Here is a 55148-nt window from a genome sequence, read left to right as displayed (position 1 = left end):
GCAATCTCCCGGGTGGCGAGGTCCAGGCGCTGGCGGCCGCGGCGCGGCGGGCCGGCGTCGCCGACATCGTGATCATGCTGGCGCCGGCCGAGCGCCGCAGCTTCGGCTCGCCCTATGCGGCCGGCTTCAGCGGCTTTCTCGTCAAGCCGATCCGGGCTCGCTCACTGCAGATTCGGCTCGATCCAGTGGAGCGCTCGCAGAGCGTGGCGATTGCGGCCCCTGCAGCCGATCCTTCGCTGCAGCCGCCGGGTGCCGGCCTGCGGGTTCTCGTCGCCGAAGATAACGAGATCAATGCGCTGCTGTTGACGCGTACCCTGGAAAGACTCGGCTGCGCGGCGGTCTGGGCGCGCGATGGCGGCGAGGCCGCTCGCCTCGTCGAGGCCACTCTCGGTGGGGCAGGGCAGGGGTTCGATCTCGTCCTTCTCGACATCCGCATGCCGGTTCAGGACGGGCTGGCCGTCGCGCGCCGGATTCGCACCGTGGAAGCGGCGCTGGGCGCCGGCCGGCTGCCGATTCTCGCCGTCACCGCCAATACCGCGGATGAGGACCGCCAGCAGGCGCTTGCCGCCGGCATGGACGATTGCCTGGCTAAACCGCTCTCGCGCGAGCAGTTGCGTGGTTGGATCGACCGTATTTCGCACCTGCGAACGGCGCAGCTGCTCTCCGCCTGAACCAGTTCGCGTGCTCTGGAGGTTGGCTTCGTCATCGCTCTGACGTAGTTTTGTCGCGATCTCGTAAGACCATCGGCGCAGGGATGTCATGTGCCGACTTGGGATCGCAGAGGGACAGACCGTCAATGGAGCGCGACGTTTTTCCGGGTCTTCGTCAGCCGGCAAAGCAGAAACCGGCCGGCCAGGCCCTGTTGCAGCGCTTCTCGCCGTCCAACCTGTTTGCGGCCGGCAAGCAACTTGGCGGCTTTGGTTTCCCCGGTCCTGATGCCCTGTCCGGCACGCTCGGCCGCTCCGGCTCGCTCGAAGTCAGGCTGGCCCGCGGCCCGCGCGAGATCTGGCGGGCGCAACGCCTGCGCTACCGTGTTTTCTACCAGGAGATGTCGGCCAAGCCCGACGTGGTCTCGCGCATGTTCCGGCGCGACGCCGACCGCTTCGACGCCTCCTGCGACCATCTCCTCGTCATCGACCATGCGGCGCGCGGCCGTTTCGGTGGCATCAAACCCAAGGTCGTCGGCACTTACCGGCTGATGCGAGAGCATTCCGCCGCCAAGCTCGGCGGCTTCTACACGCAGGGCGAATTCGACATCGCGCCGCTGATCGCGCGTCATCCCGAAATGCGCTTCCTCGAGCTCGGCCGCTCCTGCGTGCTGCAGCCCTATCGCACCAAGAAGACGGTCGAGCTGCTCTGGCACGGCATCTGGGCCTATGTCCGCCATCACCGCATCGACGCGATGTTTGGCTGCGCCAGTTTCGACGGCGTCGACCCCGACCTGCTGGCGCTGCCGCTCTCCTTCCTGCACCATCACGCCACGGCGCAGGGGCAATGGCGCGTCGCCGCCAATTCCGAGCGTCATGTCGCGATGGACCGGCTGCCGGCGGGCATGATCGACGCCAAGGCGGCGCTGAAGACCTTGCCGCCACTGGTCAAGGGCTATCTGCGCATCGGCGCCCGCTTCGGCGCCGGCGCGGTGATCGACCGGCAGTTCAGCACTACCGACGTGCTGGTGATCCTGCCCGTGGCCGAGATCGACCAGCGCTATCGCGACTATTACGGCGACGAAGGCCAGCGCTACGCCGCCTGACGCCGGCTATTCCCCCGCCGCCGCGAGGTCGCGCAGCGCCTGGCGGTAATCCGGGTAGCGGAAGGCATAGCCGAGTTCGCGCTTCACCAGCGCGTTCGAGACCCGCTTGTTTTCGCTGTAGAAGCTCGCCGCCATCGGGGAGAGCTTTGCAGGGTCGAACGGTGTTTCCGGCGGTGGCACGAGCCCGGCCACCTCGGCCGCGAAGCTGATCACATCCTGCGGCGGCGCCGGCTCGTCGTCGGTGACGTTGTAGACAGCGCCGGGGCGCGGCTTATCGAGCGACGCCATCAGGACGCCGGCGATATCGTCGACATGGATGCGGTTGAAGACCTGGCCGGGCTTGATCAGCCGATTGGCAGTGCCAGCTTGCAATTTGGTAATCGCATTGCGGCCCGGGCCGTAGATGCCCGACAGGCGGAAGATCTGCACCGCCTTGCCGCTGTTCGCGCCGAAGTCGAGCCAGTCCTGCTCGATCTCCAGTCGCTGGCGCGAGCGCCGGCTGGTCGGCCGGCATTGCGCGCTCTCGTCGATCCAGGCGCCGCCATAGTCGCCATAGACGCCGATGGTCGAGAGATAGCCGATCCAACGCAGTTTCTCGGCCGCAGCGAGCTTCTCAGTGAGCGCGCCGAGAACCGGGTCGCCGCTCTCGTCGGGTTGGGCCGAGACCAGGACCGCATCCGCCTCGGCGAGTATCTTGGCGAGCGGCGTCGATACGGCGAAACCGCCGAAGACCAATGTGTGCAGCCCTTCCTTGCTGAGCTCGCCGGCCTTCTCTGCCGAGCGCACCGTGCCGGTGACGTCCCAGTCTTTCGCCAGAGCGGCGCGCGCGAAGAACCCGGCCGAATAGCCGAGGCCGAAGATGACGAGCTTCATGCAGGTTCCAGTTCGTTCGGATCGAGACGAGCCCATTCGCCCCGGACGTCGGGGTCGGTTTCCCGCGCCAGCCTTGCCGGTGCGAGTTCGGCGGCGCGGGCCGGCGAAAGCTGCCCGAGCGCCCAAACCGCCATTGCCCTGACCAGCGGCGAGGCGTCGTCGAGCCGAGCTTCGGCGCTCGCGGCCAGTGCCGGATCGCCGCTGTTGCCGATCGCGATCAGCACATTGCGGATGAAGCGATCGCGGCCGGTCCGCTTCACCGGCGTACCGGCAAAGAGCAGGCGGAACGCGGCATCGTCGAGTGCGGCGAGTTCCGCCAGCGGCAGCGCGTCGAGCTCGTCTTTCAGCGCCAGACGCGTCTCGTGCGCGGCCTCGGCGAACTTGTTCCAGGGGCAGACGGCGAGGCAGTCGTCGCAACCGAAGATGCGATTGCCGATATCCTCGCGGAATTCGGGCTCGATATGGCCCTGATGCTCGATCGTCAGATAGGCGATGCAGCGGCGCGAATCGAGCTGGTAGGGCGCCGGGAAGGCCTTGGTCGGGCAGATGTCGAGGCAGCGCGTGCAGGAGCCGCAATGATCGCGCTCTGGCTCGTCCGGCGGTAGCTCGGCCGAGGTGTAGATCGCGCCGAGGAAAAGCCAGGCGCCATGTTGGCGCGAGACGAGCACGGTCTGCTTGCCCTGCCAGCCGAGCCCGGCGGCCTGAGCCAGCGGCTTTTCCATCACCGGGGCGGTGTCGACGAAGACCTTGACCTCGGCCTCGCCGCGCGCCGCGAGCACGCCGGCGACGCTCTTCAGCTTGCCCTTGATCACGTCGTGATAGTCGCGCCGGCGGGCATAGAGCGAGATCGCGCCGCGGTCGCGCTGCGCCAGGATGGCGAGCGGGTCGCCTTCGCCGGCATAGCTCATGCCGAGCATGACGACCGAGCGCGCGGCCGGCCATAGCGTCGCCGGGTCGGCGCGCTCTGCCGTGCGCTCCGTCAGCCAGGTCATCTCGCCGTGATGGCCGGCATCCAGCCAGCCGGCGAGGCGCCCGGGTGCTTCGGGAATCGCATCGACGGGCGTGACGCGCATGACCACGAAGCCCTCGGCCTTGGCGCGTGCGGCGATCGCGGCCTTGAGCTTGTCGCCGCTCAGAAGTCCAGGTCGTCGTAATGGGCTGATGGCGCCATTCCGGGAATCCGGTCGCTCAGCAGCGGCCGGAAGCTCGGTCTGGACTTGATCCTCGCATACCATGCGCGGGCAGCCTCATCCTCGTCCCAGGGCACATCGCCGAGATAGTCGACGCAAGATAGATGCGCCGCCGCGGCGAGATCGGCATAGCTCAGATTGTCGCCGGCGAGCCAGTTCCGTTTCGCCGTCAGCCAGGCGATGTAGCGCAGATGATAGCGCACATTGCCGCGCGCCGCGCGGATCGCGCTCATTTCCGGCGGGCCGCCGCCCTCGTCCCGGTTCATGAAGCGCTTCATCACCTTCTCCAGCACGAGCGGAGCAGTGATCTCCTCGTTGAACTTAATGTTGAACCAGTCGAGCAGCCGGCGCACTTCGATCCGCCCGCCCGGTCCCTCGGGCAGGAGGCGCCGCTCGCCGAGCGCCAGCCCGCGCGTCTCGTCGAGATATTCGGCGATCGGTCCCGGGCCCGGCACGACGAGCCCGCTATCCTCGCGCAAAACTGGGGTTGTCCCGGCGGGATTGAGCTCGAGGAATTCCCGCCGCCGTTCCCAGACGCGTTCCTCGACCAGCGCGGCATCGAGGCCGAACTCGCCGAGCGCGAGCCGGATGAAGCGCGAATGCGGGCAGAGTGAGTAATGGTGAAGCGTGGCCATCGAACTGCTGGAAAAAGGGGAGGTTCGGCGGGGGAAGGCAGGCGCCTGATGCGGCGCAATAGAGCGCCCCCGTATAGGCCTGCCGGCTAAGCCTCACAACCCGGGACCGGGAAAAGGGGCGGATTGCGCGGGAATCCTTGCCGATCTGGTAACCAATTTGCAAAGACCGTGCGCCATAGCTTTAACGCGCGCGCCCCGCTTTTGTTGCGCCGCACCCGCAAGGCTCGGAAGGACCCGTCGCATGCATGACCTGATCGTCGCAGCCGTGCTCGGCGTGGTCGAGGGGCTGACCGAGTTCCTGCCGGTGTCCTCGACCGGCCACCTGCTCCTGCTCGGGCATTTTCTCGGCTTCGAATCCAAGGGCAAGGCCTTCGAGATCCTGGTCCAGCTCGGTGCGATCCTGGCGATCCTCTTGGTCTATTTCCGGCGCCTGCTCGACATCGCGCTGCGTCTGCGCAGCGATCCCTCCGCCCGGCGTTTTGTCCTCGGCGTGCTCGTCGCCTTCCTGCCGGCGGCCGTGATCGGCGCGCTGGCGCATGGCTTCATCAAGGGCGTGCTGTTCAACCCGTTCCTGGTCTGCACGACGCTGATCGCGGGCGGCCTGGTCCTGCTCGTCGTCGACGAACTCGAACTCGAGGTGAAGCATCACGACGCGACGAAGTTCCCGCTGCTGATGTATCTCAAGATCGGCTTCATCCAGTGCCTTGCCATGGTGCCGGGCGTCTCGCGCTCCGGTTCGACCATTGTCGGCGCCATGCTGCTCGGCGCCGACAAGCGGGCTGCGGCCGAGTTCTCCTTCTTCCTGGCCATGCCGACAATGGCCGGCGCCTTCGCCTACGACCTGCTCAAGAACTACAAGGAGCTGACGACGAACGACGTCGCGCTCATTGGCGTCGGCTTCGTCACCGCCTTCATCTCGGCCCTGATCGTGGTCCGTAGCTTCCTCGACTTCGTCTCGAAGCGCGGCTTCGCCCCCTTCGCCTGGTGGCGGATCATCGTCGGCTCGGCCGGTCTCGCCGGACTCTGGGTCTTCGGCTGATCTCAGCCTGAAGCGGGCAACGGCCCGCGCCAGGTTCCGAGCAGCATCTCCAGGAAGCGTTCTGCCGCCGGCGCCAGCTTGACGCCGCGACGTCGGACTACGCCGATGGTGCGCGAGACCTCGGGATCGCGGATCGGCCGGGTCACGATGATCGGATGGTTCTCGCCCGGCGTCGCCAGCTTCGGCAGCACCGAGATACCTAAGCCCGCCTCGACCAGCCCGAGCGAAGTCGAAAGATGCGTCACCTCGAACGACCAGTCGAGCCTGACCCCGACCTTGACCAGCGCCGCGTCGAGGATGGCGCGGTTGCCGCTGCTGCGGCTGACGGTGACCAGCGGGTGACCTTCGAGATCACCCCAGCCCAGGGTCGATCTTGAAGCGAGCGCATGATCGTGCCGGCACGCCAGCACGAACGGGTCTTCCATCAGCGGCTCGAAGCTGAGTTCGGCATCGGAGCCGCCGATCAGGTTGATGCCGAACTCGACCTCGCCGCGCGCCACCGCCTCCAGCCCGTCATTGGCCGAGAGGTCGAGGATGCGGAAGCGGATGTTCGGGTACTGTGTCTGGAAACGCGCGATCACCGAGGGCAGGAAGTAGAAGGCGGCGGTCGGCACGCAGGCGAGCGCGATCTGCCCGGCGCGTCGCCCACCAAGATCACGCATGGCGAAGATCGAGGTGTCGAACTCGTCGAGCATGCGCCGGACCAGCGGCAGCATCTCGCGTCCGACCATGGTCAGCGCGACGCGGCGCGTCGTCCGTTCCAGCAGGGCTGCCCCGACGGCGCCTTCCAGGCGCTGGATGCGGCGGCTCAACGCCGGCTGGGACATGTTGAGCGCCTCGGCGGCGCGATGGAAGCCGCCGAGCTCGACGACCGAGATGAAGGCGCGCAGGTCGAGGGCTTCGAAATTGATGCTCATAGCGCATTAATAGCGTCGATCTCTGCATTTCACAGCAATTATTGGATCTGTGATGACAGGCCATCGCCATCGCCATCGCCGAGTGACGCCCTTGTCCGCTCCCTTCCAGCTTCCGCATGCTCAGGCCCTGCGCATCCCCTGCGTGCTGATGCGCGGCGGCACCTCGCGCGGCCCGTTCTTCCTGGCAAGCGACCTGCCGAGCGATCCGGCGGCCCGCGACCGCGTCCTGCTCGCCGCGATGGGCTCGCCGCATCTGCTCCAGCTCGACGGGCTGGGCGGCGGCAATTCGCTGACCAGCAAGGTCGCGATCGTCAGCCGCTCCAGTCGGCCCGATGCCGATGTCGACTATCTCTTCGCCCAGGTCGCGGTCGAGCGCGCCCATGTCGATCTCAGCCCTAACTGCGGCAACATGCTCTCCGCTGTCGGCCCCTTCGCGATCGAGGCCGGCTTGGTGCCCGCGGTCGACGGCGAGACGATCGTGCGCATCTATAACAGCAATACCGGCGCGCTGGTCGAGTCGGCCGTGCAGACGCCGGGCGGCATCGTCACCTATGACGGCGCAACCGCGATCGACGGCGTCGCCGGCACGGCAGCGCCGATCAGGCTGGGCTTCCTTCAAGCCGTCGGCTCGAAGACCGGCGCTTTGCTGCCGACCGGCCTCGCTCGCGAGGCGATCGACGGCGTCCCGGTTACGCTGGTCGACTACGCCACGCCGATGCTGCTGCTGCGCGCTGCCGATCTCGGCCTCGCTGGCGACGAGACGCCGGCCGAGCTCGATGCCGATGCCGCTCTGCTGGTGCGGTTAGAGCAGCTGCGCCGCGAGGCCGGCCGCCGCATGGGCCTCGGCGATGTCACCGGCCGGGTCATTCCCAAAGTCGGGATGCTTTCGCCGGCCCGCCGAGGCGGCAGCCTGACCTCGCGCTATTTCACGCCGGACCGCTGCCATCGCAGCCATGCCGTCACCGGTGCGCTCTGCGTCGCCGCTGCGAGCCGGATCGCCGGCAGCGTCGCCGCGGAGATGCTGAGCCCCGAGACCGGCTCGTTGGTCACGATCGAGCATCCGAGCGGCGCCATCCAGGTCGATCTTTCGCTCGACGCTGCCGGTCAGGTGACCCGCGCGAGCCTGGTGCGCACCGCGCGCCGCATTTTCGAAGGAAACGTCATCGTCCCCGCAAGCACGATCCTCGCGCTTGCAGAGAGGGCGGAAACGGGAGGAGAACTGACCCATGACGATCACGCGCCGCCATCTCTGCAGCCTGATCACGGCCGCCGCGGCCAGCACCTGCCTGCCTGAACTCGCGCGCGCCCAGGCCGCTTTTCCGGATCGGCCGATGAAGCTGCTCGTGCCCTACGCCGCCGGCGGCGGCACGGATGCGATCGCGCGTCTCGTCGCGCAGGGCGTCGGCGAGCGGCTCGGCCAATCGCTGGTGGTCGAGAACAACGGCTCGGCCGGCGGCAATCTCGCCACCGCCCAGGCGGCGGCAGCCTCGCCCGATGGTTATACCGTGCTGATGGCCAATCAGGGCCCGATGGTCGTCAATCCGCATCTGTTCAAGAATGTTCGGGTCGATCCGCTGACCGCCTTCGACCCGCTGACGCTGATCTCGGCCGCGCCGCTCGTCGTGGTCGTCTCGCCGAACTCGCCGCACAAGACCTTGGCCGAGCTCATCGCCTACGGCCAAAAGAATTCGGGCAAGCTGACCTATGGCTCGGCCGGCAACGGTTCCGCCAGCCATCTGGCGACCGTGCTGCTGGCGCAGACGGCGCAGTTCGAGGCCGTGCACGTGCCTTATCGCGGCGCCGGGCCGGCGCTGACCGACCTGCTCGCCGGCAATTCCGACTTCATGATCACCACCGTGCCGTCCGTGCTCGGCCTGATCGAGGGCGGCAAGGTCAAGGCGCTGGCGGTGACCGGCAAGGCGCGCGCCAAGCTCTTCCCGGAGGTTCCCACGGTCGCCGAGAGCGGCTGGGCGGATTACGAGGCGACGGCCTGGTACGGCTTTGTCGTACCCAAGGGCACGCCGAAGGAGGTCGCGGCAAAGCTGCGCGTGGCGACGGTCGAGACCATCAACAGTCCGCTCATCCGCGAGCGCCTGCAGAACGAGGGCGCCGAGCCGATCGGCAACAGGCCCGAGGAATTCACGGCGATGATGGAGGCGGAGTCGCGCCGCTGGGCCGGGATCATCAAGCAGGCCCGCCTCGCCATCAACTGAGGCGCGTCAGGCAATCCTCTTGTCGGCGGAATCGCAGAGATCGGCGACGACACAGGTCTCGCAAACCGGGCGCAGCGCCTTGCAGGTGTAGCGTCCGTGCAGGATCAGCCAGTGATGTGCGTGCCGGCCGAACTCGGCCGGCACGGCCTTTTCCAGGCCCAACTCGACCTGCAGCACATTCTTGCCGGGCGCTATGCGCAGGCGGTTGGCGACGCGGAAGACATGGGTATCGACCGCGTGGGTGATTTCGCCGAAGGCGATGTTGAGCACGACATTCGCTGTCTTGCGGCCGACGCCGGGCAGGCTCTCCAGCGCCTCGCGATCCGCCGGCACCTCGCTGCCGAATTCCGCGATCAGTTTCTCGCTGAGCGCGATCACGTTCTTCGCCTTGTTGCGGTAGAGCCCGATCGTCTTGATCAGCTCGCGCACTCTGTCCTCGCCGAGAGCGAGCATTGCCTGCGGCGTGTCGGCGAGCTCGAACAGCCGCTTCGTCGCCTTGTTGACGCCGGCATCGGTCGCCTGCGCCGAGAGCACGACGGCGACCAGGAGCGTGAACGCGTTGACGTAATCGAGCTCGCCCTTAGGCTCGGGCCTCGCCTGCCGGAAACGGCCGAAGACCTCGTAGATCTCGGCAGCGCTGCGCGGCTTCGGTAGCGTGCTCCGCTTCGGCGGCGGGCTGCGGCGTTTCGGACTGTTCGGCATGGGCATCGCGGCGTTATAATTCGCGGATGACCTTGGGCAAGCCCGAATCCGACGAAGCAGGTGAGGCGGCCGAAAAGCCGGTCTTCGACGCGACGATCACGCCGCATCGCTCGCTCGGTCAGGATAATTTCCGGATCGTGATGACTTTGGTCTGCCTGACCAGCGTTGCCGCATCGATCCCCTTCATGGTGCTCGGCGCCTGGCCGGTCGCCGGCTTCTTCGGGCTCGACCTGCTCGCGCTCTACATCGCCTTCAAGGTCAACTTCAACGCGGCGCGCGCCTTCGAGCGCATCATCGTGACGCCGCTCGAGGTGCTGCTGCGCAAGGTCTCGCATCACGGCCGCGAGAACATTTGGCGCTCCAACCCCGCCTGGACCAAGCTCGAGCGCGAGGATGACGAGGATTACGGCCTGCTCGCGCTTTCACTGGTTTCGCGTGGGCAGCGGACCGTGGTCGCGTCCGCGCTCTCGCCGCAGGAACGCGAAGGTTTCGCGCAGGCGCTTGGCACAGCGCTCGCCAAGGCTAAGCGCGGCCCGGATTTCGAGCCCGCCTGAGCATGGCCGCGACGATCATCCCGCTGATCGCATGGGCGGTGATCGTGGTCGTGCTCGGCGCCGCCTTGCGGGCGACGCTGCGCAAGCCAGGCCCGGCATCGGCGGCGCAAGTCAGCGATGGCGAGGCGAGGGTTCGCGCCTACGGCCTTGTGCTGCGCGACAAGCTCGATCGCGCCTTGTTCGGCCCTGTGTTGGCGAGGCAGGTCTGGGATCGTCTGATGACCTGTCCGGTTGGCGAGGGCCTGATCCACGAATTCCACCGCGACTTCTGCGGTCACGGGCTGATCCGTACGGAAGAAGGCGTCAAGCTCTGCGACATCCTGGACGGCCATCACCCGGGTGAGGCGATAGCGGAATGGCGCTCGCGCGAGGCCCTCGTCGCCTTCTTTGCCGAGCAGTCGGATTATAGCTGCAGCGGCTGGGACGAAGCCTCGCCGGTCTTCTTCACCAGCGACGAATGGTATCGCAACAACCAGCGCCTGACGCGCGAGAAGCTGCAACACTTCGTTTGAGAGGACTGCGGACCTGAGGCGAGCTTGTCAGCTTTCGGGTGGGAGACGCATGCTGACATGACTAGCTTCGTGAGCATGACATTCAGATCGCGAGGATAGAAAGATGAACGCTCACTCCAGCTTCCGAACTGCGATGAAACCGATCACCGTCTCCAACGCCGTGCTCGCCCGCGCCGCCGAAGCCATGCCTTCTGAGGCCGATTTTCCGGCGGCCGCGCCGGGCTCGGATTACGATACGGTGCGCCGCATCCTGTCCTACATCACCAACAACTGGCGCCAGCAGCCGACGATCGAGGCGATCGCCGATGCAGCCGGTGCAACCCCGACCGATGTGCATCACCTGTTCCGGCGCTGGTGCGGGCTGACGCCGAAGGCCTTCCTGCAGGCGATCACGCTCGACAACGCCAAGGGCTTGCTGGCGTCCTCCGCCAGCATCCTCGACACCAGCTTCGAGGTCGGACTCTCTGGGCCGGGTCGCCTGCACGATCTCTTCGTCACCCATGAGGCGATGTCGCCGGGTGAGTGGAAGACCGGCGGCGAGGGCCTGCGGCTGTCCTATGGCTTCCACACCTCGCCCTTCGGCGAAGCGCTGATCGTGGTGACCGAGCGCGGCCTCGCCGGCCTCGGCTGGGTCTCGAACAGCCTCGACGGCGGCAAGGTCATCGGTGGCCGGGCCGAGGCGCTCGCCGACATGATGCGGCGCTGGCCGCACGCGGACTACCGCTTCGATCCGCAGGCGACGAAACCTTATGCCGCCCGTATCTTCGAGCCCGGCAGCTGGTCGCCGCAGACGCCCTTGCGCGTCGTGTTGATCGGCACCGATTTCGAGGTTCGCGTCTGGGAGACGCTGCTGCGCATTCCAGTCGGCTGCGCCACCACCTATGGCGACGTCGCCGGCCATATCGGCAAGCCCTCGGCGGCGCGCGCAGTTGGCGCGGCGGTCGGCAAGAACCCGATCTCCTTCGTCGTTCCCTGCCACCGCGTCATCGGCAAGTCCGGCGCGCTCACCGGCTACCATTGGGGACTGACGCGCAAGCGCGCCATCCTCGGCTGGGAGGCAGGCCAGGTCGCGAGCGGCCAGGCAGCCTGAGGCGGTACGCTTACTGGATGGCTGGAGCGGGCGCCGCCGCGGGCGGGGGCGCCCGTCTTGCCGTGGCCGGGCGCGGCTTCGCCGTCTCGGGCTTCGGTTCGGGCAGGCCGAGCCGGGAACGGATCGAGGCAGCCCGAGCCTCGGTCACGCGGGCTCCGCAGAAGCCGTGTGAGCCCTCGCGCTGGAAGTCGCGGCAGATCTGCTCGCGCTCCGAGGAGAAGCCCGCCTGCTCGCGGGCGATCGTGCGTTGCTCAGGCAGGTCGGCCTTGGCGGAGAGCGCGCGAAAGCCCTCTCGGACCGCTGTCTCCGCCTTGTTGCGCTCGCCATCGATCTCCCTGGCGCGGGCAGGAAGTGTGCGTACATCCGGCCCCCAGACGCCGCGGGGATCGATGCGGCACGCTGCAGCCTCGATCACGCAGGGCTGCTCCGGCGCGACCACCAGGAAAGCGCCCTCAAGCACGTCGAAGACGATCGGGCAGGCCGGCGCCTCGAGCTTGTAGCGTGCCAGCCCCGCCGGCTTGCCGAGCGAGGTCACGGGCACAGGCGCATCGCCGAACGAGATCGCGCAGGGCTCGGTAAGGTTGCTGGACTGGAAGCCCTCGGCACGCAGTTTCAGGCCATAGCCACTGCCGGTCTTCTCCAGCGTTGCTTCGCCGAAACCGCCATTGCGGCGCAGCGTCTTGCCGAGAATCGAATCTTCGCCAGGAATCTTGATGGCCGGCATGGTGCGCGGACGCGGCGTCGTCGGGCCGCCGACCGAGGCCGGCGCCGACTGTTGGGCCCCGGGCGCGTTGAAGGGCTGCGCGCCGGGCAGTTGCAGTGGCTGCGCCAGAACCCCGCTCGCAAGGCCGAGCCAAGCCAGCGCTGCGCCGGCGGCGAGACGATGGGCGGTCGGGCGGCGAGTCGTGTTCACGGCTGGTTCCCGTTGCGCAAGGTTCTTTGAATGAATTGGCCGAGCTTGCTGCGCAAGAGCACGAAGGCAACACTTATCCAGAATGGTCAGCGCTGCGAATTCTGTGCAGGACACCGCTCAAAGCCGATTCTTAATCCGGCTCCGTGCCTTGCAAGCAGGGCGTCACCCTCCCTATATACGCCGCCAAGCGGTGGTTTTCACGACCATCGGGGCCGGATTGTGCCAAGCGCTAACATTCACATGCGAGCGCTGAAACGCAGGACCGGTCGATCTTTATTCTAACCGGCGGCCGAAACCGGGCCGGGGCCAAAGCCTCGTTCCGTCGCTTCGCCGCCAGACGTGGATATCCCGGGTTCGTTCGCCGCGGAAGGTGGGGGCGATTCGGGGCCATGGGCCGGAGGACGGCGCTTCGTGCGCGGGCTTTCCGGCGATCTGCTAAATCGAAAGGGATCCCATCCATGGGTAAAGTAATCGGTATCGACCTCGGAACGACCAATTCCTGCGTTGCAGTGATGGAAGGGTCGACGCCCAAGGTCATCGAGAATTCGGAGGGCGCCCGCACCACGCCGTCCATCGTCGCCATCACGGATGACGGCGAACGTCTGGTCGGCCAGCCGGCCAAGCGCCAGGCGGTGACCAATCCGGAGCGCACCTTCTTTGCCATCAAGCGCCTGATCGGGCGTACTTTCGACGATCCGATGACCAAGAAGGACATCGATCTCGTCCCCTACAAGATCAAGAAGGCCCCGTCTGGCGACGCCTGGGTCGAGGCCGACGGCAAGGATTACTCGCCCTCGCAGATCTCCGCCTTCACGCTGACGAAGATGAAGGAGACCGCGGAGGCCTATCTCGGCCAGCCGGTCACTCAGGCTGTCATCACTGTCCCGGCCTATTTCAACGACGCCCAGCGCCAGGCCACCAAGGATGCCGGCCGCATCGCCGGCCTCGAGGTGCTGCGCATCATCAACGAGCCGACTGCGGCTGCGCTCGCCTATGGCCTCGACAAGAAGCAGGCCGGCACCATCGCGGTCTATGACCTCGGCGGCGGCACCTTCGACGTTTCGGTCCTCGAGATCGGCGACGGCGTCTTCGAGGTGAAGTCGACCAATGGCGATACCTTCCTCGGCGGCGAGGACTTCGACATGCGCCTGGTCGAGTACCTGGCGGAGGAGTTCAAGCGCGAGCAGGGCATCGACCTGAAGAAGGACAAGCTCGCTCTGCAGCGCCTGAAGGAAGCTGCCGAGAAGGCCAAGATAGAGCTGTCGACCACCGCGCAGACCGAGATCAACCTGCCCTACATCACGGCGGATGCCTCTGGTCCGAAGCACCTCGCCATCAAGCTTTCGCGCGCCAAGTTCGAGAGCCTGGTCGACGACCTGATCCAGCGCACCATCGAGCCCTGCCGCAAGGCGCTCAAGGATGCCGGACTGTCGGCGGGCCAGATCGACGAGGTCGTCCTGGTCGGCGGCATGACCCGCATGCCGAAGGTCCAGGAGGTGGTGAAGCAGTTCTTCGGCAAGGAGCCGCACAAGGGCGTCAATCCTGACGAGGTCGTCGCCATCGGCGCCGCGATCCAGGCCGGCGTGCTGCAGGGCGACGTCAAGGACGTGCTGCTGCTCGACGTGACCCCGCTGTCGCTCGGCATCGAGACGCTGGGTGGCGTGTTCACCCGCCTGATCGACCGCAACACCACGATCCCGACCAAGAAGAGCCAGGTCTTCTCCACCGCCGAGGACAATCAGGGTGCGGTGACGATCCGGGTCTTCCAGGGCGAGCGCGAGATGGCGGCCGACAACAAGATGCTCGGCCAGTTCGACCTGATGGGCATTCCGCCGGCTCCGCGCGGCATGCCGCAGATCGAGGTGACCTTCGACATCGACGCCAACGGCATCGTCTCGGTGACGGCGAAGGACAAGGCCACCAACAAGGAGCAGCAGATCAAGATCCAGGCTTCGGGCGGTCTCTCCGAGGCCGAGATCCAGAAGATGGTCAAGGATGCCGAGGCGAACGCTGCCGACGACAAGAAGCGTCGCGAGGTGGTCGAGGCCAAGAACCAGGGCGAGAGCCTCGTGCACTCGACCGAGAAGTCGCTGAAGGACTATGGCGACAAGGTTTCGGAAGCTGACAAGGGCGCGATCGAGACCGCGCTCGAGGGCCTCAGAACTGCGCTGACCGGTGAGGATGTCGAGGCGATCTCGTCGCGCACCAACGAGCTGATGCAGGTGTCGATGAAGCTCGGCGAGGCGATGTATGCCGCCAGCCAGGCCGAAGCGAATGCTCCCGAGGGCGCCGCTGTCGAGGAGCCGAAGAAGGACGACGTCATCGACGCCGACTTCAAGGACGTCAGCGACGACAAGGGCGACAAGAAGAAGAGCGCCTGAGGCGCGCTCGTCATTGACCGTGACGGGATGGCCGGGCTTGACCCGGCCATTACGTTAAGGCGATGGCGTCGGCAGGACATGACTCGCTGGCTTGTATGGACGTACAGGACGGCGCAGGGGCAGCTGGTTGAATGTCGAAGCGCGACTATTACGAGATCCTCGGGGTATCCCGGACGGTGACGGAGATCGAGCTCAAGGGCTCGTTCCGCAAACTCGCCATGCAGCATCACCCGGACAAGAACCCGGGCGACAAGCAGGCCGAGATCAAGTTCAAGGAACTCAACGAGGCCTACCAGGTCCTCTCCGACGGCCAGAAGCGCGCGGCCTATGACCGCTATGGTCATCAGGCTTTCGAGAACGGCGGCGGGGGCGGTGGCCCGGCCGACATGTCGGACTTCATGTCCGACATCTTCGAATCCTTTTTCGGTGAGGGCCGTGGCCGCGGCCCACGCGGCGCCAATGCCCGCGAGCGCGGCGCCGACCTGCGCTATAATCTCGAGATCGGCCTCGAGGACGCCTATACCGGCAAGAACGAGACCATCCGTGTCCCGACCTCGATGGCCTGCGAGGTCTGCTCTGGCACCGGCGCCAAGGCGGGCTCGAAGTCGCGCCAGTGCCCGACCTGCGGTGGTCATGGCCGCGTTCGCGCCAGCCAGGGCTTCTTCTCGGTCGAGCGTACCTGCCCGACCTGCGGCGGCCGCGGCGAGATCATCGACGATCCCTGCACCGGTTGCCAGGGCGCCGGCCGCGTCACCCGCGAGCGCACACTCTCGGTCAACATCCCGGCCGGCGTCGAGGACGGCACACGCATCCGCCTTGCCGGCGAGGGCGAGGCCGGCTTGCGCGGTGGGCCGGCGGGCGATCTCTACATTTTCCTCTCGATCAAGCCGCACGCCATCTTCCAGCGCGACGGCGCCGACCTGTTCTGCCGGGTGCCGATCGGCCTGACCTCGGCCGCGCTCGGCGGCGAGATCGAGGTGCCGACGCTGAACGGTGAAAAGGCCCGGGTGAAAATTCCGGAAGGCACCCAGACCGGCAAGCAGTTCCGGCTGAAGGCCAAGGGCATGAGCGTGCTGCGGTCGCGCGAGATGGGCGATCTTTACATCCAGGTTCTGGTCGAGACGCCGCAGAAGCTCACTGCCCGCCAGCGCGAATTGCTGCTGGAGTTCGAGCGCGAGAGTTCCGGCGCCACCCATCCCGAGACCGCCGGCTTCTTCGGCCGGGTCAAGGACTTCCTCGGCGGCCTCGGCGGCGCGGCCTGAGACGAAAAAACGGGCGCCTTGCGGCGCCCGCCTTTCTTTGATAGGGGCCGACCTTGCGGTCAGGCCTTGTCGATCACTTTCTTGACGGCGTCCTTGGTCTTGCCGATCGCCTGCTGGGCTTCGCCCTTGCGCTCCTGCGCGATGCCCTCGGCCTGCAGCCCGGGCTTGTTCAGCGCCTTGCCGGCGGCCTGCTTGACGTTGCCGGCCGCTTCATTGGCCATGCCCTTGATCTTGTCGGCGGTGCTGCCCATGGACGTTTTCCTTTTCGAATGACGCGAAATCGGCGCGGCAGCGCCGGTTCGGTGGAAGAACGTTGCCGCCAACTTTTGGTTCCGCCTCTCAGGCGGCTGCATCGGCCTCCGCGATCGCCCGCAGCGCCAGGCCCGTCGCCTCGTCGGCGGGGAAGAACGTTTCCAGCGCCAGCTCCGACAGGGTGACGTCGACCGGCGTGCCGAACACCGTCGTCGTCGAGATCAGCGAGAGCACGGTCTCCCCCAGCCGCAATTGCAGCGGCACGACGATCGGCGGCTCTGCTTCTTCGTGCGATCGGCCCTTCGTGGTCGGAACAGCCGGAACGGGATAGCTCAGCAATTCAGTCAGCAACTCGGCCAGCAGCGGATCGGCGGTGGCGCGAATCTGCTGGCGCAGCCGGGCGATCAGATGGCCGCGCCATTCGGCGAGATTGACGATCGCCGGGGCGAGCCCGCGCGGATGCAGGCTGAGCCTGAGCACGTTGACCGGCGGGCGCAGCAAATCGGCGTCCTCGACCAGCGTCAGCAGCGGCGGGATCATCGCGTTCGCCGCGAGCAGGGTCCAATGCCGGTCGATCGCGACAGCCGGGTAGGGTTCGTGCCCCTTGAGCAGCATGTCGATGGCGCTGCGCGCTGCCTGCAGGCTCGGATCCTCCAATGAGCGTTCGAGGTAGACCGGGGCATAGCCGGCCGAGAGCAGGAGCGCATTGCGCTCGCGCAGCGGCACTCCGAGATGCTCGGCGAGGAGCAGGACCATGTCCCGACTCGGCGCCGAGCGGCCGCTCTCGATGAAGCTGAGATGCTTCTGCGAGATCTCGGCCTCGAGGGCGAGATCGAGCTGGCTGAGGCGACGCAGCTGGCGCCAGTCGCGGATGAGATGCCCGATCACGGGCTGCTGGTGCTTGTTCATAGGAGGCAAGCTAGCCGCAGCCGGGGCGCCTTCCAATTACCTCCCGCTTAATCGACGGGCCGCTCAGGCTTCGTCAGCATGGCCTCCATCAGCAACGGCCCCGGACGAAACGGCGGCCCAAACCGGAGAACAGCCATGGCCTTCATCCAGTCCTCGCGCTTCCTGCGCAATGCTCTCGCCCTCGATGCCGCCGCCTGCGCTGGCACCGGCCTGCTGCTCAGCGTAGGCACCGGTACGCTCTCCGGCCTCCTCGGCTTCCCCGTCGAGTTCCTGCGCGGCGCCGGTCTCCTGCTCCTGCCTTGTGCCGCGGCACTCGCCTTCCTTGCCAGCCGGGTACGGCTGCCGCGGCTCGCCGTTTATGCCGTGATCGGCGTCAACATCCTCTGGGTCGCCGACAGCGTGCTGATCCTGGTCGCCGGCTGGTTTGCGCCGACCACGCTCGGCATCGCCTTCGTCCTGGCCCAGGCTGCGGCGGTGGCCGTCGTCACCGAGCTCGAAGTGATCGGCCTGAAGAAGTCGGTCACGGAAGCCGCCGGAGCCGAAGCCGCGCTACGCTGACTGCCCGTGCCCATGTTACGCCGCTACGGCTCCCGCCGCAGCGGCGTTTTGCTTTGCGACGGCTTGTCACGAAACTGTCGCCTGTGCTCACTAGCCGGAAGGCCTGCCTCCTCACTGCGGAACAGGACCGTCCAATGCGCAAATCCCTCGTCCTTGCGGCTCTCGCGACGCTCCTCGCTGGCGGCACTGCGCTCGCCGAGCCGAATTTCAACCGCATCGCCACCTTCCAGGTGCCGCTGAACCTGCCGGCCGACCGCGACGCGAAAAAGAAGACGGTCGCGGAGATCATCACCGCCAACGAGGCCGGGACCCTGCTCGCCTATACCGACGCCGAGCAGAAGGCGATCGGCCTCATCGACATCACCACGGCCAATGCCCCCAAGCCTGCCGGCTTCATCCCGGTCGGTGGCGAGCCGACCTCGGTCGTCATCCTGGGCGAGCGCGCCTTCGCTGTCGTCGTCTCGTCCGGTGACAACTTCAAGGAGCCGGCCGGTCACCTCGCTACCATCGACCTCAAGACCAGGCAGGTCGCCGCGACATGCGAGCTCGGCGGCCAGCCGGATTCGATCACGCTGACCAAGGACAAGGGCAAGCTCGCCATCGTCATCGAGAACGAGCGCGACGAGAAGCTCAACAAGGGCGACCTGCCGCAGCTTCCCGCCGGCAACCTCACATTGATCGGCATCAAGGGCGGCGAGGCCGATTGCGCTTCGAAGCAGATCGTCGACCTCACCGGCATCGCCGCCGTCGAGCCGACCGATCCGGAGCCGGAATTCGTCGACGTCAACCAGGACGGCCTCGCCGTCGTGACGCTGCAGGAGAACAACCACCTTGCCGTGGTCGATACGAAGACCGGCAAGCTCGTCGCGCATTTCCCGGCCGGCACCGTCGATCTCAAGAACATCGACAAGACCCGCGACGGCCAGATCAAGCCGACCGAGGAGCTGAAGGGCGTCCCGCGCGAGCCGGATGCGGTGCGCTGGATCGACAATGACCGGTTCGTCACCGCCAATGAGGGCGACTGGAAGGGCGGTTCGCGCGGCTTCACCATTTTCCGCAAGGACGGCACGGTCGAGTTCGATTCCGGCAACATGGTCGATCATGTCGCGATCCGCCTCGGCCACTACCCAGAGCGTCGCTCGGCCGCCAAGGGCAGCGAGCCGGAGGGGATCGAGGTCGGCACTTACGGCGGCGACCGCCTGATCTTCGTCGGGCTCGAGCGCGCCTCGCTCGTGCTCGTCTTCAAGGACGAGGGGGCTGGCCGGCCACCGCGCTTCCTGCAGGCGCTGCCCGCAGGCATAGCGCCGGAAGGCCTGCTCGCCATCCCGCAGCGCAACCTCTTGGTCTCGGCGTCCGAGGCCGATCTCGGCGAGAAGGGCGGACCGCGCTCGGCGGTGACGATCTACGAGCGTAGCGAAGCTCCGATCGCCTATCCGACCATCGTTTCGGCGGATGTCGACGGTGCTCCGCTTGGCTGGGGCGCTCTCTCCGGTCTTGCCGCGCATCCCGAGCTGCCGGGCCGGCTCTTCAGCGTCACCGACAGCGCTTATACGCCCTCGCGCATCCTTGAGATCGACGCGACGAAGAAGCCGGCGACGATCACCGGCTCGCTCGCCGTGACCAAGGACGGCAAGCCTGCCTCCTACGATCTCGAAGCGATCGCGACCCGCCCGGGCGGCGGCTTCTGGCTGGCGTCGGAAGGCGCGCCGGAGCGCAAGGAGAAGCCGACGCAGAACCTGCTGCTACGCGTCTCGGCCAAGGGCGAGGTCGAGGAGGAGATCGCCCTGCCGGAAGAGTTCGCCGCCAAGGCGATCAACCAGGGCTATGAGGGCGTCGCTGTCACCGGCACGGGCCCGGACGAGACGGTCTGGATCGCCGTTCAGCGCGAGTGGAAGGACGACCCCAAGGGCAAGGTCAAGCTGCTGACCTACAAGCCCTCCACCAAGAGCTGGGGCATCCTCTACTACCCACTGACGGCTCCCGCCGCCGGCGCCTGGATGGGCCTGTCGGAGCTGACCTATCTCGGCGACGAGACCTTCGCCGTGATCGAGCGCGACAACCAGTTCGGTGCCAAGGCGGTGAAGACGCTGGCGACCTTCTCGGTCAAGGGCCTGAAGCCGGCGCCGTTCGGCTCCTCCGAGATCCCGACCGTCGAGAAGAAGCTGCTGCGCGACCTGACGCCCGATCTGATGAAGCTCGGCGGCTACGGGCTCGACAAGGTCGAGGGCATGGCGGTCGACAAGGCCGGGGACCTCTTTGTCGTCACCGACAATGACGGCGTCGACGACTCCTCCGGCGAGACCCAGTTCTTCGCCTTCGGCAAGCTGGCGAAGTAAGCCTGCGAAAAGGGCAGGCCCAAGGGTACTATCTGCCGACTGTATCAAACCACTCCGTCATTCCGGACAAGCGGCGAAGCTGCGCAGCTCCGGAATTCATCGCAGGGCGCCGGAGCCCTCTGATGGATTCCGGCGCTCCGCTCCGCCGCTTGTCCGGAATGACGCAGCTTGATCGAAAAGAGCTCCAGCCGATCGCCTTGCGCTCCTGTGTGACGGTCTCGGCCCGAAGCCCAGGCTCGCCAAACGCCTTGCGGTTCGCTGCCCTTGGCGCTTGCACTGCAGACCGCAGCAATCCGGCGGGAACACGTCTTGCTGCCGGCGCTGCGACGTGCGCTACTTCCACAAAAGGGGAGGCGGCGCATGGCCCGTGAGGTTCTGTCACAGGACGGCACGCCGTCTCAGCACGATCACAATGGCTCCACCCCCGCTCTGACTTTCGGGGCTCTGGGCGTCGTCTACGGCGATATCGGTACCAGCCCGCTCTATGCGCTCAAGGAAGCGGCCCGGGCCGCGAGTGCCGGAGGAGCCTTGCAGCCGGAAGCCGTCATCGGCTGCGTCTCGATGATCCTCTGGGCGCTGATCCTGATCATTTCGATCAAGTACTCGATCTTGATCCTGCGCGCCGGCAATCGCGGCGAAGGCGGCATCATGGCGATGCTAGCCCTGCTCAAGGCGCGCCATGCCAAGCCCGGCACAGGGCGCGCCTATGTCCTCGTCATCGGACTCGTCGGTGCCGCTCTGCTCTATGGCGACGGTGCGATCACGCCGGCCATTTCCGTGCTCAGCGCGATCGAGGGTCTCAAGGTCGATGCGCCGATGCTGGCGCCGGCCGTCGTGCCGTTGACCGCCGCGATCCTGATGGGCGTCTTCCTGGTCCAGAGCAAGGGCACCGGCTTCATCGGCCGGCTGTTTGGGCCGATCATGCTGTTCTGGTTCCTGGTGCTCGCGCTGCTCGGCATCCGGGGCATCCTGATGGCGCCGGAGATTCTCGCGGCGATCAACCCGTTCAATGCGCTCTACTTCATCACCCACACCGCCCCGCTCGTCGGCTTCGCCGTGCTGGGTGCCACCTTCCTGGCCGTGACCGGGGGTGAGGCTATGTATGCGGATATGGGCCATTTCGGTCCCAAACCCATCCGCCTCGCCTGGTTCACCATCGTGCTGCCCGCGCTGATGCTCAATTATTTCGGCCAGGGCGGGCTGCTGCTCATCCAACCTGCAGCCCTCAACAACCCGTTCTACCAGCTCGCTCCGGACTGGGCGCACTATCCCCTGATCTTCCTCGCGACCGCTGCCGCCGTCATTGCCTCGCAGGCTGTGATCACCGGCGCCTATTCGCTGACCCAGCAGGCTGTGCAGCTCGGCCTCTTCCCCGCTGTTCACATCAAGCACACGGCCCATGACCAGAAGGGGCAGATTTACATCCCGATGGTCAACTGGATGATCTGCCTGGCGACACTGACTTCGGTCTTCATGTTCCGCTCGTCCGATGCGCTGGCCGGCGCCTATGGCATCGCTGTTTCGTTGCTGATGGCCATCACCACCGGACTCGCAGCGCTGATCGCCCTCAAATGGGGCTACAACCCAATCCTTGTCGTGGTGGTCAACGGTTTCTTCCTGCTGATCGACCTCGCCTTCTTCTCAGCCAACTTGCCTAAGCTGCATGAAGGCGGCTGGTATCCGCTGGTCCTGGCGCTCGTGCTGGTGGTGATCATGCTGACCTGGCGGCGCGGCCTTGCTTTGGTGGAGGTGGCCCGCAGCCGCCAGCGGGAGCCGGAGAAGGAGTTTCTCGACATGCTGGCGACGAACCCGCCAGTGCGTCTTCCGGGGACCGCCGCCTTCCTGGCCTCTGCTGCGCGCGGGCTTCCGCTCTCGCTCACGCATTTCGTCCGCCACAACCACGCCCTGCACGAGCGGATTCTTCTTGTCACCGGCAAGCTGGAGGAAATCCCGCGCGTATCCGACGAAAACCGCATGGAGGTGATCGAGCTCGCCCCCGGCGTTACGCGCGTGATCCTGCATTTCGGCTTCATGGAGACACCGCGCATTCCTGACGGCTTGCGCTGCGGTGTCGAGCACGGCCTTCTGCGGGGCGTCGATCTCGACGAGATGTCGTACTATATCGGCCGTGAGACGATCATTCCGCGTGAGGAGATTGCGGGAATGGCCGTGTGGCGCGAGTCGCTCTTCTCCTTCATGCAGCGCAATGCCGAGCGTTCGGCCGCCCATTTCCATATCCCGGCCAAGCAAGTCGTGGAGGTCGGGGTGGAGATCGAGATCTGATCACCGGCGCGATCAGGCTACCGCGTCATTCCGGGGTTGGCCGAAGGCCTGAGCCCGGAATGACGGCGTGGCGTCGAAGGGCCGAACCTCAGAGCCCCAGCTTCTTCTTGCGCTGGCCGAGCGTGCGCAGGCGCAGTGCATTGAGCTTGATGAAGCCGGCGGCGTCGCGATGGTCGTAGGCGACCGCGCCTTCCTCGAAGGTGACGAGGTCCTGATCATAGAGCGAATAGGGGCTGGAGCGGCCGATGACGTGGACGCCGCCCTTGTAGAGCTTGAGCCGCACCTGGCCGGCGACGAACTCCTGGCTCTTGTCGATCAGCGCCTGCAGCATCTCGCGCTCGGGCGAGAACCAGAAGCCGTTATAGATCAGCTCGGCATATTGCGGCATGATCTGGTCCTTGAGATGGGCGGCGCCGCGGTCGAGCGTGATCGACTCGATGGCACGGTGCGCGACGGCGAGAATCGTGCCGCCGGGCGTCTCGTACATGCCGCGGCTCTTCATGCCGACGAAGCGGTTCTCGACCAGGTCGAGCCGGCCGATGCCGTTGTCGCGGCCGAGTTCGTTGAGCTTGGCCAGCAGCGTCGCCGGCGAGAGCTTGACGCCGTCGATCGCGGTCGCATCGCCCTTCTCGAAGTCGATCGAGATCACCGTCGGCTTGTCGGGAGCGTCCTCCGGCGAGATCGTGCGCGAATAGACGTAATCAGGCACTTCCTGGGCCGGATCCTCCAGCACCTTGCCCTCCGAAGAGGCGTGCAGCAGGTTGGCGTCGACCGAGAATGGCGCCTCGCCGCGCTTGTCCTTGGCGATCGGGATCTGGTGCTGCTCGGCGAAGGCGAGAAGTTGCTCGCGCGAGCGCAAATCCCATTCGCGCCAGGGCGCAATCACCACGACGTCGGGCTTCAGCGCATAGGCGGTCAATTCGAATCGGACCTGGTCGTTGCCCTTGCCGGTCGCGCCATGCGAGACGGCATCGCCGCCGACCTTCTCGGCGATCTCGATCAGCTTCTTGGCGATCAGCGGGCGGGCGATCGAGGTTCCGAGCAGGTAGACGCCCTCATAGGCGGCATTGGCCCGGAACATCGGGAAGACGTAGTCGCGGACGAATTCCTCGCGCAGGTCCTCGATAAAGATGTTCTCCGGCTTGATGCCGAGCAGCAGCGCCTTGTCGCGGGCCGGGCCGAGCTCCTCGCCCTGGCCGAGGTCGGCGGTGAAGGTCACGACCTCGCATTGATAGGTGATCTGCAGCCACTTCAGGATGATCGAGGTGTCGAGCCCGCCGGAATAGGCGAGCACGACTTTGTTGACGCGCTTGTCTGCCATGGACGTAGTCTTCCTGCAGTGGCGGCACGAAGGATCGTGCACAGTGTGAGAATGCGGCTTAGCCGGCCGCATTTCGGACGTAACCGGGCACTATCGCAGGGTTTGGGGCGACGCAATCGGAACCTTCTGATCGATTACGCGTCGTCGTTTGATGGATCGCTGTCGGTAACGCGTTTGCGGCTTCTGGCTTGCGGGTCGATTCGCGGGGGCGGAGAATCGATCCAGTTTTTTTAAGCCGCTCCCGCGCGGAGGTTTGATGCCGAATCGTCCTGTTCTGGATTTCTGGTACGAGTTCGCATCGACCTATTCCTGCCTGAGTGCCTTGCGGATCGAAGAGCTGGCCGATGCGGCTGGCGTCAGCCTGCGCTGGCGGCCTTTCCTGCTCGGCCCGATCTTCGCCGCCCAGGGCTGGACCAACTCGCCATTCAATCTCTACCCCAACAAGGGCCGCTACATGTGGCGCGACGTGGCGCGCCGTGCCGCCCGCAGCGGGTTGACGATCACGCGCCCCGAGACCTTCCCGCAGAATTCCCTCGTCGCGGCGCGGCTTGCGCTCACGGGGCGCGAGGCCGGCTGGCTGCCGACCTTCTCCAAGGCGCTGTTCCGCTCCGAGTTCTGCGAGGGCCGCAACATTGCCGAGGAGGCCGTGCTGAGCGCAGCCCTTCGTGAGGCGGGCGCCGATCCGTCCGCCGCCTTTGCCGCCTCGCGCAGCGAGGAAATCAAGGGCCGGCTCAAGGCCGAGATCGAGCTCGCCAAATCGCTCGGCATCTTCGGCGCGCCGACCTTCGTCACCGGCGATGGCGAGCTGTTCTGGGGCGACGACCGGCTCGAGGAAGCGCTCGCCTGGGCGAAGGACGGGCGCTAACCGCCAGCCGGGGGGGCCGGGCGCGACCATGGCCCATGCGCGGCTGAGGTCTCGGCGATCTCGGGCAGCGTCTGGCGCTCGCTGATCTTCGGCGGACCGGGTGGTGCCTGCGGCAGGCGCCCACCGGCGGTCTGCACCAGCGCCTGCACGCGCTTGGTGACAGAGGGGTGGGTCGAGAACAGATCGGCGAAATCGTCGGGATCGTTCTCGAAGCACATGTCCATCACGCCGGACGGCACGTTGTCGATGTCGGCGCGGCCGGAGATCTTCAGCAGGGCCGAGATCATCGCATCGGGATTCTTGGTCAGTTCGACCGCCCCGGCATCGGCGAGGTATTCGCGTGCCCGCGACAGCGACAACCGGATCAGCACGGCGAGCAACCAGGCGACGGCGATCACCGCAAAGCCGAGGATGATCGCGAAACCGCTGCCCTTCTTGTCGCCATCGGAGGAGATGCGAACCCGCCCGAGATTGCGGAAGACGACTTCGCCGACGAAGGAGATGATGCCGGCGATGACCACGGCGATCACCATCAGGCGGACGTCGCCATTGCGGATATGGGTCAGCTCATGGGCGATCACCGCCTCGATCTCGGCGTCGTTGAGCTGCTCGATCAAACCTGTGGTCAGCGTCACCGTGAACTGCTTGTCGTTGACGCCGCTGGCGAAGGCGTTGAGCGCGTCGCTCTGGATGATGGCGAGCTTCGGCGTCACCATGCCGCGCGAGATGCAAAGGTTCTCCAGCATCCGGTAGAGCTTGGGCTGCGCCTCCCGCGTCACGCCTTCGGCGCCAGAGACGGCCTCGATCAGCGCGACATTGACCCGAAAGCCGATGAGGACCCAGGCGGCCGTGCCGAGCGTGATGAAGGGCAACCAGGCCCAGAAGCGCTGGCCGACGAAGTTCAACACCGTACGCCCGCGCGGCACGCCGACATAGCCGTAGCCGACCAGCATCACGCCCCAGACGGTGAGATAGACCATCAGGAAGAGCCCGATGATCAGGGCGATCGACCGGGTCCGGTTGTTGCGCTGATGGGTGTAGAGCCCGAAGGCTTCCCCCGGCATCGCCGCAGCTCCGTTGTGACGCCGCTCGCGGCGCTCAGAACTTCACGGTCGGCGCGACTTCGATCTGTGCCCGCGTCTCTTCGCCGACATCGAAGAATTCGCGCGGGGAAAAGCCCATCTGCGGCGCGAAGAATACGGCCGGGAAGGCCTGGATCGCCGCGTTGAACTCGCTGACCGCATTGTTGAAGAAGCGCCGCGCCGCTGCGAGCTTGTCCTCGACGTTGCCGAGGTCCTGCTGGAGCTGCTGGAAGTTCGCGCTCGCCTTCAGGTCGGGATAGGCCTCGCCCAGCGCCAGCAGGCGGCCGACCGCGCCGGTCAGCTGCTGCTCGGCGGCCGCCTGGTCGTGCGGACCGGATGCGGCCTGCGCCTGGTTGCGCGCCTTGATCACCGCGTCGAAGGTTTCCTTCTCGTGGCTGGCATAGCCTTTCACGGTCTCGACCAGGTTCGGGATCAGGTCGTGGCGCTGCTTCAGCTGCACGTCGATGTCGGCGAAGGCTTGGTTGACGCGCTGGCGCATCGCGACCAGCCCATTATAGGTCATGATCAGCCAGACCACGACGACGACGATCAATCCAAGGACGACCCAACCCATGGTGTTCTCCTCCGGCACAGGCGATCTCGCCGGCAGCCTCGCATGAAGGGCGACGGTAGGGAAGGCGCCGAATGCCGTCCGGCCAGGCTGATCGCGGGCTTTGGGCCGGCAATCAGAACCTGATCGACCCCTCATGTTCGAGCAGGATGGCGGATCGTGCGCCGAGATTCGATTCAGGAGCTGCCGGTCCGGAGGCGGATCGCAGCGGGTCCCATATCGCCAGGGCCCCGAAATCCAATCCCGTCAAAGCCGTCAGCCGCGTGATCGGCACCTGAGCTGTCACGAAGTCCGCAAGCTCCTCGGGCGCGAAGCCTTCGGTCACCAGCGTGCCCAGCTGCTCGGCCTGGCTCAGCATGAAGGCGAGGGCGTGCGGTTCGCCGCCATCGCCCTTGACGAGGATCACCTTCCAGAACGCTGCCGGGATGAAGAAATCCTGCCCATACGGCTTGTCGTTGTCGTCGAAGATCGGCCCGTTGAAAACGCAGAGTCTGGAGCCGTAGCTGGGCGCGAGCGCGCTGACCGCATTTTCCAGAGTCCCCCACAGCTTCAGCCCGCGACTCTTGGCAAGCGACGACTGATTGAAGATCTCGTGCTGCGGAGAGCAGTTCGTCCAATGAAAGGTGTCGTCATTGGCGAGCTTCGCCTCGGCCTCGTCCATGCCCCAGGCCGTGTCATCGCGGCGGACCAGGTGGCCGCGGTCGAGCGGGTTGGAGGCGTAATAGACCCCGCCCGCCTGTTGTCGTTGCTGAATGCGTGGATCGAAGAACCAGTTCTCCGAGCCCTTTTCGCGCTTGTGCTGGAAGGGCGCGGAGGCGTCGAGGTTGCCGGCCGCGACATAGGCCAGCCGCCGCCGTGCGTTCATCAGCACGCTGAAGTGATGGTATCTGAGCTCGCCGCTCGGATCTGCTCCGACTTTAAGCAAGGGGCCATGCCGGGCATCGACGAGCCGCGGCAACGGCGCCTCGAAGCCGAGGAAGTCACGGACATAGCCGGGCCGGTGGCGGTAATCCGGGTCGCCGGGATCGGGCCGCGCCGACTCCATGAGGTCGCTCGCGCTGACGATCGCAGCCGTGCCGTCGCCGGCCGGGCCGCCGATCGATATATCGATGCGCAAGGGAAGGACGATCGAGGCGGTCGTCGTCGCGACCTCGCGCCGGACGGGAGCGCTCTCGGCCCGTTGAGGCGTGCCAGGTCGAGCGGGCGGCCTCTCGGGCGGGACGGGAGGAAGCTGAGCGGGAGGGCCCGGACGAGCCGATTCCGTCGGCGCGGACACGGCTCCGGGCGCGCTCTCTGCCAACCAGAGCGCCAGAAGATCCTTGCGCCGCTGCTCCTGCTTGCTGTCGGTGATTGCGAGTTCCCCGACGGTCTTGACGAGGCGGGAGGTCCGGATTCCCTCATTGCCGATCCAGACGATGCGATCCTCCTCGTCCTCACGCAGCACGACGCCCTTGTCGTCGACCAGCTCGCCACGGGTATTGGTCTTCGGCACCGCCTGGTGATGCAGGGCAACGACCTCCCATTGGTCGTTGAAGACCGGGCAGCCCGACGAGCCCTTCTCGGTGTCGGCATCGTAGTGGAAGAAGCGCGTATCGGCGGCACCTTCGAACAGGTCGAGCAGGCGCGAATTCCGGATTGCGATCTGCTTGAAGCGACCCTTCGGGTGCTGGATGATATTGACTGGCTCTCCGATCGTGATCTTGCCCTCTTCGGCAATCAGCGCGACGTGACCATAGTTGGCCAACACCTTGCCATTCTGCGAAACGCTCTTGACGGCGCAGAGGGCGAAGTCATGCGGCTTGTCGTTCATGAAGAAGCCGGCAGGGTCGAGGTCGAAGCTCTGGGCCACTTTCGGCGGGCCGAAGGTATTTGCTTCGTAGTCGAGCTCGAAATAGCTGTCTTCGGCCATCGCCGGGGTCTTGAGCACGTGCCAGTTGGTGATGAGCACATCGGGAGCGACCAGAAAGCCGGTGCCGTTCACCGCTCCATTGGTCATGATCCGGCCGACGCAGGCGGCCGCCTGCAGGCCGCGTTCGAAATACTCGATCGACAGGAAGTCGCGTGTCTCGCCGATCACGCGCTCCATCGCCTCGTCGGTGACGTCGCCAGCGGTCAGTGCCGGCACCGAGATCGCCTCCTGCGCGCCCTCGTCGGTCGCGCCGCCCCGGTGCATGCGCGCCGCGACGAGCGCCTGAAGCCGCTCCATCCGGCGTTTCAGCCGGTTGACCGTGTCCGCCTTGGTGTACTCGCCTCTGTCGGCCGCGCCGACCTGGCGATTGCGTGTCGCTGCGCGCTTGCGCCAGCGCGCGGCCGCTTCCTGCGCGAGCACCTGCTCTTCATGAGACAGCATCGGGCATCACCTCCCACGAAAGAGGCACGCCTGTTCCAGGTCGTGCGTCCACAACTATTCTTCTGATCTGGCAGTAACTGCAATCAATGATATATGTGTGACGCAAAGGAATGGAGGCTGGCATGGCGAAGATCTCTTACGAGGAATTCCGGGCCAAGCTGATGGACCCGGCCGTCCCGGATCGCGAGATCGCCCGCTATCTCAAGGCGGTGCCGGCCGATAGCGGCCCCTTCGACCCCGCCATCAAGCCCAATCCGGCTGCCGTCGAGCTTGGCCCCGAGGAGCGCTTCGAGGTCGAAAGCGCGATGAACTGGGCCAATGGCGTCGCCCGCTGGCGGCGCGAGCAGGCCTTCCGGCAAAGGATCAAGACGGAGAAGTTGCCGGTGCTTGTTTCGGAGGGCGATAGCTGGTTCCAGTTTCCCTTCCTGCTCGCAGATGTCATCGACCAGCTCGGCACCGACCATCTGATCTGGAGCCTGGATGCCGCCGGCGATACCGCCCAGAACATGGTCTATGGCGATGCAGAATACATGAAGGGCCTGCTGCGCATGAAAGAGCGCAAGGTCCGGGCCTTCCTGTTCTCCGCCGCCGGTAATGACGTGATCGGAGAGGACGAGCTGGGCAATCCGGTGCTGGCGACGCTGCTGAAGCCCTACAAGAAGGGGCAGGGCGCCGCCTGGCATATCGATCAGGCGCGCCTCTCCAAGGTCCTGCAGTTCCTCGAGCAGGCCTATCGCTCCGTCGTCGCCACCGTGCGCAAGGATGCCGACTTCGCGAAGCTGCCGATCATCATCCACGGCTATGATTACGCGATTCCCGGCGGCTTCGACGGCGACAAGCGCGATCCCGCCTGGGCGAAGCAGGACAAATGGCTCGGCAGCGCCATGAGGGCGAAGAAGATCGTCGATGTCGACCTGCAGCGCGACATCATCCGCATCCTGATCGATGCGCTCTACGATATGCTGCTGCGCGTCGCAGGCGACTCCAGCAAGACCTTTGTCCACGTCGCCGATGTCCGGAACACGCTGAAGCTGCCCGACTGGGCGGACGAGATCCACCCGACCGACGCCGGCTTCAAGAAGGTGGCAAAGGTCTTCCGTGCGACCTTGGCCAAGGCCGGAGTATGATTGCGAGACCAGTCAGGCGGCCTTCGCCGGCCTGATGGTATCGGCCTTCGCGATCATCCTCACTGTGGCGACGACCGCCACCGCCGAGATCGCCGTCGCCAGCGAGAACAGCGCGCCATAGCCCAGCGTATCGGCGAGCTTCCCGGCGAGCATCGAGCCGGCGAGGTAGACCAGCAGCTGCGCGCAGGCGAGGATGGTGAAGTCCGTGCCCGGCTGGTCCGAGGTCGTCACCGCCATGAACAGCGAATAGAGCGCGACGATTTCCATATAACGGATCAGCGTCTGGAAGCCGGCCGCACCGAACAGCGGCCAGGCGCCGACGACGGCCCCGAGCGCATGGCAGGCGAAGAGCAGGAAGCACAGCGTCCGCATGCCGCCGAGCAGAGCGAGCACGAAGGCGATACCCCGCCGCTTCACCAGCCAGGCCGCGATCGCCGAGCCGGCGAGGCCGGCCGTCGTCGCCGATATCCCGGAGAGATAGCCGATCTGGTTCAGCGGCACGCCGGCATCGACCAGGTAGGAGCCCTCCATCGCCTTCACCAGGCCCTCGCTCGCCCGGTAGATCAGTGCGATCCAGAGGATCTGGCGTGCTTCCGGCCGGCGCAGGAAGGCGCGGATCGAGGGACGCTTCGCCGCCTCGGCCGGCGTCGGGTCGCCCTCGCGCATCATTGCCGCCGCGACGAGCGGCAGGAGCGAGATCGCGGCGATGGTGACGAGCATGCCGGTCCAGCCGACGTAATGGTGCAGGACGAGGCCGAGCGTGCCGCCGATCACGACGCCAAACGCGATCGAGCCGCCCTGGATGGCGTTGCCGATGGCGCGGTCGGCCTCCGGCAGATATTTCGCCGCATAGCCGTCGGTGGCGATGTCCTGGGTCGAGATCAGGAGCGAGGCAACAAAGCCGATCGCGATGATCTTGCCGACATCGAGCGGTCCGACCGCGATCAGCGCGAGCATGCACAGGATCGTGCCGGTCTGGGTGATGAAGACCCAGCCGGCCCGGTGGGCTCGCGCAAAGGGCCGGATGCGGTCGATCCAGGGAGCCCAGATGAATTTGAGCACCAGCGGCAGCAGGAGGATGCTCATGGAGCCGATCGCTGTGCGCGAAACGCCGGCCTCGCGCATGATCGGCGGCAGTGCCGCGACGAAGAGATAGGACGGGATCGCCTGCGCGAGATAGAGCCCGCCAAGCACGGCAAAGAGCCGGTAGCGCGCGGCGTTGCTGGCTGGCGCAGCGCCGATGGTCGCCTCGCTCGCGCTCATGCCGCTCTCCTGTGCTTCAGCAGGAAGGCGCGGGCCGCCGCCTCGTCGGTTTCAAGGCTGATCGGGAAGGGCCAGAGCCTCCGGAAGACATCGGCCATCGCTTCGGTCGCGCCCGGGCGCACGATGGCGCAGGCGCTGCAGAGCGCGCCGAACTGTGCCCGTGTCCGCTTGAACCAGAGCGCCTGTTCGCGCTCGCCGGCCTGGGACAGCTTGCCGCCGCCACCGAAGATGGTGAGCAGCAGGAAGGGGTCCTTGCGCTCGCCGAGTTCGGCCAGCGCGTCGAGATAGGCGCGCTCGTCATTGTCGGCATAGGGCGGCGCGAAGCGCAGCGTCACGATGCCTTCCGCGTCGCTGTCGAGGCTGACCATCGTCAGAAGGTCTTGCGGAAGCCGACGGTAACGGTGCGGCCCCAGGCATAGTTGGCGAGGTTGCGCACCGAGGTCGCGGTCGGGTTCTGATAATTGCGGTCGAACAGGTTGTTGACCGCGACATAGGCCTCGCCTTCGAGTACCGGCGCAGTGAAGGCGACGTTCATGGTGGCGGCGCCTTTCAGCTTGTTGCGCGTGCCGCGCAGATCGGTCGCGACGTCGCGATCGGAGAAGCCCTCGCCCTCGACACGCAGCTGCATGCCGTTGGTGAAGCGGTAGCTGCCGTAGAGCATGCCGCGATAGGGCGAGCCGATGCGGTTGTTCGGCAGGGCGCTGTCGAGCTTGCGGTCGCCATTGGTGTCGTAGCGGCCCTCGCGATAGGCCAGCACCGTGCCAAGGGTGAACTGCTCGGTGACGGCGACGTCGCCGGTCGCCTCGACTCCCCAGATCCGCTCCTTCTGCTGCGAGATCGTGTTGCTCGCCTGATCGAAGGTCACGCCCTTGTTCGAGGTGCTGATGAAGCCGGTCAGCGAGCCCTTGAAGATGCCGTGGCCGCCGCGGATGCCGAGCTCGTAATTGTTCACGATCTGCGCTTCCGGCGCGATCGTGGCATAACTGACATTGCGCCGGTTGGCCGGCAGGCAGTTCGGGTTGGCGACCGGGCAGGCGAAGGCGGTGGAGATGCCGGCGCGGCGGGTGAAGGCGCCGACATCCGGCAGCGCGAAGCCCTGCGAGAAGCCGCCGAAAATCTCGCTGCTCTCGGAGAGCTTGACCGTTGCGCCGAGATTGCCGGTCCAGGCCTTGTAGTCGAAGTTGCCACCGGTGACGTTGAGCGCCGGCAGCACGAAGCTCTGGAAGCCCTGCGCGTTGTTGGCGGCCACAGCCGCAAAGGCGGCCGGGCGGACATAGTCGCTGACCGCCAGCGAGAAATACTCGTAGCGCAACCCACCGCGCAGGGTGATGCGTTCGCCGATCGGGATCTGCAGCTGGCCGAAGGCCGCACTCGTCGTCTGCTTCAGCGGTGTGAACACGTCCTGGCCGCTGGTCAGGGTCTGCCAGGTCTTTTCATGGCTGAGGTCGCCACCCCAGGTGAACTTGGCGCCGGGCAGCAGCCGGTCGAGCGGGGTGTCGATCGTCAGGTTCACGCCGCCGCGCTGCGAATAGAGCGTGGTCTGGTTGTCCGGGCTCGTCGGCGAAGCCGGGTTGAAGGAGTAGTAGACCTGCGAGTTGTAGGGGTAGGAGAAGGTCGAGAAATTGAAGCGCTTCTTGATGTCGTTGTAGTAGCCGAGCAGACTGAGCTTGCCGAGGGCGAAGTCGCTGTCGCTGTAGCGCAGCGAGACCGACTTGGTGTCCTCGATGACGTTCTCACCGGTGTAGAGCTTGGTCCGGTCCGGCCGGGCGAAGGGCGCGGCGTAGTTGGTCAGGTATTTCGGATCCTGGTCGAAGGCGATCAGCGAGCCCTGCAGTTCGATGCGCTTGCTGGCGTCGAAATCATAACCGAGCTTGGCGAGCAGGTTGCCGGCCTTGTAGCGGTCGCCGCCGCCCTGGCCGAGCAAACCGTCGGAAGGCAATTCGCGCCCGGCGCCGTCATAGGTGCGGCCGGCGCCGCGGGCGCTGCCGGAGATCAGGTAATCGAATCCATCAGGGATCTTGCCGGAGACCGTGACCGAGGCTTCCGGCGCCAGCGAGCGGCCGAGAGCCTGGGTGAAGCCGCGTACGGCGGTGTTGACCGTCACCCGCGGCTTGCCGTCTGCCGCCTTCTTGGTGATGAAGTTGACCGTGCCACCGGTCGCGCCGGCGCCATACAGGCTGGAGGCGCCTGCGACCATCTCGATGCGCTCGACCGTGTTGAGGTCGATCAGCGAAAGGATGCGCGAGACGTCGCGCAGCGGCGTGTTCATCGGCACGCCGTCGATCAGCACGAGCAGGTCGCGGCCGCGGTAGTTCTCAGAAGCGCTCGACACGGTCTGTGTCGCCATCGAATAGCCGGGCACCAGCTTGCCGAGCGCGGCCGCGGCGTTCGGGCTGAACTTCAGTTGCTCCTCGATCTGCGCCCGGTCGAGCACCTGGATCGATTGCGGCGTCTCGGCCGTGCTGCGCTCGGTGCGGGCCGCCGTGACGGTGATCGTGTCGAGATCGATCACGGGCGAGGCCGTCGACTGCGCCATCGCCGCCGAGGCGCAAAGCAGAGCCGGCAGGCTGATGGCGAGGGAAGCGCGCTTGCTCATGAAGACACCTGTCGTCGTCGGTCCGGATCAGCGTCTGTGCGCGAGAGTATCGCTCGCGTTCACTCGATCTGAAGTTGTGGTGCCGTTTCGATCTCAGTTTAGAACTAGAATAAACTAGTTTTATTCATTGACCTCTGCGGCGAATGGATCGCTCTGCGTTGTGTTCTTGTGATCTTTAAAGTTATATCTAAAACATCATCTTGGACTTGCGCGAACGCGCTATGGGACAAAAGCGAACTCCAATGCGGGACGAAGCGCCTGTGGCAGCGATGTCACGGTCTGTGAGCGCCACGGCAATCGAGGCCGAGACCTTCGCGCCGTTCTGGCTGGTCTCGGGCGAGGCGGCCCCGGATGAGATCCGGACGATGGCACTCAGGATATTCGGCCACGTTCCCGGTGGCGACGATATCCGCGCCGATGCCGCCCTGCCTTTCGCCGCCCGCAGCGTGCTGACCACGCGGCCCGATATCGGGCTGATGTCCTGCTTTGCCCCGGTGACGCCCTGGACCTGGCCGGCACGCCGGGGCGGGCAGGAGGCGCGCTACATTCTGGTCCGCCCCTCCGATGGCCGCTGCGTGATCGAGCAGGAGGGGCGCCGCGTCTCGCTGCGGGCGCGCGATGCTGCAGTCGTCGATCTCGCGCAGGAGACGCGCTTCACTCTGGTCGAGCTCGGCCGCATCGACCTGATCGCGCTCGATCCCGTACGGCTGCCGCCTCTGACGCAGCTTGCTCCCGACGAACTGATGCAGGCCATCCCGCGCGGCAATCGCGGCCTGCAGGTTTTGGCGCATTACGGCGCGCTGCTGCTGCGCGGCCTCTTCCCGCTCAATTCGGCGCCGTTGCGCGATCTCGCGATCGGCCATGTCCACGACCTGATCGGCGTGATGCTGGCCGATCGCAGCGCGCCGCCGGCCACCGCAACCCCTCGGCGCGGCGGGCGGCTCGCCGCGATCAAGGCCGATATCGAGACCAGGCTGGAGCGGCGCGAGCTCTCGATCGACATGATCGCCGGGCTCTATGGCGTGACCCCGCGCGCCATCCAGAAGGCGTTCGGCGCGGAGGGGCGCACCTTCTCGGACTATGTGATGGAGCGCCGGCTCGAGCGCGCCTGGCTCAAGCTGATGTCGGCCGAGGACGACGCGATCTCGATCAGCAGCGTCGCCTTCGAGGTCGGCTTCGGCGACCTTTCCTATTTCAACCGCAGCTTCCGCAAGCGCTTCGGCCGCTCGCCCTCGCAGGTCAAGGCGGGCTGACACCCGCTACTTGGGCGAGACCGGCGCATTCTCGGCGAAGGCGGGAATGGCACGGCAATGGCCGGCGATCTCGGCGATGTTCGGCCATTGGACTGCATCGAGCCCGACGCGGGTGGCGCCGACCACCTGCGGGAACAGCACGATATCGGCAATTGATGGCCGATCGCCGACAACGAAGCGGCCGGTGCGCCGCCGTGCGATCAGCGCCTCGACAGCAGAGAGCCCCTCGCTGATCCAATGCCGGTTCCAGCTCGTGACCTCCTCGGCTCCGACGCCGGGAAGACTCCTGAGGCGGGCGCCGACGCGCGGCGGCAGCAGCGCATGGATCTCGGCGGCGATGGCGAGCGCGATCGAGCGCGCGAAAGCCCGGTGCTCCGGCTCCGCAGGCAGCAGCGGCGGCTCCGGAGCGATCTGGTCGAGATAGTCGATGATTGCCAATGACTGCGTGATCAGCCAGCCACCGTCAGTGAGCAGTGCCGGCACCAGTCCCTGCGGGTTGAGTGCGCGATACTCCGGCGTTCGGCTGGTGGCGTCATCGCCGAAGATGGTGACGCGTTCTTCCTCCACTTTGAGACCCTTCAGGGCGAGCGCGATGCGCACCCGTGCGGTCGCGGACGAGACTTTGTTGAGATAGAGCTTCATGCTGTCCTCCCATTCTCTTCTTGATTGGCGGCCTGCTCAGCCGAAGGTGAAGGCGTAGGCGCGCACGCCGGGGTCGAGGAGCTCGATGCTGAAGTCGCGCGCTTTCACGGCGCCGTCCTGACGGATCAGCTGGTAGAGCCGCTCGTCGCTGATCGTTCCGTAGCCGTCGGCGTCGATATCGGAGCCATGCGCACTGCCCGGCGCGGCCCCGTCGATGGTGACGCGGAAGCGGACGGGCGGGCTGCCGGGGGCACGGCCCATCACCAGATGCAGGTCGCGGGCGTGGAAGCGGTGGTTGATCCGGCCACCAGGCTGCTGCAATGCCGCAAACTCGCCGGCGACGGCCCAGGTGCCGGCAAGGCTCCACTGGTTGAGGCGTGGTGAGGTGGCAGCCTCGTAGGCGGCCGGCGCATCGGCCCGAATTCCGCCCGGCGAAGCGAAGCCATTGGTGCGGGCATGGCCGAGATAGGTCTCGGGCGAGCGCAGATTGGCGAAGTCGGACGCCCCTTGCGCGCCTTCGGCCGAAACCTTGGCGATGCCCGGCTCGACCTTGTCGCCGGCCTCGGCGAGCAGCGACTGGATCATGCGTTCGGAGGCGGCATAATCACCCTCGCCGAACTCGTGATGGCGGGTGCGGCCCTGCGCGTCGATGAAATAGCGTGCCGGCCAGGCCTGATTGCCGAAGGCGCGCCAGACCGCATAGTCGTTGTCGATCGCGACCGGATAGGTCACGCCGAGCGCGGCGACGGCCTTGCGCACATTGGCCGGATCCTTCTCGAAGGCGAACTCAGGCGTATGCACGCCGACCACGACGAGGCCGCGATCCCGGTACTTCTCGGCCCAGGCCCGCACGTAAGGCAGCGTGCGCAGGCAGTTGATGCAGGAATAGGTCCAGAAATTCACCAGCACGACCTTGCCGCGCACGCTCTCGGCGCTGAGCGGCTCGCGGTCGAGCCATTGCTTCGCGCCGAACAGCGGCTTGGACACCGGCTGTGCCTGCGCGCTCGTGACGAGGCCGGGAGCTGTTGGCATCGCGATATCGAGGAGGCGCTGTTCGATCGCAGCCGTGGCGGGTGCCGACAGGCGGGTGAGGACGCTGGTGTCGAAGCCGAGCGCGATCGCGACGCTGCTCGCGACCACCGCAAGGCCAAGGCCGCGGCGCAGCGGCTCGAACAGGGCGGCGGGCCGCCGGGCCCGCGCCAGCAGCCGGTTGCCCAAGAGCAAGACGGCGGCCAGCGCCGTCGCCGCGCCGGCGGCATAGGCGAAGAGCAGGAGCGCGGTGCTGAGGCTCGGCCCGCCGAGAGCGGCTCCCGCCAGGATCAGGCCGAGTACCGGGCCGGCGCAGGGCGTCCAGAGCAGGCCGGTGGCGACGCCGAGCAGGGCGGAGGACGCGGGCCGCAGATCGGTGCCGCCATCCGCGCCCGCGATGCGCGTCAGCCTTTCGCCGAGAGCGGTCAACGGCGCGGCGAGGCGCGCGGAGAGGTTCGGAAACAGCAGCGCGAGCCCAAACAGGGCGACTAGAGCGAGGGCGATGCTGCGGCCATGTTGATTGAGGGCGATCGCCCAGCCGCCGGCCACTGCTGCGAGGCTTGCCACGGCGGCGAAAGCCAGCGCCATGCCGAGCAGCATCGGCAAGGTGCTGCTGCGGAAAGGCTGGCCGGCGCGCGTCAGGACGAAGGGTAGGACCGGCAGGATGCAGGGGCTGGCGATGGTCAGGACGCCTGCGAGATAGGCCAGAACGAAGGTCATGGAAGCGTCTCCTCGGCAGGAGGGCGTCAGGAACGGGCAGCGCCGCGTCGTGGCAGGGCATTCGATGTTGCGATCGGGCCGGGGCCATAGCTGCGCGGACCGGTGAAGGCGCTGCAGGCCATGGCGAAACTCGCGGCGGCCGCCAGCATCGCAGCCACAAGTAGGCGGCGCAGAGCCGGAGCGGGCTCTGCCTGGTCTTGGACAGGTGTCGTGGCGGTGAGCGGATCAGTGCGAGACATGCCGTGCTCCAATCATTTACTTATTAAGCGATCTAATCGCTCGATAAGTAAATGATTGTGAGGCGCCGTTCAATCGCTTGAAAATAAATCGTGCATCAAATATCTGTGAGCGATCCTTTGCCGAGAGGCACACGTGGCAGGCAGTTCAGGACAGGCGGGTCAGCAAGCGAGTCCGGACAGGCTGCCGGGGCTCGACGAATTCCTCTGCTTCGCGGTCTACTCGACCAATCTCGCCTTCAACCGCGTCTACAAGCCGCTGCTCGACGAACTCGGGCTGACCTACCCGCAATATATCGCGCTGGTCGCGCTCTACGAGGAGGCGGACCAGACCGTCGGCGGGCTCGGCGACAAGCTCTTCCTTGATTCCAGCACGCTGACACCGCTGCTGAAGCGGCTCGAGGCGATGGGCGTGGTGACGCGCCAGCGTGATCCGCAGGACGAGCGGCAGGTGCGCATCAACCTGACGGCGCAGGGTCGCGCGCTCCGCGAGCGGGGCAGGGCAGTCCGGGTCAGCATGCAGCGCGCCACCGGGCTCGCCCCCGAAGAGCAGCGCCATCTGCGCGAGGAGATGGTGCGGTTGCGAGGCAATCTCGTCGCAGCCGAGCACACCGACTAGGCGTTGCGCGCAGCCTCATCCTGGCCGGACGAGTTTCCTGTGCGTCAGGCGACACGGGACCTGCTAAAGCAGCCAGTATCGTGATCTCGCGCGTCGATCCTCTTGCCTATCTGAAGGCTGCCGCTCTGGTCGCCGTGGCGACGGTGCCTGCCGTCCTTCTCGTCGTGCTGACGCCGCTGGAAAGTGTCTCGGCGATCTACATGCTGCCGGGGCTGGTTGCGGCGGTCTGGTACGGCACCGGCCCCGCTGTCACAGCAGCCTTGCTCGGCGCGGTGATGACCTCGCTGTTCTATCCGCCGCTCTTCAGCGTCATGGTGGTGCGGCCCTCGCAGATCGTCGACCTCATCATCTCGCTGATCGTCGCCTTGACGATCGGGCGGCTCGCCGGGCATCTGCGCGCCGAGATGCTGCGGGTGCGCGAGGATGAGCGGCGCGTGCGCCAGCTTTACGACCTCAGCAGCGAAATTGCCGGGGCAGGTGACGTTGCAGCGATCTATGGCGCGGTCTCCGCCCATATGGCCGAGGCCTTGGAGCGTGAGGTCGTGCTGTTCGCCGCTGGCGATGGGCAACCCTGGGGCGCGATCGGCCATCCGGTTGGGGCAGTGCCAGTCGAAGTGCTCATCGAGGCGGCGCGCAGCTTCGCCGAAGGCCGTGGCCAGCAGGGCAGTCCCGATGTCGCGGTCGCCGATCTGCCGGCCGGTGGGCGTTGGCTGCTCTGCGGGCTCGGCCGGCCTGGCCCGCTCCAGGCGGTCCTGGCGGTTGCGATGGATGGCGACAATCACGATCCGAGCGGTGAGATCGTCGCCCGCGCCCGTTCCATCCTGGAGGAAGGTGCGCGTTCGCTCGAACGGTTGGGGCTGACACGCGCGCTGGAGGAGCGGCAATTGCGCCAGCGTACCGATGCGCTGCGCGACATCCTGATGGAATCGGTTTCGCACGAACTGCGCACGCCATTGGCGAGCATTCTCGGTTCCGCCAGCGTGCTTGCGACAGCGCCGGCGATCTCTTCCGAGCCGCGCCTGTCCGATCTGTCGAAAGCCATTGCTTCCGAGGCCGGCCGTCTCGACCGGCGCATCCAGAACCTGCTCGACGTCACCCGCATCCGCGCCGGCGCCTTGCAGCCGCGCTTCGACGAGGTCGATCCGGCTGATATCGTCAACGGCGCGCTGGACAGTACCGCCGAGCGGTTGAGCGGTCGCAAGGTTACGCTGGCACTGGCGCGCGATCTCCCCTTCGTCCGGGTCGATCCGGTGCTCGTCGAACAGGCGCTGATCAATATCCTGGAGAATGCTGCGAAGTTCGCGCCGGGCGACGCGCCAATCGCCATCAGTGCCAGCGAACGCGACGGAAGGCTGGCCATCGCAGTCCATGACGAAGGGCCGGGGCTCGATCGGCATGAGGCGGAACAGATCTTCGAGCGCTTCCATCGTGGCGAGCGTCATGCCGATATTGCCGGTGGAAGCGGCTTGGGGCTCGCCATCGCAAAGACGTTCGTCGAGGCGAATGGTGGCAGCATCGAGCCGCTGAGCGAAGGACCGGGCAAAGGCACGACGATGCGGCTGTGGCTGCCGCTCGCAGTGCGACGAGTTGGGGAATCCGACGATGACTGAACCGAGGCAGCAAGCTGGTCCGCTCGTGCTCGTGATCGATGACGAGCCGCAGATTCGGCGCTTCCTGAGGGCAGGTTTCGAGATGCAAGGCTTCCGCATCGTCGAAGCCGAGACTGCCAGGCAGGCGCTCGAACTTTCCGTGATGCGCCGGCCCGATCTTGTCGTGCTCGACCTCGGCCTGCCCGATGCCGACGGCGCGACCGTGCTGGAGGCGCTGCGCGGCTGGTTTCATGGCGCGGTGATCGTGCTCTCGGTCCGCAGTTCGGAGGAGGAGAAAGTCTCGCTGCTCGAGAAGGGCGCCGATGACTATGTCGTCAAGCCTTTCGGTATGGCCGAGCTGCTTGCCCGGGCGCGCGTTGTCCTCCGGCGCGTCTCCCAGCCCGGCGCCGCCGAGCCGGTGCTGCGCGTCGGCAAGCTCGCGCTCGACCTCGCCCAGCGCATGGTCAGCCTCGACGGTGTCCCGATCGTCCTGTCGCCGAAGCAGTTCGCCCTGCTGCGGGTGCTCGGCATCCATCACGGAAAGGTCCTGACCCACCGCCAGCTGATGAAGGAGCTCTGGCCGCAGGACCCTGACGAGGACGTGCAGTATCTGCGCATCCTGATGAAGAAGCTGCGCGACAAGATCGAGCCCGACCCGGCGCGCCCGGCCTATCTGGTGACCGAACTTTCCGTGGGCTACCGGCTTCGCACGCAGGAGCAGCTCGACGCCGTCGGCTATGCCGAAGTTATGCAATAACCTGCCAGCCGACATGGAACGGCTAAGCGCGTAGCTGCTAGCGACAGGCTCCTAAGAAGCGCGTGGGACGCGCCCGGAGCCGGGGAAGCCTGAATGTTCAAGTTCTGGTTGGCGCTCGCGACGGTGGGCGGCATGGCCGCGGCCGTCTGGCTGGCCTGGACCTTTTGCCGCCAGCTGATGCCTTTGGCCCGGGCGATCGACCGGCTCGGCGGTTCCCTCGGCGTGATCGCGAGCTGGCTCGTCCTGCTTGCCTGCCTGATCAGCGCCGGCAACGCCACGATCCGCTATCTCTTTTCCTCCAGCTCGAACGCCTGGCTCGAGCTGCAATGGTACATGTTCGCGGGCATGGTGCTGCTCGGCTCGGCCTATACGCTGCGGGTCAACGAGCATGTCCGCGTCGACCTGTTCTACGGCATCGTTTCCGATCGGACCCGGCACTGGATCGATCTCGTCGGCGGCGCGGTGTTCCTGATGCCGATGTGCCTGGTGATGATCTGGTTCACCTGGCCCTGGTTCGTGCAGTCCTGGACGCTGAACGAGGCCTCCAACAATGCCGGCGGCCTGATCCGCTGGCCCGTGATCCTGCTTCTGCCGGTCGGCTTCACCCTCATCCTGCTGCAGGGCATCTCCGAGATGATCAAGCGCGCCGCAGCGCTGCGCGGCTTCCATCAGCACGAATACGCGTACGAGAAGCCGCTGCAATGATCGACGCCATCCGCGCCAATCTCGGCCCCATGATGTTCGGGGGCCTGATCGTTTTCCTGCTGATCGGTTATCCCGCCGCCTTCTCGCTCGCGGCGGTCGGGCTGTTCTTCGGCTTTATCGCGATCGAGATGGGGGTGATCGCGCCCCAGTACATGGGCAACCTCACCTTCCAGCTCTACGCGATCATCTCGAACGACCTGCTGCTCTCGATCCCGTTCTTCACCTTCATGGGCGCGGTGCTCGAGCGCTGCGGCCTGGCGGAGGATCTGCTCGATTCGATCGGCCAGCTCTTCGGCAAGGTCCGGGGCGGCTTGTCCTATGCGGTGATCTTCGTCGGCGCGATCCTCGGCGCGATCACCGGAACCGTGGCCGCTTCCGTCATCGCCATGGGCGTGATCTCGCTGCCGGTGATGATGCGCTATGGCTACAACATGCAGCACGCCACCGGCGTCATCGCGGCGTCGGGCACGATCACCCAGCTGATCCCGCCCTCGCTCGTCCTCGTCGTGCTCGCCGACGTGATGGGCAAGTCAGTCGGCGACATGTATGCGGGTGCGATCGGCCCCAGCATCGTCCAGGTCGTGCTGTTCTGCATCTGGGTCGCGATCCTCAGCATCACCAAGCCGGCGCATATCCCGGCGCTGCCGCCCGAGGCGCGCACGCTCAAGGGCTGGCCGCTTGCGTTCAAGTGCATCCGCGGCATCGTGCCTTCGGCGGCGCTCATCTTCCTCGTGCTCGGCACGATCTTCATGGGCCTCGCCACGCCGACGGAAGCGGGCGCCATGGGCGCGGTCGGCGCGCTCGTGCTGGCGGCGATGTATCGCACGCTGACCTGGAAACTGACCTACCAGGCGATGTCCTCGACCATGCGCATCACCGCCATGGTGACGATGATTCTGATCGGTGCGCGCGTCTTCAGCCTGGTCTTCCAGGGTGTCGGCGGGGGCTTGTGGATCGAGCACATGCTGACCGGGCTGCCCGGCGGTCAGGTCGGCTTCCTGGCTTTCACCATGGTGTTCGTCTTCTTCATCGCCTTCTTCCTCGACTTCTTCGAGATCGCCTTCATCATCATCCCGCTGTTGACGCCGGCGGCGACGAAGCTCGACATCAATCTGATCTGGTTCGGCCTCTTGATCTGCGCCAACATCCAGACCTCGTTCATGCATCCGCCCTTCGGCTTCGCGCTGTTCTATCTGCGTGGCATCGCGCCGCCGACGGTGAAGAGCCGCGACATCTATCTCGGCTCGATCCCGTGGATCGTGCTGCAGCTCATCCTGGTCGCGCTGATGATCGCCTTCCCGGAGATGGTGACCTACTGGCTCGATAAGCCGAAGCTGATCGACCCAGCCGCGATCGAACGCCAGTTCCAGGGACTGCCCGGGCTGGACGGACTTAATCTGCCTGCACCGGGACTCAACTGACGTCGGCAGGCGTCGCGGTCGCTCCAGATCAGGCCGCGACCACCGCTCGTCCGAGCGCGGGCTGTATCTCGGCGAGGATCTCATAGGAGCGCTTGCGCGCAGCGTGGTTGAAGATCGCCGAAGCGACGATCAGCTCGTCAGCCTTCGTCTTCTCGATGAAGGCCTGCAGCTGCGCCCGCACGCTCTCGCGCGAGCCGACGAAGGAGCAGGCCAGCATGCGCTGCGCCTGCGCCTTCTCCGGGCCGGACCAGTAGTCCTCGATGTCGTCGATCGGCCTCGGCAACAGGCCGCGCCGCCCGCGCAGCATGTCGGCGAAGCGCTGCTGAACCGAGGTGAAGAGATGCTGCGCCTCGGCATCGGTCTCGGCCGCGATGACGTTGCAGCCGACCATGGCATAGGGCTTGTCGAGTTGCGCCGAGGACTGGAAGCGCTCGCGATAGACGGCGAGGGCGTCCATCAGCGCGTCCGGCGAGAAATGGGAGGCAAAGGCGTAGGGCAGGCCGAGTACGGCGGCGAGCTGCGAGCCGAACAGGCTGGAGCCGAGGATCCAGAGCGGGACATTGGTGTTGGTGCCCGGCACCGCCTGGATGACCTGGTCCGGCTGCAATGGCCCAAGCAGCGCCTGCAATTCGAGCACGTCCTGCGGGAAGCGCTCCGACGCGTCGGCCTCGCGCCGCAATGCCCGCCAGGTGCGCTGGTCGGTGCCGGGCGCGCGGCCGAGCCCGAGGTCGATGCGGCCGGGATAGAGCGTCTCCAGCGTGCCGAATTGCTCGGCGATCACCAGCGGCGAATGGTTGGGCAGCATGATCCCGCCGGCGCCGACGCGGATCGTCGAAGTACCCTCGGCAACATAGCCGATCGCGACCGAGGTCGCGGCGCTGGCGATGCCGGTCATGTTGTGATGCTCGGCCAGCCAGAAGCGGGTGTAGCCGAGTTTTTCGGCATGCCGGGCGAGGTCGCGACTGTTGTGGAGGGCGTTTGCTGCGGTCGAGCCTTCGGCGATGAACGCGAGGTCGAGGATAGAGAGCGGGAACATATGGGACTTCCCTTGCATCGCGCCGGCTCGCGGCCGGGCTTCGCGGGGAAAGATCGGCAGCCTAAGGGCAGGTCGCAAGGGCGCTTCATGCATGCGCGACCGGCGCCTCACGCCGCAATCTGCTTGCGGAACGACGCGATAATCGCTAGGTCAGCCTCGTCCGAAGGGCCGTGATCGATCACAGCCGGGGGCGGCCGACTGGCCTGCTCCCGTTTCGTGTTTGAGAAACGGGCCTTTTGATGCGGATCGGCCCCTGCGGCCTGGCGCCGCCGTCCTGAGGGACGGCAAGCTCCGTGAGCGGAGCACCGCGTGGATCGATCCGGTGTGCAACACCAACCCAATCGGCGCCATGCCGGACATCCGCGGGATACGCGGCCGGCGTTCAGGAGCATGTATGTCAGCTGTCGAAAGCTATCACTCGGGTCGCGAGGATTTCGCCGCCCTGCTCGAGGAATCGTTCGGCAAGAACGAGGCCCTCGAAGGTACCGTCATCAAGGGCAAAGTCGTCGCCATCGAAAAAGATATGGCGATCATCGACGTCGGCCTGAAGACGGAAGGGCGCGTCGCGCTCAAGGAATTCACCGGCCCGGGCCGGGAAGAAGAGCTCAAGGTCGGCGACGAAGTCGAGGTCTATCTCGACCGGATCGAGAACGCGCTCGGCGAAGCCGTGATCTCGCGCGACAAGGCTCGCCGCGAGGAGAGCTGGGTCAAGCTCGAGAAGGCGTTCGAGGCCCGCGAAAAGGTCATGGGCAACATCTTCAACACGGTTAAGGGTGGCTACACCGTCGATCTCGACGGCGCCGTCGCCTTCCTGCCGCGTTCGCAGGTCGACATCCGCCCGATCCGCGACGTCGGCCCGCTGATGGGTCAGCCGCAGCCCTTCGAGATCCTCAAGATGGATCGTCGCCGCGGCAACATCGTCGTCTCGCGCCGCACCGTGCTCGAAGAGACCCGCGCCGAGGCGCGCTCCGAGCTCGTCGCCTCGCTCGAAGAGGGCCAGGTCATCGACGGCGTCGTCAAGAACATCACCGAATACGGTGCGTTCGTTGATCTCGGCGGCATTGACGGCCTGCTGCACGTGACCGACATGGCCTGGCGCCGCGTCAACCATCCGTCCGAGGTCGTGACCATCGGTCAGACGGTCAAGGTCAAGATCATCAAGATCAACCAGGAGACGCACCGCATCTCGCTGGGCATCAAGCAGCTGCTGGCCGATCCGTGGGATGGCATCGCCGCCCGCTACCCGGTCGGTACCCGCCTGAAGGGTCGCGTCACCAACATCACGGACTACGGCGCGTTCGTCGAAGTGGAGCCGGGCATCGAAGGCCTGATCCACGTCTCCGAGATGTCCTGGACCAAGAAGAACGTCCACCCCGGCAAGATCGTCTCGACCTCTCAGGAAGTCGACGTCGCGATCCTCGAGGTCGACCAGGTCAAGCGCCGCATCTCGCTCGGCCTCAAGCAGACCCTCCGCAATCCGTGGGAGGTCTTCGCCGAGCAGCATCCGAGCGGTGCGGTGGTCGAAGGCGAGGTCAAGAACAAGACCGAGTTCGGTCTGTTCCTCGGCCTCGAGGGCGACATCGACGGCATGATCCATCTGTCGGACCTGGACTGGAACCGTCCGGGCGAGCAGGTGATCGAGGAGTACAAGAAGGGCGACATGCTCCAGGCGGTCGTTCTCGATGTCGACGTCGAGAAGGAGCGCATCTCGCTCGGCCTGAAGCAGCTCGGCGGCGATCCCTTCGTGGATGCCGGCGAGTTCAAGAAGGGCCAGGTCGTGACCTGCGAGATCGTCGACGTCAAGGACGGTGGTCTCGACGTCAAGATCGCCGGCACGGACATGACAACCTTCATCAAGCGCGCCGAAATCGCGCGTGATCGTGCCGAGCAGCGCCCCGAGCGCTTCGCGGCCGGCGAGAAGGTCGACGCCCGCGTCATCCTCTTCGACAAGAAGGCCCGCAAGATCCAGGTCTCGATCAAGGCTCTGGAAATGGCTGAGGAGAAGGAGGCGATGGCCCAGTACGGCTCCGCCGACTCCGGCGCCTCGCTCGGCGACATCCTCGGCGCGGCCCTCAAGAAGGCTACGACCGAGAAGAAGTGATCATCAGGCCGCGTCTCGCGGCCTGGCCAATCCATCGGCCCGCGCGGAGAAATCCGCGCGGGCTTTTGTTTCGGCAAATGGAGGCGAGAATGGACGACGCGGCGATCGGGATCGATTTCGGTACCACCAACAGCGTGGTCGCGCTCGCACGTCCGGACGGCTCGGTGACGACCCGCAGCTTCGCCACGAAGCAGGGTGCCGTCGACGCCTATCGCTCAGCCTTGATGTTTTGGCGCGAAGGCAGGCCGCCCAATTCCCACGTCACCCATGTCAGTGGCCCCGACGCGCTCGACATGGCGCTCGGCATGACGACCGAGCATCGCTTCCTGCAATCGCTGAAGACGTATCTGTCGAGCCGCGCCTTCCAGGAGACGCGCCTGTTCGGCAAGCTCTTCCGGCTGGAAGACCTGATCGCGGTCTTCCTGAAGGACCTCACCACCGGTCTCGAGGATCTCGGCGAGCGCGCTGTCCTCTCCGGCCGCCCGGTCGTCTTCGCTGGCGATCGCCCCGACGAGGCATTGGCGCTCGCGCGCCTCTCGGCAGCCTACGGCAAGGCCGGCATGCCGACGGTGGACTTCGCCTATGAGCCGCTCGGCGCCGCCTACTGGTACGCCCGCGAGCTCAAGACCCCGCAGACCATGCTGGTCGCCGATTTCGGCGGCGGCACCAGCGACTTCTCGGTGATGCGCTTCGAACCCGGTGGCGCAGGCCGGCTACAGGCGGTTCCACTGTCCCATGCCGGTGTCGGCATCGCCGGCGACAGCTTCGACTATCGCATCATCGAGCATGCGGTCTCGCCACTGCTCGGCAAGGGCTCGGACTATCTGTCCTTCGGCAAGCGCCTGCCGATCCCGGCGCATTACCACGCCGCCTTCGCGCAATGGCACCGGCTCTCGCTGATGAAGAGCCGCGAGACCATGACCGAGCTCAAGGCGCTGATCCGCGACGCGGTCGAGCCGGAGCGGCTTGAGGACCTGATGACGGTGATCGAGTACGATCTCGGCTACGAACTCTACCGCGCCGTCTCGGCGACGAAGATCGCGCTCTCCTCGCAGGAGGAGGCCCAGCTTGCCTTCGATCAGATGGGCGTCCGCATCGACCGCACGGTGACGCGGACCCTATTCGAGCGCTGGATCGCCGAGGATGTCGCGGCGATCGAGGGCGCGCTCGACGAGGCGCTGTCAGCCGCCGGGGTCGAAGCCGGTCGGATCGAGGCGGTGTTCATGACCGGTGGCACCTCGTATGTACCGGCGGTGCGCGCGCTGTTCGACCGCCGCTTCAGCCCGCAGCGCATCCATATCGGCGACGCTTTCCGCTCGGTCGCGAGCGGGCTCGCTTTGCTTGCGCTCGACCGGCAACGGGCGCTGGCCGACGCCTGAGGCCGCTCAGATCCAGCGATCGTTCTGCGCCGTCCGCTCGCCGCCCTCATGACCGGTGTTGAGTGTGCCGCGCGGCTCGATCAGCAGCATGCGGACCTCCTTCTCGGCGAAGGGCTTGTGCTCCTTGCCCTTGGGCACGACGAACATCTCCCCGGGGCCGACAGTGACCGAACCGTCGCGGAAGTCGATCCGCAGCGAGCCCTCGAGCACGATGAAGGCCTCATCGGTCTCGGGGTGGTCGTGCCAGATGAAGTCGCCCTCGATCCTGACGATCTTGATCTGGTAGTCGTTGAGCTCGGCCAGGACGCGCGGCTGCCATTGCTCGTGAATGCGGCCGAGCTTCTCGGCGAAGTTGATGGCGCGATAGGTGTTTTCGGGCATCTCGGCAGGGCTCCGGTCAAGGTGACGGTATACTCGGGGCCCGTCGTCGCCATGTCTTGAACGATCGTGCGGTGCCCGCCACGGCTGCCGGCGCGACAACTGCCGCCTTGCCGCCCCGGCACCGCGGAGCTACACCACAGGCCTCTAGAGCCCGCTCCGATCAGCTTGCATCGCAAGCTGATCGGAAAAAGCGGTCTCTATCGCAAAGCGAGAGACGGATTCACCGATCAGGTTGTTTCAACCTGATCGGATCCGGCTCTAACCGGAGCCGCCGAGATGTCGTCCGACGCCGATCTGCTCGCCGATCGTCGCAGCCTGCGCCGCAAGCTTTCGCTCTGGCGCTTGCTCGCCCTTGGCGGGGTTGTCGTTCTGGCTGTCGCCGGCGCGCTCGTCTGGAGCGGGCGCCTGCCGGGCAGCACGGCGCAGGCGCACATCGCCCGCGTCACCATTTCCGGCTTCATCTCGGGCGACCGCCGCACGCTCGATCTGATCAAGTCGCTCGAGGACAGTCGCGCCAGCGCCGTGCTGCTCAGCATCGACAGCCCCGGCGGCACCGTGACTGGCTCGGAAGCGCTGTACGAGGCGATTCGCCGGCTTGCCGCAAAGAAGCCCGTCGTCGCGGTGGTCGACGGGATGGCTGCGTCCGGCGGCTACATCGTCGCTCTCGGCGGTGAACGCATCGTCGCACGCCAGACCTCTCCTGTCGGCTCGATCGGCGTGATCGCCCAAATTCCCAATGTCGCCAGGCTGCTCGACACGATCGGCGTCAAGTTCGAGATCACCCGTTCGAGCCCGTTGAAGGCTGCTCCGAGCGGCCTCGAGCCGACCTCGCCTGAAGCCGCCGCCGAAATCGCGCGTGTCATCGCGGATAATTACGACTGGTTCAAGCGGCTGGTCGGCGAGCGCCGCAAGCTCGCTGAGGCCGAAGTGACCAAGGTTGCGGACGGGCGCGTCCATTCGGGCCGCCAGGCGGTCACGCTCAAGCTCGTCGACGAGATCGGCGGCGAGTTGGAGGCGATTGCCTGGCTCGAGCGCGAAAAGGGCATCGGCAAGTCGCTGCCGGTGCGCGACTGGCGCCGCCGCAGCGAATCTTCGTCTTACGGCCTGTGGAGCGCCGGCGAGGCGCTGGCGCGTGCGGCGGGACTGGAGCCGGTTGCGGCGCTGCTCGCGCGCGCGGCTGAAATCCCGGTCGGACTGCGGCTTGACGCGCCCTTGGCGCTCTGGCAGCCTGCCGTCGAAAAGTGACGATGTTACAAGCGGTTATATTGGGCCCATGATAAAATCAGAACTCGTCCAGCGCATCGCCGAGCGCAACACTCACCTCTATCAGCGCGACATCGAGAACATTGTCGGCTCGATCCTCGACGAGATCGTCAAGGCGCTCTCGCGCGGCGATCGTGTCGAGCTGCGCGGCTTCGGCGCTTTCTCGACCAAGGAACGCGCCGCCCGTGTCGGTCGCAATCCGCGCACCGGCGACTCCGTCAAGGTCGATCAGAAGTTCGTGCCGGTCTTCAAGACCGGCAAGGAGCTGCGCATGCGGCTGAACGGCAAGGCCGGCTGAGCTGGCTGGAGGAGCGGAATGAAGGCTTTCTTCAAGGCGCTGGTGCTCGTCCCGGTCGCACTTCTCGTGGTGCTGTTCTCGGTGGCGAACCGCGCCCCTGTCCGGGTCTCGCTCGATCCGATCAGCCGCGACGCTCCGGCGCTCGTCTTTGATTTGCCGCTCTTCGCCGTGGTCCTCGCCGCCATCGCCATCGGCATCCTGATCGGCGGCTTCGCCTCCTGGCTGGCGCAGGGCAAGCACCGCAAGGCCGCTCGGGTCAATCGCCGCGAGGCCGAGAAGCTGCGTGGCGAGGCGCAGTCGCTGCGCGCCGCGGTGCCGGATTCGGCGCTCCCAGCGCTGACCAGCCGCATCTGAAGCTGCGGCCATGCGGTTCTTCTCTGCGGCCGAGATCGACGGCCTGCTCAACTTCCCCGCCCTGATCGATGCGCTCGCCGACGCCTTTCGTGGCGATATCGTCACGCCGGTGCGCCATCACCACGAAATCGAACGGCCGGATGCGGCCGCGACCCTGCTCCTGATGCCGGCCTGGACGGCGCCGGAGGCGAACCCGGCCTTTCTCGGAACCAAGGTGGTCACGGTTTTCCCCGGCAACGCCACGGTAAGCCTGCCGAGCGTGATGGGCACTTACCTGCTGATGGATGGCGCGACCGGTGCGCCGCTCGCGGCTCTGGACGGTGCACGGCTGACGCTCTGGCGGACCGCGGCGGCGTCCGCACTCGCCTCGCGCATGCTGGAGCGGCCGGATACCAAGCGCATGCTGATGGTGGGGGCCGGTGCACTCTCGTCCTTCCTGGTCAAGGCGCATCGCAGCGTCCGCGCCTTCGAGGACATCGCGATCTGGGCGCGCCGCCCGGAAGCCGCTGCCGAAGTGGTTGCCGAACTGGCGCGTGACGGCATCGAGGCGCGCGTCGCCGAGAACCTGGAAGCCGAGGCGCGGCAGGCCGACCTCATCTCCTGCGCGACGCTGTCACGCGAGCCGTTGATCCACGGTCGCTGGCTGAAGCGAACCGCCCATCTTGATCTGGTCGGCGCCTTCAACCTGTCGATGCGCGAGGCCGATGACGAGGCGCTGCAGCGCGCCCATGTCTTCGTCGATACGCAAGCCGCACTGCATGAAGGCGGGGATGTCGCCGTCGCGATCAAGGCGGGCGCCTACACCGCGGAGCAGGTCTCCGGAACGCTGGCCGGTCTCTGCCGTGGCGAGTATGACGCCGCCGCCGAGCGCGATGATCTGACCCTGTTCAAGTCGGTCGGCACCGCGCTCGAGGATCTCGCGGCCGCCATGCTGGTCTGGAAGCTGGCGACCTGAAGCGCAGCGCCCGTCCCTGCGCTCGCCGAGGCATCAGATCCTGACGACCGGACCGCCGAGAGCCCCGAGCAGCCAGAGCACGATCACGATCGTCAGCACGAGGCCGACCACGCCGCCGAGCCCAGCGCCGCCATAGCTGCGATGTCCGTAATATCCGCCGCCGCCGAGCAGGACGATGAGCAGGATGATGATGAGGAGTGTGGACATGGTTCGCGCCCCTTCTTCGTCCGCCGCCTCGTCGCTATCGACGGGCGAGCGTCCAAAGAACGTCGGGCGCGAACCGTAAGTTCCGTGAGGTTACTCCGCCTTGATGCCGACCTCGCGGATCAGCCCCACCCATTTTGCCTGCTCGGTCCGGACAAAGGCAGCAAGCTCCGTCGGCGTGTTGCCGACCGGCTGGGCCGCGAGCTGGTCCATCTTGCCCCGCACAACGGGGTCGGCGATCGCGGCCTTCGTTTCGGCCTGCAGCCGGTCGATGATCGCCTGCGGCGTCTTCGCCGGTGCGAACAGGGCGAACCATGAGGATACGTCGAAGCCCGGCACGAGATCGTTGATCGGCGCGAATTCGGAGGCTGTCGGCGCGCGCTGCGCCGTGGTGACGCCGAAGCCGCGCACCGTGCCGGCGCGAACCTGGGGGAGTGCGGCGGTGATGTTGTCGAACATCAGGTCGACGCGGCCGCCGATCAGATCCTGCATCGCCTGGGCCGAGCCGCGATAGGGCACGTGCACCATCTTGATCCCGGTCAGCTTCTGGAAGAGTTCGCCGGCGAGGTGGATCGAGGTGCCGATGCCGGAGGAGGCATAGGTCAGCTTGCCCGGATTGGCCTTGCCATAGGCGATCAGCTCGGCCGTGTCCTTGACCTTGAGGGTTGGGCTGACGACGAGCAGGTTGGGCACCAGCGCCACCATGGTGATCGGCGCGAAATCGGTCAATGGATCGTAATTCACCTTGGCGTAGAGCGCCGGATTGGCGACGAGGCCGACCGAGACGATCAATAGCGTGTCGCCGCTCGGCTCGGCCCGTGCCACCGCCTCGACGCCGATATTGCCGCCGGCCCCGGGGCGGTTCTCGACGACGAAGGTAGCACCGAGCGCTTGCCCGACCTTGTCGGCGACGAGCCGGCCGAGAATGTCGGTTGCCCCGCCGGGCGTGAACGGCACGACGAGCTTCGGCGTGCGCCCCTGCGGCCAGGCGCCTTGCGCGTGGCCGACCGCGGGCAGGGCGAGCGTAGCGCCGAGCCCGCCGAGCAGCGTGCGACGATCGAGTGTGAAACGGCTCATGGTCAGGTGTCTCCTCCGTTCGCATTCGCCGGGGGTTTGGCACCATCCTTCGGCACTGCAACATGCCGACTGCACTTGCTCTCGTCCAGCCTGTCGGCCGAGCACCAGCTTGACCTGACCATGAGCGGCCTGCGAGTCTGCGCCGATGCAGCCACTATCCCGCTTCGCCTGCCTGATTCTCCTGCCGATGCTGATCGCGGCCGGAGCGGCTCACGCGCAATCCACCGCCGAGGCAGAGGCGAAGACCCGCGCCGCCAATATCGCAGCCTTCCCCGACGCTGCCCGCGCGCAATTCGGCCAGAAGACGGCGCCAGCCGCACTGCGAGCACGCGCTATCGGCTCCTATGCCCGCGGGTGCCTTGCCGGAGCCACAGCGCTGCCGGTCGACGGCGAGAACTGGCAGGTGATGCGGCTCGCCCGCAATCGCAATTGGGGCCATCCCGAGCTGATCTCCTTCCTCGAGCGCTTCGCCCGCGAGGTGCCCAAGATCACCGGCTGGTCCGGGCTGCTCGTCGGCGACATCTCTCAGCCGCGCGGCGGCCCGATGTTGACCGGCCATGCCTCGCACCAGATCGGGCTCGACGCCGATGTCTGGCTGACGCCGATGTCGCGAAAGCGCGTTGACAGCGACGATCGTGAGAACATGGCCGCGACCAACATGGCGCGCTCCGACTGGCGCGATGTCGACCCGAAGAACTGGACCCCGGCGCATACCCGCCTGATCAAGGCCGCCGCCAGCGAGCCCAGGGTCGAGCGCATCTTCGTCAATCCGGCACTCAAGGTGGCGCTCTGCCGCGAGGCCGGCGCGGACCGGACCTGGCTGAACAAGGTCAGGCCGATCTGGGGGCACAACTATCATTTCCACATCAGGCTGAGTTGCCCGCCCGGCGTCGAAGGCTGTGACGGTCAGGAGCCGCCGAACTTTGGCGATGGCTGTGGCGAGGAGCTTACGGGTTGGGTCGAGCGTCAGCACCAGGCGATCTTCAACCCGCCCAAGCCGAAGCCGGGCCCCAAGCCGAAGCCCAAGCCGCCCATGTCGCTCGACGCGCTGCCGGCCGAGTGCCGGCAGGTGCTGGTATCGCGCTAGGGGGCAGCGGCTCGGTGGTCGCTTCTTCCGTTTTCACGTCCTAGTCTGATGGCGCGCGCGACATTCCGCATTCGCGGGTCGCGTCGCCGATCAGAGGAGGGCGTGATGAATGCCAGGCCGACCATCGTTCTCGTCCACGGTTTCTGGGGCGGGGCCGCTCATTGGAGCAAGGTCATCGTCGAACTGGCGCGCAAGGGCCATGCCGACCTGCGGGCCGTCGAGATGCCGCTGACCTCGCTCGCCGACGATGCCGAGCGCACGCGCAAAATGGTGAAGCAGCAGGCGGGCCCGGTCCTGCTGGTCGGCCACTCCTATGGCGGCGCCGTCATCACCGAGGCCGGTGACCTGCCGAACGTCGTCGGCCTGGTCTATATCGCCGCCTTCGCGCCGGATGCCGGCGAAAGCCCCGGCGGCATCAGCCAGATGGCCCCACCGGCGGCGATCGCCAATCTCGCTCCCGACAGCGATGGCTATCTCTGGATCAACTACGACAAGTTCCACGAGAGTTTCTGCCAGGATCTGAGCGCCGACGAGGCTCTCGCCATGGCGGTCGCGCAGAAGGCGCCGCTGGCGAGCACCTTCGGCGATACGATCACCGTGCCTGCCTGGAAGAAGAAGCCGGTCTGGTACCAGCTCTCCACCGACGACCGGATGATTCATCCGGACAACCAGTACCGCATGGCCGAACGGATGAAGCCGCGCCGCATGCTCGCGCTCGATGCCAGCCACGCCTCCCTGGCCTCGCGCGCCGGAGAGGTGGCGGGGCTCATTGACGAGGCAGCTCAGGAAGTCGCCAAGGCCTGAGGGATGGCGGGCGGCGTTCCGCTTTGGATCGCCGCCGTCTCTACCGCCGCAGCGCGCCCGTCTGTTGGCCTTGCGGCCGATAGGCGAAGGGATCGTTGCGTGGGTTGATCGGTGGCTCGTTCTCGCCCGCCCCGTCGAGGATGCCGTTTCCTTCATCGTCGCCGACGATCAGCTCCTCGGTCGGCGGGGTGGCGCCCGGCAGTTGCAACGGGCCGCGCATCTCGCTCGGCGTCGGCTGCGGCTGGTAGCGCGGCGTCTGCTGCGGTGCCTCCTCGATATAGCGCCGTTGCGCTTCGAGGCCGCCATGCTGCTGATGCGCGACCGGATAGCCGCCGCTGACCGCGCCGGGCGGACGCAAGCCGCCGCTCGGCTGGCGCAGCAGGCCGCCCGAGCCGCCAGCCACCATCGGCGGCGGCAAGGTCTCGCGCATCCCCGGCTGCTGCTGTTGCAGCGCCATCCGATCAGGCCGCGCCGGATCCGGCGGCGGCAGGTTGTAGTTGGGCTCGTATTTGATCACCGGCTTGCAGATGTGCCGGCCCTTGGAATGGCGCGCCAGGTCGATGTGGAAATGGTCGTAGTGGAACGCGTCGGCGCCGGGGCCGAGCACCGTCGAGAAATGCTCGCAGGCCCCGACGAAAATCTCGCGCAGGAAGGCCTGCTCCTCTGGTGAGCCGCGCCAGCCATCCTTGACGGTGACGACGCGATTATCGTTCAGCCGGAAGGAGAAGACGTCGACGGCATTGCCGAAGGCGTGCTCGGAGGTGCGGCTGGTGCCGGTGCCGTTGTTCATGGCGCGGCAGGAATAGGAGCCGGCGCGGATTTCGATCACCTGCGCGCCGAGGACGTTCATCGCCGCCGGCTGCACGACTTCGGTGAACCATTTGTCGGTGGTCGCGACCACCGGGCAGGCGAGTGTCGCATTACTGGTCAGGGCGACGCTGCCATTGGCGAAGGCGGCGACCTTGAGTGGCTTTTCCATGCCGCAGGTGCCCGGCCCGTCGATCGCCTTGTCGCGCAGGCTGACATAGGCCGAGAGCTGCACCTGGCGCGAGGCCAGGCACTGGGCTTCGGCCTGGTCACGCCAGGCAGCGCGCTGCGGCTTCTGGAACTTGCCGCAACCGGCAAGGCCGACGCCGATGACGCCGAGCGCGAGGAGGGTGAGATGAACGCGACGCATGACAATTCAAATGCGAGGCGTTGGGTGAACGGTTTATTGACCGGCTGCGTCCTGGAAGCCACGGACGGATTAACTTTGCCGATGGCGTTAAGCGGCGGTTACCGCACCACCGAGCGCATTAACGGATTGCGGCCGTGGCGCTGCCGAAGGTGAGCTTGTTCATCAGCCGGCCCGGCACGAGGGTGAAGGCGCCGGCCACGACGAGCCCAGCGAAGAGCCAGAGCATTGCGGAGCGATGAGCGACGATGTTGCCGCGGCGGCGCATGATGACGGCATAGGGCAGGTTTACGGCGGTCAGCAGGCTGAGCAGGTGGATCGCACTATAGCGGCCGTTGCTGGTGATGAAGGCCGAACTCGTTGCCGTCATCGCCATCGCCACGACGAAGACCCAGCCGATGAAGCGATGGCGCGCCGTGCCTTTGCGCAGGGCGAGGACGGTCAGGCCGGCCGCCAGCGAGGTCAGCGCCGCCAGGACGTGCAGCTGGATGATGACCGGAGCAGCGAGCAGCGGGGC

The 55148-nt window shown here is 66.4% G+C and carries 53 protein-coding genes (2 of these 53 only partly in view); 29 read left to right on the top strand and 24 right to left on the bottom strand.

The genetic code is table 11. From position 1 onward, the window contains the following. On the top strand, nt 1–671 hold the final stretch of the coding sequence (locus tag ACSQ3M_RS09855) for a response regulator (protein WP_436149877.1). Its footprint begins 1426 nt before the window's first position; only the last 671 of its 2097 coding nucleotides appear in the window; its start codon lies off the left edge, out of view; its stop codon occupies nt 669–671. A gap of 125 nt (nt 672–796) precedes the next feature. Next, complete coding sequence (locus ACSQ3M_RS09850) at nt 797–1753, top strand: GNAT family N-acetyltransferase (protein ID WP_436149876.1); 957 nt, start codon at nt 797–799, stop codon at nt 1751–1753. Nucleotides 1754–1759: 6 nt separating this feature from the next. On the opposite strand, the gene ACSQ3M_RS09845 is transcribed toward ACSQ3M_RS09850, so the two are convergent. Genes ACSQ3M_RS09845 through ACSQ3M_RS09835 form a run of 3 tightly spaced genes read right to left on the bottom strand, consistent with a single transcriptional unit; the run spans nt 1760 to nt 4451 of the window. Next, nucleotides 1760–2626, bottom strand: coding sequence for an SDR family oxidoreductase (locus ACSQ3M_RS09845; protein WP_436149875.1), 867 nt, complete (start codon nt 2624–2626; stop codon nt 1760–1762). Continuing rightward, a complete protein-coding gene (gene queG / locus ACSQ3M_RS09840; protein WP_436149874.1) occupies nt 2623–3861 on the bottom strand; it encodes a tRNA epoxyqueuosine(34) reductase QueG in 1239 nt (412 codons plus the stop codon). The genes ACSQ3M_RS09845 and queG overlap by 4 nt, the downstream gene beginning before the upstream one ends. Then, nucleotides 3759–4451 (bottom strand): glutathione S-transferase family protein, encoded by a 693-nt coding sequence (locus tag ACSQ3M_RS09835; protein ID WP_436149873.1) that lies wholly within the window; start codon nt 4449–4451, stop codon nt 3759–3761. The genes queG and ACSQ3M_RS09835 overlap by 103 nt, the downstream gene beginning before the upstream one ends. Nucleotides 4452–4692: 241 nt before the next feature. Here ACSQ3M_RS09835 and ACSQ3M_RS09830 point away from each other — a divergent pair, with 241 nt between their 5' ends. Beyond that, nucleotides 4693–5490, top strand: coding sequence for an undecaprenyl-diphosphate phosphatase (locus ACSQ3M_RS09830; protein ID WP_436149872.1), 798 nt, complete (start codon nt 4693–4695; stop codon nt 5488–5490). Nucleotides 5491–5492: 2 nt separating this feature from the next. Here the strand turns inward: ACSQ3M_RS09830 and ACSQ3M_RS09825 are convergent, their stop codons facing one another. After that, on the bottom strand, nt 5493–6407 hold the full coding sequence (locus ACSQ3M_RS09825) for a LysR substrate-binding domain-containing protein (protein WP_436149871.1): 915 nt from the start codon (nt 6405–6407) through the stop codon (nt 5493–5495). Nucleotides 6408–6498: 91 nt separating this feature from the next. On the opposite strand from ACSQ3M_RS09825, the gene ACSQ3M_RS09820 reads away from it, so the two are divergent. Both ACSQ3M_RS09820 and ACSQ3M_RS09815 read left to right on the top strand, forming a co-directional pair. Next, nucleotides 6499–7701: a 4-oxalomesaconate tautomerase gene (locus ACSQ3M_RS09820; protein WP_436149870.1), complete on the top strand. Its 1203-nt coding sequence runs from the start codon at nt 6499–6501 to the stop codon at nt 7699–7701. After that, on the top strand, nt 7634–8620 hold the full coding sequence (locus ACSQ3M_RS09815) for a Bug family tripartite tricarboxylate transporter substrate binding protein (RefSeq protein WP_436149869.1): 987 nt from the start codon (nt 7634–7636) through the stop codon (nt 8618–8620). The genes ACSQ3M_RS09820 and ACSQ3M_RS09815 overlap by 68 nt, the downstream gene beginning before the upstream one ends. A 6-nt stretch (nt 8621–8626) precedes the next feature. On the opposite strand, the gene nth is transcribed toward ACSQ3M_RS09815, so the two are convergent. Then, nucleotides 8627–9328: an endonuclease III gene (gene nth, locus ACSQ3M_RS09810; protein WP_436149868.1), complete on the bottom strand. Its 702-nt coding sequence runs from the start codon at nt 9326–9328 to the stop codon at nt 8627–8629. Between the two features lie 20 nt (nt 9329–9348). Between nth and ACSQ3M_RS09805 the strand changes: the two genes are divergently transcribed. From ACSQ3M_RS09805 to ACSQ3M_RS09795, 3 genes are all read left to right on the top strand, one after another. After that, the gene (locus ACSQ3M_RS09805; protein ID WP_436149867.1) at nt 9349–9876 is read left to right on the top strand and encodes a DUF2244 domain-containing protein; all 528 of its coding nucleotides are present in this window, start codon (nt 9349–9351) and stop codon (nt 9874–9876) included. A 2-nt stretch (nt 9877–9878) separates the two neighbouring features. Further along, on the top strand, nt 9879–10388 hold the full coding sequence (locus tag ACSQ3M_RS09800; RefSeq protein ID WP_436149866.1) for a hypothetical protein: 510 nt from the start codon (nt 9879–9881) through the stop codon (nt 10386–10388). 184 nt (nt 10389–10572) lie between these two features. Continuing rightward, on the top strand, nt 10573–11478 hold the full coding sequence (locus ACSQ3M_RS09795) for a methylated-DNA--[protein]-cysteine S-methyltransferase (RefSeq protein WP_126116225.1): 906 nt from the start codon (nt 10573–10575) through the stop codon (nt 11476–11478). Nucleotides 11479–11488: 10 nt separating this feature from the next. On the opposite strand, the gene ACSQ3M_RS09790 is transcribed toward ACSQ3M_RS09795, so the two are convergent. Further along, complete coding sequence (locus ACSQ3M_RS09790) at nt 11489–12391, bottom strand: hypothetical protein (protein WP_436149865.1); 903 nt, start codon at nt 12389–12391, stop codon at nt 11489–11491. Nucleotides 12392–12849: 458 nt separating this feature from the next. On the opposite strand from ACSQ3M_RS09790, the gene dnaK reads away from it, so the two are divergent. Together dnaK and dnaJ are read left to right on the top strand one after the other, a co-directional pair. Continuing rightward, nucleotides 12850–14772: a molecular chaperone DnaK gene (gene dnaK / locus ACSQ3M_RS09785; protein ID WP_436149864.1), complete on the top strand. Its 1923-nt coding sequence runs from the start codon at nt 12850–12852 to the stop codon at nt 14770–14772. Nucleotides 14773–14903: 131 nt separating this feature from the next. After that, a complete protein-coding gene (gene dnaJ / locus ACSQ3M_RS09780; RefSeq protein ID WP_436149863.1) occupies nt 14904–16034 on the top strand; it encodes a molecular chaperone DnaJ in 1131 nt (376 codons plus the stop codon). 59 nt (nt 16035–16093) lie between these two features. Here the strand turns inward: dnaJ and ACSQ3M_RS09775 are convergent, their stop codons facing one another. Beyond that, complete coding sequence (locus ACSQ3M_RS09775; RefSeq protein WP_436149862.1) at nt 16094–16285, bottom strand: CsbD family protein; 192 nt, start codon at nt 16283–16285, stop codon at nt 16094–16096. An 88-nt stretch (nt 16286–16373) separates the two neighbouring features. Then, entirely contained in the window at nt 16374–17195 is an 822-nt protein-coding gene (locus tag ACSQ3M_RS09770; protein ID WP_436149861.1) for a helix-turn-helix domain-containing protein, read from the bottom strand. Between the two features lie 135 nt (nt 17196–17330). On the opposite strand from ACSQ3M_RS09770, the gene ACSQ3M_RS09765 reads away from it, so the two are divergent. The 3 genes from ACSQ3M_RS09765 (at nt 17331) to ACSQ3M_RS09755 (ending at nt 22372) form a co-directional block, all read left to right on the top strand. After that, nucleotides 17331–17753, top strand: coding sequence for a hypothetical protein (locus tag ACSQ3M_RS09765; protein ID WP_436149860.1), 423 nt, complete (start codon nt 17331–17333; stop codon nt 17751–17753). 134 nt (nt 17754–17887) lie between these two features. Beyond that, complete coding sequence (locus ACSQ3M_RS09760; protein WP_436149859.1) at nt 17888–20089, top strand: esterase-like activity of phytase family protein; 2202 nt, start codon at nt 17888–17890, stop codon at nt 20087–20089. A 429-nt stretch (nt 20090–20518) separates the two neighbouring features. Continuing rightward, nucleotides 20519–22372, top strand: coding sequence for a potassium transporter Kup (locus ACSQ3M_RS09755; RefSeq protein ID WP_436150299.1), 1854 nt, complete (start codon nt 20519–20521; stop codon nt 22370–22372). 88 nt (nt 22373–22460) lie between these two features. Here the strand turns inward: ACSQ3M_RS09755 and ACSQ3M_RS09750 are convergent, their stop codons facing one another. Continuing rightward, nucleotides 22461–23693 (bottom strand): argininosuccinate synthase, encoded by a 1233-nt coding sequence (locus ACSQ3M_RS09750; RefSeq protein WP_436149858.1) that lies wholly within the window; start codon nt 23691–23693, stop codon nt 22461–22463. A gap of 256 nt (nt 23694–23949) precedes the next feature. Between ACSQ3M_RS09750 and ACSQ3M_RS09745 the strand changes: the two genes are divergently transcribed. Further along, nucleotides 23950–24558 (top strand): 2-hydroxychromene-2-carboxylate isomerase, encoded by a 609-nt coding sequence (locus ACSQ3M_RS09745; RefSeq protein WP_436149857.1) that lies wholly within the window; start codon nt 23950–23952, stop codon nt 24556–24558. On the opposite strand, the gene ACSQ3M_RS09740 is transcribed toward ACSQ3M_RS09745, so the two are convergent. The 3 genes from ACSQ3M_RS09740 to ACSQ3M_RS09730 form a co-directional block, all read right to left on the bottom strand. Beyond that, nucleotides 24555–25622 (bottom strand): M48 family metallopeptidase, encoded by a 1068-nt coding sequence (locus tag ACSQ3M_RS09740; protein WP_436149856.1) that lies wholly within the window; start codon nt 25620–25622, stop codon nt 24555–24557. The two genes, ACSQ3M_RS09745 and ACSQ3M_RS09740, sit on opposite strands and share 4 nt — an antisense overlap. 34 nt (nt 25623–25656) lie before the next feature. After that, nucleotides 25657–26214, bottom strand: a complete 558-nt coding sequence (locus ACSQ3M_RS09735; protein WP_126113829.1) for a LemA family protein — start codon at nt 26212–26214, stop codon at nt 25657–25659. Nucleotides 26215–26326: 112 nt separating this feature from the next. Next, the gene (locus ACSQ3M_RS09730; protein WP_436149855.1) at nt 26327–28561 is read right to left on the bottom strand and encodes a DNA/RNA non-specific endonuclease; all 2235 of its coding nucleotides are present in this window, start codon (nt 28559–28561) and stop codon (nt 26327–26329) included. 122 nt (nt 28562–28683) lie between these two features. Here ACSQ3M_RS09730 and ACSQ3M_RS09725 point away from each other — a divergent pair, with 122 nt between their 5' ends. Further along, nucleotides 28684–29688, top strand: a complete 1005-nt coding sequence (locus ACSQ3M_RS09725) for a hypothetical protein (RefSeq protein WP_436149854.1) — start codon at nt 28684–28686, stop codon at nt 29686–29688. 12 nt (nt 29689–29700) lie between these two features. Here the strand turns inward: ACSQ3M_RS09725 and ACSQ3M_RS09720 are convergent, their stop codons facing one another. Genes ACSQ3M_RS09720 through ACSQ3M_RS09710 form a run of 3 tightly spaced genes read right to left on the bottom strand, consistent with a single transcriptional unit; the run spans nt 29701 to nt 33547 of the window. Continuing rightward, nucleotides 29701–30951, bottom strand: coding sequence for an MFS transporter (locus ACSQ3M_RS09720; RefSeq protein ID WP_436149853.1), 1251 nt, complete (start codon nt 30949–30951; stop codon nt 29701–29703). Beyond that, complete coding sequence (locus tag ACSQ3M_RS09715; RefSeq protein WP_436149852.1) at nt 30948–31319, bottom strand: hypothetical protein; 372 nt, start codon at nt 31317–31319, stop codon at nt 30948–30950. Before ACSQ3M_RS09715 ends, ACSQ3M_RS09720 begins: the two co-directional genes overlap by 4 nt. A 2-nt stretch (nt 31320–31321) precedes the next feature. Then, the gene (locus tag ACSQ3M_RS09710) at nt 31322–33547 is read right to left on the bottom strand and encodes a TonB-dependent receptor (protein WP_436149851.1); all 2226 of its coding nucleotides are present in this window, start codon (nt 33545–33547) and stop codon (nt 31322–31324) included. Between the two features lie 269 nt (nt 33548–33816). Here ACSQ3M_RS09710 and ACSQ3M_RS09705 point away from each other — a divergent pair, with 269 nt between their 5' ends. After that, on the top strand, nt 33817–34800 hold the full coding sequence (locus ACSQ3M_RS09705; protein WP_436149850.1) for a helix-turn-helix domain-containing protein: 984 nt from the start codon (nt 33817–33819) through the stop codon (nt 34798–34800). 6 nt (nt 34801–34806) lie between these two features. On the opposite strand, the gene maiA is transcribed toward ACSQ3M_RS09705, so the two are convergent. From maiA to ACSQ3M_RS09690, 3 genes are read right to left on the bottom strand one after another with little or no spacing between them, the layout of a single operon-like run. Continuing rightward, nucleotides 34807–35442, bottom strand: a complete 636-nt coding sequence (maiA, locus tag ACSQ3M_RS09700) for a maleylacetoacetate isomerase (RefSeq protein WP_436149849.1) — start codon at nt 35440–35442, stop codon at nt 34807–34809. Nucleotides 35443–35478: 36 nt separating this feature from the next. Next, entirely contained in the window at nt 35479–37191 is a 1713-nt protein-coding gene (locus ACSQ3M_RS09695; protein WP_436149848.1) for a cytochrome c biogenesis protein DipZ, read from the bottom strand. Between the two features lie 26 nt (nt 37192–37217). Next, nucleotides 37218–37430 carry a hypothetical protein gene (locus ACSQ3M_RS09690; protein WP_436149847.1) on the bottom strand — a complete coding sequence of 71 codons (213 nt, stop codon included), beginning with the start codon at nt 37428–37430 and terminating at the stop codon, nt 37218–37220. 133 nt (nt 37431–37563) lie between these two features. Between ACSQ3M_RS09690 and ACSQ3M_RS09685 the strand changes: the two genes are divergently transcribed. The 5 genes from ACSQ3M_RS09685 to ACSQ3M_RS09665 all read left to right on the top strand — a co-directional run bounded on the left by ACSQ3M_RS09685 (nt 37564) and on the right by ACSQ3M_RS09665 (nt 42518). Then, entirely contained in the window at nt 37564–38046 is a 483-nt protein-coding gene (locus ACSQ3M_RS09685; protein WP_436149846.1) for a MarR family winged helix-turn-helix transcriptional regulator, read from the top strand. Between the two features lie 80 nt (nt 38047–38126). Next, a complete protein-coding gene (locus ACSQ3M_RS09680) occupies nt 38127–39656 on the top strand; it encodes a sensor histidine kinase (protein ID WP_436149845.1) in 1530 nt (509 codons plus the stop codon). Continuing rightward, the gene (locus ACSQ3M_RS09675) at nt 39649–40392 is read left to right on the top strand and encodes a response regulator (protein WP_436149844.1); all 744 of its coding nucleotides are present in this window, start codon (nt 39649–39651) and stop codon (nt 40390–40392) included. The genes ACSQ3M_RS09680 and ACSQ3M_RS09675 overlap by 8 nt, the downstream gene beginning before the upstream one ends. Before the next feature lie 132 nt (nt 40393–40524). Next, nucleotides 40525–41097 (top strand): TRAP transporter small permease subunit, encoded by a 573-nt coding sequence (locus tag ACSQ3M_RS09670; RefSeq protein ID WP_436150298.1) that lies wholly within the window; start codon nt 40525–40527, stop codon nt 41095–41097. Next, complete coding sequence (locus ACSQ3M_RS09665; RefSeq protein ID WP_436149843.1) at nt 41094–42518, top strand: TRAP transporter large permease; 1425 nt, start codon at nt 41094–41096, stop codon at nt 42516–42518. Before ACSQ3M_RS09670 ends, ACSQ3M_RS09665 begins: the two co-directional genes overlap by 4 nt. A 28-nt stretch (nt 42519–42546) precedes the next feature. On the opposite strand, the gene ACSQ3M_RS09660 is transcribed toward ACSQ3M_RS09665, so the two are convergent. Continuing rightward, a complete protein-coding gene (locus ACSQ3M_RS09660; protein ID WP_436149842.1) occupies nt 42547–43554 on the bottom strand; it encodes an LLM class flavin-dependent oxidoreductase in 1008 nt (335 codons plus the stop codon). 394 nt (nt 43555–43948) lie between these two features. On the opposite strand from ACSQ3M_RS09660, the gene rpsA reads away from it, so the two are divergent. Together rpsA and ACSQ3M_RS09650 are read left to right on the top strand one after the other, a co-directional pair. Then, entirely contained in the window at nt 43949–45655 is a 1707-nt protein-coding gene (rpsA, locus tag ACSQ3M_RS09655; RefSeq protein ID WP_436149841.1) for a 30S ribosomal protein S1, read from the top strand. 89 nt (nt 45656–45744) lie between these two features. Next, entirely contained in the window at nt 45745–47034 is a 1290-nt protein-coding gene (locus ACSQ3M_RS09650) for an Hsp70 family protein (protein ID WP_436149840.1), read from the top strand. Nucleotides 47035–47040: 6 nt separating this feature from the next. On the opposite strand, the gene ACSQ3M_RS09645 is transcribed toward ACSQ3M_RS09650, so the two are convergent. Continuing rightward, nucleotides 47041–47415: a cupin domain-containing protein gene (locus ACSQ3M_RS09645; protein ID WP_436149839.1), complete on the bottom strand. Its 375-nt coding sequence runs from the start codon at nt 47413–47415 to the stop codon at nt 47041–47043. A 276-nt stretch (nt 47416–47691) separates the two neighbouring features. Here ACSQ3M_RS09645 and sppA point away from each other — a divergent pair, with 276 nt between their 5' ends. From sppA to ACSQ3M_RS09625, 4 genes are read left to right on the top strand one after another with little or no spacing between them, the layout of a single operon-like run. Further along, nucleotides 47692–48660 (top strand): signal peptide peptidase SppA, encoded by a 969-nt coding sequence (sppA, locus tag ACSQ3M_RS09640; RefSeq protein WP_436149838.1) that lies wholly within the window; start codon nt 47692–47694, stop codon nt 48658–48660. A 28-nt stretch (nt 48661–48688) separates the two neighbouring features. Then, nucleotides 48689–48976: an integration host factor subunit beta gene (gene ihfB, locus ACSQ3M_RS09635; RefSeq protein WP_126113814.1), complete on the top strand. Its 288-nt coding sequence runs from the start codon at nt 48689–48691 to the stop codon at nt 48974–48976. Between the two features lie 18 nt (nt 48977–48994). Next, nucleotides 48995–49330 carry a LapA family protein gene (locus ACSQ3M_RS09630; protein WP_436149837.1) on the top strand — a complete coding sequence of 112 codons (336 nt, stop codon included), beginning with the start codon at nt 48995–48997 and terminating at the stop codon, nt 49328–49330. Nucleotides 49331–49340: 10 nt separating this feature from the next. After that, nucleotides 49341–50285, top strand: coding sequence for an ornithine cyclodeaminase family protein (locus ACSQ3M_RS09625; protein WP_436149836.1), 945 nt, complete (start codon nt 49341–49343; stop codon nt 50283–50285). Nucleotides 50286–50318: 33 nt separating this feature from the next. On the opposite strand, the gene ACSQ3M_RS09620 is transcribed toward ACSQ3M_RS09625, so the two are convergent. Both ACSQ3M_RS09620 and ACSQ3M_RS09615 read right to left on the bottom strand, forming a co-directional pair. Continuing rightward, complete coding sequence (locus ACSQ3M_RS09620) at nt 50319–50492, bottom strand: DUF3309 family protein (RefSeq protein ID WP_436149835.1); 174 nt, start codon at nt 50490–50492, stop codon at nt 50319–50321. A 90-nt stretch (nt 50493–50582) separates the two neighbouring features. After that, entirely contained in the window at nt 50583–51566 is a 984-nt protein-coding gene (locus tag ACSQ3M_RS09615) for a Bug family tripartite tricarboxylate transporter substrate binding protein (RefSeq protein WP_436149834.1), read from the bottom strand. 145 nt (nt 51567–51711) lie between these two features. On the opposite strand from ACSQ3M_RS09615, the gene mepA reads away from it, so the two are divergent. Both mepA and ACSQ3M_RS09605 read left to right on the top strand, forming a co-directional pair. Continuing rightward, nucleotides 51712–52653 carry a penicillin-insensitive murein endopeptidase gene (mepA, locus tag ACSQ3M_RS09610; protein ID WP_436149833.1) on the top strand — a complete coding sequence of 314 codons (942 nt, stop codon included), beginning with the start codon at nt 51712–51714 and terminating at the stop codon, nt 52651–52653. Nucleotides 52654–52758: 105 nt separating this feature from the next. Next, a complete protein-coding gene (locus ACSQ3M_RS09605) occupies nt 52759–53457 on the top strand; it encodes an alpha/beta hydrolase (RefSeq protein WP_436149832.1) in 699 nt (232 codons plus the stop codon). Nucleotides 53458–53497: 40 nt separating this feature from the next. On the opposite strand, the gene ACSQ3M_RS09600 is transcribed toward ACSQ3M_RS09605, so the two are convergent. Together ACSQ3M_RS09600 and ACSQ3M_RS09595 are read right to left on the bottom strand one after the other, a co-directional pair. After that, complete coding sequence (locus tag ACSQ3M_RS09600) at nt 53498–54634, bottom strand: extensin family protein (protein WP_436149831.1); 1137 nt, start codon at nt 54632–54634, stop codon at nt 53498–53500. 118 nt (nt 54635–54752) lie between these two features. Next, a protein-coding gene (locus ACSQ3M_RS09595) for a DUF2306 domain-containing protein (protein ID WP_436149830.1) crosses the window boundary here: on the bottom strand, nt 54753–55148 show its 3' portion. Its footprint extends 9 nt past the window's final position; only the last 396 of its 405 coding nucleotides appear in the window; its start codon lies beyond the right edge, outside the window; it ends in the stop codon at nt 54753–54755.

Origin of the sequence: Allobosea sp. LjRoot90 (assembly GCF_964254315.1) — a bacterium.
Classification (GTDB): domain Bacteria; phylum Pseudomonadota; class Alphaproteobacteria; order Rhizobiales; family Beijerinckiaceae; genus Allobosea.
This window is presented reverse-complemented; position numbering and strand designations above follow the sequence as displayed.

Bases quoted from the DNA above. Each gene is read 5' to 3' on its own strand.
- ACSQ3M_RS09850 (WP_436149876.1), top strand. From the start codon at position 797: ATGGAGCGCGACGTTTTTCCGGGTCTTCGTCAGCCGGCAAAGCAGAAA.
- ACSQ3M_RS09845 (WP_436149875.1), bottom strand. From the start codon at position 2,626: ATGAAGCTCGTCATCTTCGGCCTCGGCTATTCGGCCGGGTTCTTCGCG.
- queG (WP_436149874.1), bottom strand. From the start codon at position 3,861: ATGGTATGCGAGGATCAAGTCCAGACCGAGCTTCCGGCCGCTGCTGAG.
- ACSQ3M_RS09835 (WP_436149873.1), bottom strand. From the start codon at position 4,451: ATGGCCACGCTTCACCATTACTCACTCTGCCCGCATTCGCGCTTCATC.
- ACSQ3M_RS09830 (WP_436149872.1), top strand. From the start codon at position 4,693: ATGCATGACCTGATCGTCGCAGCCGTGCTCGGCGTGGTCGAGGGGCTG.
- ACSQ3M_RS09825 (WP_436149871.1), bottom strand. From the start codon at position 6,407: ATGAGCATCAATTTCGAAGCCCTCGACCTGCGCGCCTTCATCTCGGTC.
- ACSQ3M_RS09815 (WP_436149869.1), top strand. From the start codon at position 7,634: ATGACGATCACGCGCCGCCATCTCTGCAGCCTGATCACGGCCGCCGCG.
- nth (WP_436149868.1), bottom strand. From the start codon at position 9,328: ATGCCCATGCCGAACAGTCCGAAACGCCGCAGCCCGCCGCCGAAGCGG.
- ACSQ3M_RS09805 (WP_436149867.1), top strand. From the start codon at position 9,349: ATGACCTTGGGCAAGCCCGAATCCGACGAAGCAGGTGAGGCGGCCGAA.
- ACSQ3M_RS09800 (WP_436149866.1), top strand. From the start codon at position 9,879: ATGGCCGCGACGATCATCCCGCTGATCGCATGGGCGGTGATCGTGGTC.
- ACSQ3M_RS09795 (WP_126116225.1), top strand. From the start codon at position 10,573: ATGCCTTCTGAGGCCGATTTTCCGGCGGCCGCGCCGGGCTCGGATTAC.
- dnaK (WP_436149864.1), top strand. From the start codon at position 12,850: ATGGGTAAAGTAATCGGTATCGACCTCGGAACGACCAATTCCTGCGTT.
- dnaJ (WP_436149863.1), top strand. From the start codon at position 14,904: ATGTCGAAGCGCGACTATTACGAGATCCTCGGGGTATCCCGGACGGTG.
- ACSQ3M_RS09775 (WP_436149862.1), bottom strand. From the start codon at position 16,285: ATGGGCAGCACCGCCGACAAGATCAAGGGCATGGCCAATGAAGCGGCC.
- ACSQ3M_RS09770 (WP_436149861.1), bottom strand. From the start codon at position 17,195: ATGAACAAGCACCAGCAGCCCGTGATCGGGCATCTCATCCGCGACTGG.
- ACSQ3M_RS09765 (WP_436149860.1), top strand. From the start codon at position 17,331: ATGGCCTTCATCCAGTCCTCGCGCTTCCTGCGCAATGCTCTCGCCCTC.
- ACSQ3M_RS09760 (WP_436149859.1), top strand. From the start codon at position 17,888: ATGCGCAAATCCCTCGTCCTTGCGGCTCTCGCGACGCTCCTCGCTGGC.
- ACSQ3M_RS09750 (WP_436149858.1), bottom strand. From the start codon at position 23,693: ATGGCAGACAAGCGCGTCAACAAAGTCGTGCTCGCCTATTCCGGCGGG.
- ACSQ3M_RS09745 (WP_436149857.1), top strand. From the start codon at position 23,950: ATGCCGAATCGTCCTGTTCTGGATTTCTGGTACGAGTTCGCATCGACC.
- ACSQ3M_RS09740 (WP_436149856.1), bottom strand. From the start codon at position 25,622: ATGCCGGGGGAAGCCTTCGGGCTCTACACCCATCAGCGCAACAACCGG.
- ACSQ3M_RS09735 (WP_126113829.1), bottom strand. From the start codon at position 26,214: ATGGGTTGGGTCGTCCTTGGATTGATCGTCGTCGTCGTGGTCTGGCTG.
- ACSQ3M_RS09730 (WP_436149855.1), bottom strand. From the start codon at position 28,561: ATGCTGTCTCATGAAGAGCAGGTGCTCGCGCAGGAAGCGGCCGCGCGC.
- ACSQ3M_RS09725 (WP_436149854.1), top strand. From the start codon at position 28,684: ATGGCGAAGATCTCTTACGAGGAATTCCGGGCCAAGCTGATGGACCCG.
- ACSQ3M_RS09720 (WP_436149853.1), bottom strand. From the start codon at position 30,951: ATGAGCGCGAGCGAGGCGACCATCGGCGCTGCGCCAGCCAGCAACGCC.
- ACSQ3M_RS09715 (WP_436149852.1), bottom strand. From the start codon at position 31,319: ATGGTCAGCCTCGACAGCGACGCGGAAGGCATCGTGACGCTGCGCTTC.
- ACSQ3M_RS09710 (WP_436149851.1), bottom strand. From the start codon at position 33,547: ATGAGCAAGCGCGCTTCCCTCGCCATCAGCCTGCCGGCTCTGCTTTGC.
- ACSQ3M_RS09705 (WP_436149850.1), top strand. From the start codon at position 33,817: ATGTCACGGTCTGTGAGCGCCACGGCAATCGAGGCCGAGACCTTCGCG.
- maiA (WP_436149849.1), bottom strand. From the start codon at position 35,442: ATGAAGCTCTATCTCAACAAAGTCTCGTCCGCGACCGCACGGGTGCGC.
- ACSQ3M_RS09695 (WP_436149848.1), bottom strand. From the start codon at position 37,191: ATGACCTTCGTTCTGGCCTATCTCGCAGGCGTCCTGACCATCGCCAGC.
- ACSQ3M_RS09690 (WP_436149847.1), bottom strand. From the start codon at position 37,430: ATGTCTCGCACTGATCCGCTCACCGCCACGACACCTGTCCAAGACCAG.
- ACSQ3M_RS09675 (WP_436149844.1), top strand. From the start codon at position 39,649: ATGACTGAACCGAGGCAGCAAGCTGGTCCGCTCGTGCTCGTGATCGAT.
- ACSQ3M_RS09670 (WP_436150298.1), top strand. From the start codon at position 40,525: ATGGCCGCGGCCGTCTGGCTGGCCTGGACCTTTTGCCGCCAGCTGATG.
- ACSQ3M_RS09665 (WP_436149843.1), top strand. From the start codon at position 41,094: ATGATCGACGCCATCCGCGCCAATCTCGGCCCCATGATGTTCGGGGGC.
- ACSQ3M_RS09660 (WP_436149842.1), bottom strand. From the start codon at position 43,554: ATGTTCCCGCTCTCTATCCTCGACCTCGCGTTCATCGCCGAAGGCTCG.
- rpsA (WP_436149841.1), top strand. From the start codon at position 43,949: ATGTCAGCTGTCGAAAGCTATCACTCGGGTCGCGAGGATTTCGCCGCC.
- ACSQ3M_RS09650 (WP_436149840.1), top strand. From the start codon at position 45,745: ATGGACGACGCGGCGATCGGGATCGATTTCGGTACCACCAACAGCGTG.
- ACSQ3M_RS09645 (WP_436149839.1), bottom strand. From the start codon at position 47,415: ATGCCCGAAAACACCTATCGCGCCATCAACTTCGCCGAGAAGCTCGGC.
- sppA (WP_436149838.1), top strand. From the start codon at position 47,692: ATGTCGTCCGACGCCGATCTGCTCGCCGATCGTCGCAGCCTGCGCCGC.
- ihfB (WP_126113814.1), top strand. From the start codon at position 48,689: ATGATAAAATCAGAACTCGTCCAGCGCATCGCCGAGCGCAACACTCAC.
- ACSQ3M_RS09630 (WP_436149837.1), top strand. From the start codon at position 48,995: ATGAAGGCTTTCTTCAAGGCGCTGGTGCTCGTCCCGGTCGCACTTCTC.
- ACSQ3M_RS09625 (WP_436149836.1), top strand. From the start codon at position 49,341: ATGCGGTTCTTCTCTGCGGCCGAGATCGACGGCCTGCTCAACTTCCCC.
- ACSQ3M_RS09620 (WP_436149835.1), bottom strand. From the start codon at position 50,492: ATGTCCACACTCCTCATCATCATCCTGCTCATCGTCCTGCTCGGCGGC.
- ACSQ3M_RS09615 (WP_436149834.1), bottom strand. From the start codon at position 51,566: ATGAGCCGTTTCACACTCGATCGTCGCACGCTGCTCGGCGGGCTCGGC.
- mepA (WP_436149833.1), top strand. From the start codon at position 51,712: ATGCAGCCACTATCCCGCTTCGCCTGCCTGATTCTCCTGCCGATGCTG.
- ACSQ3M_RS09605 (WP_436149832.1), top strand. From the start codon at position 52,759: ATGAATGCCAGGCCGACCATCGTTCTCGTCCACGGTTTCTGGGGCGGG.
- ACSQ3M_RS09600 (WP_436149831.1), bottom strand. From the start codon at position 54,634: ATGCGTCGCGTTCATCTCACCCTCCTCGCGCTCGGCGTCATCGGCGTC.